At 61.7% G+C, this 55,865-nt stretch carries 52 protein-coding genes, 2 tRNA genes and 2 riboswitches (2 of these 56 cut by a window edge); of the genes, 31 read left to right on the top strand and 23 right to left on the bottom strand.

The genetic code is table 11. The annotated features are described in order from the left end of the window. From AAHE99_RS07635 to AAHE99_RS07670, 8 genes are all read right to left on the bottom strand, one after another. On the bottom strand, positions 1 to 175 hold the 5' portion of the coding sequence (locus AAHE99_RS07635; protein WP_342116135.1) for a pilus assembly protein. The gene continues 3,131 nt to the left of window position 1, outside the view; only the first 175 of its 3,306 coding nucleotides appear in the window; it begins with the start codon at positions 173 to 175; its stop codon lies beyond the left edge, outside the window. A gap of 26 nt (positions 176 to 201) precedes the next feature. Next, positions 202 to 774, bottom strand: a complete 573-nt coding sequence (locus AAHE99_RS07640) for a hypothetical protein (protein WP_342116136.1) — start codon at positions 772 to 774, stop codon at positions 202 to 204. Next, entirely contained in the window at positions 774 to 1,829 is a 1,056-nt protein-coding gene (locus AAHE99_RS07645; RefSeq protein WP_342116137.1) for a PilW family protein, read from the bottom strand. Before AAHE99_RS07645 ends, AAHE99_RS07640 begins: the two co-directional genes overlap by 1 nt. An 11-nt stretch (positions 1,830 to 1,840) precedes the next feature. Continuing rightward, positions 1,841 to 2,407, bottom strand: a complete 567-nt coding sequence (locus tag AAHE99_RS07650) for a type IV pilus modification PilV family protein (RefSeq protein WP_342116139.1) — start codon at positions 2,405 to 2,407, stop codon at positions 1,841 to 1,843. Beyond that, positions 2,401 to 2,850, bottom strand: a complete 450-nt coding sequence (locus AAHE99_RS07655; protein ID WP_342116140.1) for a GspH/FimT family pseudopilin — start codon at positions 2,848 to 2,850, stop codon at positions 2,401 to 2,403. Before AAHE99_RS07655 ends, AAHE99_RS07650 begins: the two co-directional genes overlap by 7 nt. A gap of 4 nt (positions 2,851 to 2,854) precedes the next feature. Next, positions 2,855 to 3,247: a type IV pilin protein gene (locus AAHE99_RS07660; protein WP_342116141.1), complete on the bottom strand. Its 393-nt coding sequence runs from the start codon at positions 3,245 to 3,247 to the stop codon at positions 2,855 to 2,857. Between the two features lie 152 nt (positions 3,248 to 3,399). Next, positions 3,400 to 4,716 carry a dicarboxylate/amino acid:cation symporter gene (locus AAHE99_RS07665; protein WP_446728904.1) on the bottom strand — a complete coding sequence of 439 codons (1,317 nt, stop codon included), beginning with the start codon at positions 4,714 to 4,716 and terminating at the stop codon, positions 3,400 to 3,402. A gap of 94 nt (positions 4,717 to 4,810) precedes the next feature. After that, positions 4,811 to 5,605, bottom strand: coding sequence for a 3-hydroxybutyrate dehydrogenase (locus tag AAHE99_RS07670; protein WP_342116144.1), 795 nt, complete (start codon positions 5,603 to 5,605; stop codon positions 4,811 to 4,813). A 65-nt stretch (positions 5,606 to 5,670) separates the two neighbouring features. Here AAHE99_RS07670 and AAHE99_RS07675 point away from each other — a divergent pair, with 65 nt between their 5' ends. Genes AAHE99_RS07675 through AAHE99_RS07685 form a run of 3 tightly spaced genes read left to right on the top strand, consistent with a single transcriptional unit; the run spans position 5,671 to position 9,179 of the window. Then, the gene (locus AAHE99_RS07675; RefSeq protein WP_342116145.1) at positions 5,671 to 6,552 is read left to right on the top strand and encodes an alpha/beta fold hydrolase; all 882 of its coding nucleotides are present in this window, start codon (positions 5,671 to 5,673) and stop codon (positions 6,550 to 6,552) included. A 10-nt stretch (positions 6,553 to 6,562) separates the two neighbouring features. Continuing rightward, positions 6,563 to 6,910, top strand: a complete 348-nt coding sequence (locus AAHE99_RS07680; protein WP_342116146.1) for a RidA family protein — start codon at positions 6,563 to 6,565, stop codon at positions 6,908 to 6,910. A 19-nt stretch (positions 6,911 to 6,929) separates the two neighbouring features. Then, complete coding sequence (locus AAHE99_RS07685; protein WP_342116148.1) at positions 6,930 to 9,179, top strand: RelA/SpoT family protein; 2,250 nt, start codon at positions 6,930 to 6,932, stop codon at positions 9,177 to 9,179. Here the strand turns inward: AAHE99_RS07685 and AAHE99_RS07690 are convergent. Continuing rightward, entirely contained in the window at positions 9,148 to 9,537 is a 390-nt protein-coding gene (locus tag AAHE99_RS07690) for a hypothetical protein (RefSeq protein ID WP_342116150.1), read from the bottom strand. The two genes, AAHE99_RS07685 and AAHE99_RS07690, sit on opposite strands and share 32 nt — an antisense overlap. On the opposite strand from AAHE99_RS07690, the gene AAHE99_RS07695 reads away from it, so the two are divergent. After that, entirely contained in the window at positions 9,536 to 9,952 is a 417-nt protein-coding gene (locus AAHE99_RS07695) for a hypothetical protein (RefSeq protein WP_342116152.1), read from the top strand. The two genes, AAHE99_RS07690 and AAHE99_RS07695, sit on opposite strands and share 2 nt — an antisense overlap. Here the strand turns inward: AAHE99_RS07695 and AAHE99_RS07700 are convergent. Both AAHE99_RS07700 and AAHE99_RS07705 read right to left on the bottom strand, forming a co-directional pair. Beyond that, a complete protein-coding gene (locus AAHE99_RS07700; protein WP_342116153.1) occupies positions 9,892 to 10,359 on the bottom strand; it encodes a hypothetical protein in 468 nt (155 codons plus the stop codon). The two genes, AAHE99_RS07695 and AAHE99_RS07700, sit on opposite strands and share 61 nt — an antisense overlap. Continuing rightward, positions 10,356 to 11,255, bottom strand: a complete 900-nt coding sequence (locus AAHE99_RS07705) for a cation diffusion facilitator family transporter (protein WP_342116154.1) — start codon at positions 11,253 to 11,255, stop codon at positions 10,356 to 10,358. Before AAHE99_RS07705 ends, AAHE99_RS07700 begins: the two co-directional genes overlap by 4 nt. Before the next feature lie 78 nt (positions 11,256 to 11,333). Here AAHE99_RS07705 and AAHE99_RS07710 point away from each other — a divergent pair. From AAHE99_RS07710 to AAHE99_RS07765, 12 genes are all read left to right on the top strand, one after another. Further along, positions 11,334 to 11,410, top strand: a tRNA-Val gene (locus AAHE99_RS07710). Between the two features lie 29 nt (positions 11,411 to 11,439). Then, positions 11,440 to 11,516: transfer RNA gene (locus tag AAHE99_RS07715), tRNA-Val, on the top strand. A 182-nt stretch (positions 11,517 to 11,698) separates the two neighbouring features. Next, the gene (gene thrS / locus AAHE99_RS07720; RefSeq protein ID WP_342116439.1) at positions 11,699 to 13,606 is read left to right on the top strand and encodes a threonine--tRNA ligase; all 1,908 of its coding nucleotides are present in this window, start codon (positions 11,699 to 11,701) and stop codon (positions 13,604 to 13,606) included. A 49-nt stretch (positions 13,607 to 13,655) separates the two neighbouring features. Next, a complete protein-coding gene (gene infC, locus AAHE99_RS07725; protein WP_342116440.1) occupies positions 13,656 to 14,180 on the top strand; it encodes a translation initiation factor IF-3 in 525 nt (174 codons plus the stop codon). A gap of 230 nt (positions 14,181 to 14,410) precedes the next feature. Next, the gene (rpmI, locus tag AAHE99_RS07730) at positions 14,411 to 14,608 is read left to right on the top strand and encodes a 50S ribosomal protein L35 (RefSeq protein ID WP_056135342.1); all 198 of its coding nucleotides are present in this window, start codon (positions 14,411 to 14,413) and stop codon (positions 14,606 to 14,608) included. A gap of 27 nt (positions 14,609 to 14,635) precedes the next feature. Beyond that, on the top strand, positions 14,636 to 14,995 hold the full coding sequence (rplT, locus tag AAHE99_RS07735; RefSeq protein ID WP_342116158.1) for a 50S ribosomal protein L20: 360 nt from the start codon (positions 14,636 to 14,638) through the stop codon (positions 14,993 to 14,995). A gap of 100 nt (positions 14,996 to 15,095) precedes the next feature. Then, the gene (pheS, locus tag AAHE99_RS07740) at positions 15,096 to 16,112 is read left to right on the top strand and encodes a phenylalanine--tRNA ligase subunit alpha (protein WP_342116159.1); all 1,017 of its coding nucleotides are present in this window, start codon (positions 15,096 to 15,098) and stop codon (positions 16,110 to 16,112) included. A 106-nt stretch (positions 16,113 to 16,218) separates the two neighbouring features. Continuing rightward, positions 16,219 to 18,645: a phenylalanine--tRNA ligase subunit beta gene (gene pheT, locus AAHE99_RS07745; RefSeq protein ID WP_342116160.1), complete on the top strand. Its 2,427-nt coding sequence runs from the start codon at positions 16,219 to 16,221 to the stop codon at positions 18,643 to 18,645. 136 nt (positions 18,646 to 18,781) lie between these two features. Continuing rightward, positions 18,782 to 19,129, top strand: a complete 348-nt coding sequence (locus AAHE99_RS07750; RefSeq protein WP_342116441.1) for an integration host factor subunit alpha — start codon at positions 18,782 to 18,784, stop codon at positions 19,127 to 19,129. Positions 19,130 to 19,146: 17 nt separating this feature from the next. Next, positions 19,147 to 19,551 carry a MerR family transcriptional regulator gene (locus AAHE99_RS07755; RefSeq protein ID WP_342116162.1) on the top strand — a complete coding sequence of 135 codons (405 nt, stop codon included), beginning with the start codon at positions 19,147 to 19,149 and terminating at the stop codon, positions 19,549 to 19,551. Between the two features lie 155 nt (positions 19,552 to 19,706). Next, positions 19,707 to 20,339 (top strand): response regulator, encoded by a 633-nt coding sequence (locus AAHE99_RS07760; RefSeq protein WP_028101218.1) that lies wholly within the window; start codon positions 19,707 to 19,709, stop codon positions 20,337 to 20,339. A 56-nt stretch (positions 20,340 to 20,395) separates the two neighbouring features. After that, the gene (locus AAHE99_RS07765; protein ID WP_342116165.1) at positions 20,396 to 21,934 is read left to right on the top strand and encodes a CHASE3 domain-containing protein; all 1,539 of its coding nucleotides are present in this window, start codon (positions 20,396 to 20,398) and stop codon (positions 21,932 to 21,934) included. Here AAHE99_RS07765 and AAHE99_RS07770 read toward each other — a convergent pair. Continuing rightward, positions 21,837 to 22,646 carry a Crp/Fnr family transcriptional regulator gene (locus tag AAHE99_RS07770; RefSeq protein WP_342116166.1) on the bottom strand — a complete coding sequence of 270 codons (810 nt, stop codon included), beginning with the start codon at positions 22,644 to 22,646 and terminating at the stop codon, positions 21,837 to 21,839. The genes AAHE99_RS07765 and AAHE99_RS07770 overlap by 98 nt on opposite strands. Before the next feature lie 164 nt (positions 22,647 to 22,810). Next, positions 22,811 to 24,796: a methyl-accepting chemotaxis protein gene (locus AAHE99_RS07775; protein ID WP_342116167.1), complete on the bottom strand. Its 1,986-nt coding sequence runs from the start codon at positions 24,794 to 24,796 to the stop codon at positions 22,811 to 22,813. 82 nt (positions 24,797 to 24,878) lie between these two features. Between AAHE99_RS07775 and AAHE99_RS07780 the strand changes: the two genes are divergently transcribed. The 9 genes from AAHE99_RS07780 to AAHE99_RS07820 all read left to right on the top strand — a co-directional run bounded on the left by AAHE99_RS07780 (position 24,879) and on the right by AAHE99_RS07820 (position 36,557). After that, entirely contained in the window at positions 24,879 to 25,562 is a 684-nt protein-coding gene (locus AAHE99_RS07780; RefSeq protein WP_342116443.1) for a response regulator transcription factor, read from the top strand. Next, positions 25,555 to 26,895: a sensor histidine kinase gene (locus AAHE99_RS07785; protein WP_342116168.1), complete on the top strand. Its 1,341-nt coding sequence runs from the start codon at positions 25,555 to 25,557 to the stop codon at positions 26,893 to 26,895. The genes AAHE99_RS07780 and AAHE99_RS07785 overlap by 8 nt, the downstream gene beginning before the upstream one ends. A gap of 104 nt (positions 26,896 to 26,999) precedes the next feature. Next, on the top strand, positions 27,000 to 27,425 hold the full coding sequence (locus tag AAHE99_RS07790) for a type IV pilin protein (RefSeq protein WP_342116169.1): 426 nt from the start codon (positions 27,000 to 27,002) through the stop codon (positions 27,423 to 27,425). Beyond that, positions 27,413 to 28,045, top strand: coding sequence for a prepilin-type N-terminal cleavage/methylation domain-containing protein (locus AAHE99_RS07795; RefSeq protein WP_342116170.1), 633 nt, complete (start codon positions 27,413 to 27,415; stop codon positions 28,043 to 28,045). The genes AAHE99_RS07790 and AAHE99_RS07795 overlap by 13 nt, the downstream gene beginning before the upstream one ends. Next, on the top strand, positions 28,042 to 28,476 hold the full coding sequence (locus tag AAHE99_RS07800) for a type IV pilus modification PilV family protein (protein ID WP_342116171.1): 435 nt from the start codon (positions 28,042 to 28,044) through the stop codon (positions 28,474 to 28,476). Before AAHE99_RS07795 ends, AAHE99_RS07800 begins: the two co-directional genes overlap by 4 nt. Then, entirely contained in the window at positions 28,473 to 29,630 is a 1,158-nt protein-coding gene (locus AAHE99_RS07805) for a PilW family protein (RefSeq protein ID WP_342116172.1), read from the top strand. The genes AAHE99_RS07800 and AAHE99_RS07805 overlap by 4 nt, the downstream gene beginning before the upstream one ends. Continuing rightward, entirely contained in the window at positions 29,630 to 30,226 is a 597-nt protein-coding gene (locus tag AAHE99_RS07810) for a pilus assembly PilX family protein (RefSeq protein WP_342116173.1), read from the top strand. Before AAHE99_RS07805 ends, AAHE99_RS07810 begins: the two co-directional genes overlap by 1 nt. 18 nt (positions 30,227 to 30,244) lie before the next feature. After that, complete coding sequence (locus AAHE99_RS07815; protein ID WP_342116174.1) at positions 30,245 to 34,864, top strand: pilus assembly protein; 4,620 nt, start codon at positions 30,245 to 30,247, stop codon at positions 34,862 to 34,864. 61 nt (positions 34,865 to 34,925) lie between these two features. Next, entirely contained in the window at positions 34,926 to 36,557 is a 1,632-nt protein-coding gene (locus AAHE99_RS07820; protein ID WP_342116175.1) for a peptide chain release factor 3, read from the top strand. 51 nt (positions 36,558 to 36,608) lie between these two features. Here AAHE99_RS07820 and AAHE99_RS07825 read toward each other — a convergent pair whose 3' ends face one another. The 4 genes from AAHE99_RS07825 to AAHE99_RS07840 form a co-directional block, all read right to left on the bottom strand. After that, positions 36,609 to 38,498, bottom strand: coding sequence for a putative bifunctional diguanylate cyclase/phosphodiesterase (locus AAHE99_RS07825; RefSeq protein ID WP_342116177.1), 1,890 nt, complete (start codon positions 38,496 to 38,498; stop codon positions 36,609 to 36,611). Next, complete coding sequence (locus tag AAHE99_RS07830) at positions 38,495 to 39,034, bottom strand: YfiR family protein (protein WP_342116179.1); 540 nt, start codon at positions 39,032 to 39,034, stop codon at positions 38,495 to 38,497. Before AAHE99_RS07830 ends, AAHE99_RS07825 begins: the two co-directional genes overlap by 4 nt. Continuing rightward, entirely contained in the window at positions 39,034 to 40,908 is a 1,875-nt protein-coding gene (locus AAHE99_RS07835; protein WP_342116181.1) for a TonB-dependent receptor plug domain-containing protein, read from the bottom strand. Before AAHE99_RS07835 ends, AAHE99_RS07830 begins: the two co-directional genes overlap by 1 nt. 186 nt (positions 40,909 to 41,094) lie before the next feature. Further along, positions 41,095 to 42,006: a GlxA family transcriptional regulator gene (locus tag AAHE99_RS07840; protein ID WP_342116183.1), complete on the bottom strand. Its 912-nt coding sequence runs from the start codon at positions 42,004 to 42,006 to the stop codon at positions 41,095 to 41,097. Between the two features lie 118 nt (positions 42,007 to 42,124). On the opposite strand from AAHE99_RS07840, the gene AAHE99_RS07845 reads away from it, so the two are divergent. Continuing rightward, positions 42,125 to 43,063, top strand: coding sequence for a fatty acid desaturase family protein (locus AAHE99_RS07845; RefSeq protein WP_342116186.1), 939 nt, complete (start codon positions 42,125 to 42,127; stop codon positions 43,061 to 43,063). 111 nt (positions 43,064 to 43,174) lie between these two features. Here the strand turns inward: AAHE99_RS07845 and AAHE99_RS07850 are convergent, their stop codons facing one another. Further along, the gene (locus tag AAHE99_RS07850; RefSeq protein WP_342116189.1) at positions 43,175 to 43,579 is read right to left on the bottom strand and encodes a hypothetical protein; all 405 of its coding nucleotides are present in this window, start codon (positions 43,577 to 43,579) and stop codon (positions 43,175 to 43,177) included. Then, positions 43,576 to 46,830: an nSTAND1 domain-containing NTPase gene (locus tag AAHE99_RS07855; RefSeq protein ID WP_342116191.1), complete on the bottom strand. Its 3,255-nt coding sequence runs from the start codon at positions 46,828 to 46,830 to the stop codon at positions 43,576 to 43,578. Before AAHE99_RS07855 ends, AAHE99_RS07850 begins: the two co-directional genes overlap by 4 nt. Before the next feature lie 188 nt (positions 46,831 to 47,018). Between AAHE99_RS07855 and AAHE99_RS07860 the strand changes: the two genes are divergently transcribed. Together AAHE99_RS07860 and AAHE99_RS07865 are read left to right on the top strand one after the other, a co-directional pair. Next, the gene (locus AAHE99_RS07860; RefSeq protein WP_342116192.1) at positions 47,019 to 48,359 is read left to right on the top strand and encodes a hypothetical protein; all 1,341 of its coding nucleotides are present in this window, start codon (positions 47,019 to 47,021) and stop codon (positions 48,357 to 48,359) included. A gap of 3 nt (positions 48,360 to 48,362) precedes the next feature. Beyond that, the gene (locus tag AAHE99_RS07865; protein ID WP_342116194.1) at positions 48,363 to 49,886 is read left to right on the top strand and encodes a hypothetical protein; all 1,524 of its coding nucleotides are present in this window, start codon (positions 48,363 to 48,365) and stop codon (positions 49,884 to 49,886) included. Here the strand turns inward: AAHE99_RS07865 and AAHE99_RS07870 are convergent. The 4 genes from AAHE99_RS07870 to gcvT all read right to left on the bottom strand — a co-directional run bounded on the left by AAHE99_RS07870 (position 49,883) and on the right by gcvT (position 54,760). Further along, a complete protein-coding gene (locus tag AAHE99_RS07870; RefSeq protein ID WP_342116196.1) occupies positions 49,883 to 50,206 on the bottom strand; it encodes a hypothetical protein in 324 nt (107 codons plus the stop codon). The genes AAHE99_RS07865 and AAHE99_RS07870 overlap by 4 nt on opposite strands. A gap of 74 nt (positions 50,207 to 50,280) precedes the next feature. After that, positions 50,281 to 53,160 carry an aminomethyl-transferring glycine dehydrogenase gene (gcvP, locus tag AAHE99_RS07875; RefSeq protein WP_342116198.1) on the bottom strand — a complete coding sequence of 960 codons (2,880 nt, stop codon included), beginning with the start codon at positions 53,158 to 53,160 and terminating at the stop codon, positions 50,281 to 50,283. 64 nt (positions 53,161 to 53,224) lie between these two features. Further along, a complete protein-coding gene (gene gcvH, locus AAHE99_RS07880) occupies positions 53,225 to 53,605 on the bottom strand; it encodes a glycine cleavage system protein GcvH (protein ID WP_342116200.1) in 381 nt (126 codons plus the stop codon). A 36-nt stretch (positions 53,606 to 53,641) separates the two neighbouring features. Continuing rightward, on the bottom strand, positions 53,642 to 54,760 hold the full coding sequence (gene gcvT / locus AAHE99_RS07885; RefSeq protein WP_342116202.1) for a glycine cleavage system aminomethyltransferase GcvT: 1,119 nt from the start codon (positions 54,758 to 54,760) through the stop codon (positions 53,642 to 53,644). Between the two features lie 45 nt (positions 54,761 to 54,805). Further along, a riboswitch (glycine riboswitch) is annotated at positions 54,806 to 54,910 on the bottom strand. A 7-nt stretch (positions 54,911 to 54,917) separates the two neighbouring features. Beyond that, positions 54,918 to 55,003: riboswitch (glycine riboswitch) on the bottom strand. An 80-nt stretch (positions 55,004 to 55,083) separates the two neighbouring features. On the opposite strand from gcvT, the gene AAHE99_RS07890 reads away from it, so the two are divergent. The 3 genes from AAHE99_RS07890 to AAHE99_RS07900 form a co-directional block, all read left to right on the top strand. Then, on the top strand, positions 55,084 to 55,383 hold the full coding sequence (locus AAHE99_RS07890; RefSeq protein ID WP_342116203.1) for a hypothetical protein: 300 nt from the start codon (positions 55,084 to 55,086) through the stop codon (positions 55,381 to 55,383). A 104-nt stretch (positions 55,384 to 55,487) separates the two neighbouring features. Next, on the top strand, positions 55,488 to 55,616 hold the full coding sequence (locus tag AAHE99_RS07895; RefSeq protein ID WP_342116206.1) for a hypothetical protein: 129 nt from the start codon (positions 55,488 to 55,490) through the stop codon (positions 55,614 to 55,616). Positions 55,617 to 55,684: 68 nt separating this feature from the next. Then, on the top strand, positions 55,685 to 55,865 hold the start of the coding sequence (locus AAHE99_RS07900; RefSeq protein ID WP_342116208.1) for an ATP-dependent Clp protease proteolytic subunit. It continues 371 nt past the right edge of the window; the window shows 181 of its 552 coding nt (coding positions 1-181); it begins with the start codon at positions 55,685 to 55,687; the stop codon falls past the right edge of the window.

Consider the following 55,865-nt stretch of genomic DNA (forward strand, 5'->3'; position numbering starts at 1 on the left):
CCTGGCGCGACCAGTTGGACGTATTGTCCAGCACGATCAGGATGCGCGGGTTGATCGAAGTGCCGGCGGAAGCGCCGGTGAAGATATCGATGTCGTCAGCGCCAGCCGGGAACGACAGGAGGGTGGCGCATGCACCGAGGCTGATGGCCACGGTGGAGAAGTACTTTTTTAGCATGGCTGGCTCGCAATCAGGGGTAGAAATTATTTACAGCTGGTGTCGACGTTGTCGGTCTTGACGCGGACGCCGACACCTTGCACGACTTCCACCTTGGACGCCACTTGCTGGTCTTCGCTGGTGGCAGTGATTTCCCATGTGCTGTCGGCGCACAGGGAATTGCCGGTAACGCTGCCGGTGCCGGCCATGCCGAAGGTGTTGCCGGTGCCGACGGTACAGTTGCGGTCGTCCTCGATGGCCAGGTCGAGTTCGGTGGTCTTGATGGTGCGCGCCTTGACGCAGGCCGGTTTCTGCAAGGTGGTCACGATATCGACTTTGCCGTCGCCATTGATGTCGTGGCAGCGCTTGTTGCTGTCGCCGCAAGGTGTGGCCAGCGCGTCTTCCGGCGTTTCGAAGAAGCGCGTGCCGGAGATGGCTTCGTCCAGCACGCGGCGGCTGGCGGCGATGCCTTCGTCGCGGTTTTGCATATTGTTGACGACCTGGATGCTGGACTTGCCCAGGTTGAAGCTGCTCACGGCCAGCAGGGTAATCAGGACCAGCATGACCAGGGCCATGATCAGGGTCATGCCGCGCTGCCGCTGGAGGACAGGGGAGTTCATCAGGATTTCCTTCCAGCCACGTTAGGCAGGCCGATCACCGAAGTGAAGACATGGCGCTTGTACTTGTCGCGCTTGGCGTTGATGACGTTCTGGCGCCCGTTGTCATCCAGGCCCAGCACGTAGGACTTGGTGTCGGTGTGCGTTACCGAAGGGCTCAGCGTGCGCGCCAGCAAGTGCAGCTTGACCGACACCACATTGCTCCAGTTGGCCACGGCGCAGGCGCTGGAGGCGCAGCCGCCGGCTTTCTCGACGTCGGGCGTGTAGATGTCGGCCACGCCGTTATTGTCGGTGTCGATGCCATATTCGACCTGCATATTCTCAATGCCTTCGGCCAGCGGCACGATCTGCACCGAGACCACGCCATTCTTGCTGACGACTTCCGCGCGCTTGAGGGTAGGAATGCCGTCGCCCGCCATGCTGTTGTTGGCGATGAAGTAGATGTGGGTCAGCAGCCGGCGCAGATCGGCGAGGCTGCCGCTGCCCGGTGTTTCAGTGCAGTTGCGCTTGTGCAGCGTGAAGCCGGTGGCCAGCGCCGATACCTGGTAGTGCTTGGTCAGGTCGGAGGAGCCCAGCTCATAGCTCTGGTTGCACAGCGAGGCCTGGAAGAAGGGGCCGCCTTCGGTGGCGGCATCGCAATCGGCGGCACCCACCACGCAGGTGTGGGTGTGGCGCACCACCATGATGTCGGTCTTGGTGCGCACGTCTGCCAGGCAGTCGATCGGGTTCTTGTCGTCATAGCCCTGGACCGCCAGCGCAATGGCGCCGCGGATCACCGCGATATCGGTGGAGCAGGGGTCGGGCGGCGCCGCCGGCATGGTCAGCACGGCCGGGTCGAACTCGGCGTAATAGCCGGCATTGCGCACGTCGCCGGTCATCAGCTGCATGGCGTAGCGGCCGTTTTCCACCTGGCGGTTGGCGCGTTCGATTTCCAGCTGGGCCTGGTTATTGCCCATGAAAAGGCTGGACAGGCCGGCCAGCAGCAACAGGCCGATGGCGACTGCCACCATCAGCTCGATCAGGGTGAAGCCGCGCTGGTGCGGTCGGTGCGGATACATGCGGGCGCTCCTCATTGGCAGTCCAGCAGGGGGATCATGACCTGGGCGGCAATCAGGCGGCGGTACTTTTCGTCGCCAAATTTGTTCTGGCCGCAGGTCAGGCTGGGCGCTTGCGTGGTATGCAAGCCTTGCCAGGTCACGGCAACCTGGTACACGCCGGGGGTGCAGACGCCCGCCGCGGGGTTGGCGGCCTGGATCTGGGTGATACAGCCGCGCGCGCCAATCATGGCGCCGACCTTGGTATTGCCGGTGTCGGTTTCCGCCGCGCCTTTCAGCGCATTGCTCCAGTCGCACAGGTCGCGCGCCGCGCCGGCGGCGACCGTGCTGCAGTCACTGGGCTGGGTGTCGCCAGTGCCGATCTCATTGACCAGGTAGGCGTTGCTGTTGAGTGGGTTGCCTTGCAGGCGGGCGGTCATATCGTCCAGCAGGATGACGGCCTGGGCGCGCTGGTAGGATTCGATGGAGCCGACCTGGGCCTTGGACTGGAACACCGCAATGCCCAGCAGGCCAAAGGCCAGGATCACAATCGTGACCAGCACTTCGATCATCGTGATGCCGTATTGGCGGTAGCTCAGCATGATTTGTTCTGGATGTTGGGGCGGCCGCCCAGGTCGATGGTGATGCAGCGCGCCTTGCCGTTCTTGGCGGCGATATTGAATTGCGGATTGCTGGCGCCACGGATACGGCCGGCCGACGTGAACACCAGGTCGGCGCTTGGCCCGGTGATGGTCAGGTTCGAACGGGTGCTGAAGCTGGCCAGCGCCGGTTCACCAGGGTTGGGGCTGGGGATGGTCCAGCCGGTGTTCCAGTTGGTGGAGGGTGTGATCCGGACATCGGCGTTGCGTTTGATGGCTTCGCTGCGCGCACGCAAGATGGTGGTGAACAGGTCGCTGGTGGTGCTCTTCATGCGCTGGTTGACCACCATTTCCTGCATGGACGGGACGCCCAGGCCTGCGAGGACGATGATGATGGCGACCACCGCCATCATTTCGATCAAACCAAAACCAGCTTCGCGTTTCATGGCATCACCACTTGTCGGCCGGCAGCTTGGCGCCCGCCTGGTCGATGCTGAGATTGCCATCCGGAGCCTGCTTGCTGCCTGCCACAGGCGTGGCCGTGATGGTGAAAGTCGGCGGCGGGCCGTCGCCGGTTACTATGCTGATAGTGTAAAACTTGGAGACCGCGGTGGGGGTGGTCATGTTCAGGTCGGCTACCGTGCCTTTGTAGGTGCGGGCGTCGGACAGGAATTGCTGCTGGCGCGTGGCCAGGTCGAGCAAATGCTGCTGGGCGGCGCTGCGGTTGCCGCGGATGACATAGCGGGAATAGGAAGGCATGGCGACTGCCGCCAGCACGCCGATGATCACGACGGCGACCATGACCTCGATCAAAGTGAATCCCCGGTGGCTCGGCTTTTTCATCCTGGCTCCCGATAATTTGATAGTTATAGTGGATTCATTCTAATTCCAATGTTTCCCCATGTCAACTTTTTGCCTGGGAGTCTTCGTTACATTTTAACCACAAAAGACAAGGGCCCCTTGCACGATTGCAAGGGGCCCCAGGGGTGCAAGGATTACTCTGCGGTGGCTGCCAGCGGCTCCTGCGCCAGTGGCTGGACCGGGGCGCTGGCGGGGCTTGGATTGGCCAGCTCACGCTGCAGGGTTTCCATGTCGAGTTCGCCTTCCCACTTGGCCACCACCACGGCCGCCACGCCATTGCCGACGAAGTTGGTCAGGGCGCGGCATTCGCTCATGAAGCGGTCGATGCCGAGGATCAGCGCCATGCCGGCCACCGGGATGGTCGGCACCACGGCCAGGGTGGCGGCCAGGGTGATGAAGCCGGCGCCGGTGATGCCGGAGGCGCCCTTGGAAGTCAGCATGGCGACGCCGAGGATGGTCAGTTGCTGCATCAGGGTCAGGTCGGTGTTGGTGGCCTGGGCCACGAACAGGGCGGCCATGGTCATATAGATATTGGTGCCGTCCAGGTTGAAGGAGTAGCCGGTCGGGACCACCAGGCCGACCACCGGCTTGGAGGCGCCCAGCTTTTCCAGCTTGCGCATCAGCGATGGCAGGGCGCTTTCGGAGGACGAGGTGCCCAGCACGATCAGCAGTTCTTCCTTGATGTAGGAGATGAAGCGGGTGATCGAGAAGCCGGTGTACTTGGCGATGGCGCCCAGCACGATGAACACGAACAGCGCGCAGGTCAGGTAGAAGGAACCCATCAGCTTGGCCAGCGGCAGCAGGGAGTCGATACCGTATTTGCCGATGGTGAAGGCCATGGCGCCGAATGCGCCGATCGGGGCGGCCTTCATGATGATGTTGACCATGCCGAAGAAGGCGTGCGAGATCTCGTCGATCAGCTTGGCCACCGGGCGGCCGCGCTCACCGAGCATCGACAGGGCGAAGCCGAACAGTACCGCCACCAGCAGCACCTGCAGGATGTCGCCTTTAGCGAAGGCATCGACCACGGTGTTCGGGATGATGTTCAGCACGAAGTCGGTGGTGGTCTGGGCCTTGGCCTTTTCCGTGTATTGGGCGATGGATTTGGTGTCCAGGGTGTGCGGGTCGGCGTTGAAGCCGGCGCCGGGCTGCATGAAGTTGGCGACGGCCAGGCCGATCACCAGCGCGAAGGTGGAGACGATCTCGAAATAGAGCAGGGCCTTGCCGCCGACGCGGCCGATTTTCTTTACGTCCTGCATGCCGGCGATGCCGCTCACCACGGTGCAGAAGATGACCGGGGCGATGATCATTTTGATCAGCTTGATGAAACCGTCGCCCAGCGGTTTCATTGCCACCGCGTCGGTGGGCAGGTAGATGCCGAGCAGGACGCCGCACGCAATCGCGAACAGCACCTGCACGTACAGGATTTTGTAGAACGGTTTCTTTTCCATGATGAGGACCCTCGTTTTGTCTCCGAATGTCCCCATCATGTCAAATGGGTTGTCTTGCCGCTATTGTGTCTATCCGCATTGTGGATTTCCACAATTACTGTGCCACCCAGCCCCCATCCATATTCCACGCCACGCCGCGCATCTGGCGCGCCGCGTCGGAGCACAGGAACACCGCCATCGCGCCCAGTTCCTCCGGCGTGACGAATTCGCCGGACGGCTGCTTCTCCGCCAGCAGGGCGGCTTTGGCGGCCTCGTTGGACAGGCCATCTTTTTCGGCGCGCGCATCGACCTGCTTTTGCACCAGCGGCGTCAGCACCCAGCCCGGGCAGATCGCATTGCAGGTAATGCCGGTCTTGGCGGTTTCCAGCGCGGTGGCTTTGGTGAAGCCCACCAGGCCATGCTTGGCCGCGACATAGGCCGATTTGCCGGCCGACGCCACCAGGCCGTGCACCGAAGCCAGGTTGATGATGCGGCCCCAGTTGCGCGCCTTCATGTGCGGCAGCGCCAGGCGCGTGGTGTGGAAGGCGGAAGTCAGGTTGATGGCGATGATTGCGTCCCAGCGTTCGGCCGGGAAGTCTTCGACATTGGCCACGTGCTGGATGCCCGCGTTGTTGACGAGGATATCGACGCCGCCGAAAGTGCTCGCCGCATAATTCATCATGGCCTCGATTTCAGCCGGTTTGCTCATGTCCGCGCCGTGGTAGCCCGCCAGCACGCCGAATTCGGATGCCAGCGATTCCTGCAATTTGGCGATTTCGCCGGCGTCGCCAAAGCCGTTCAACACAATATTGGCGCCTTCCGCCGCCAGGCTGCGGGCGATGCCCAGGCCAATGCCGGACGTGGAGCCGGTGACGAGTGCGGTTTTGCCGCGCAGAGTGGTGCTGCCCATTAGGTCCCCTATAATTTGTTAGCCAATGTAGAATGTAGCGCAAAAACCAAGGAGCGAGAAGCCGCATGCCGCAAGCGAAAATCAAATCCGTCCAGTGTTTCTCCATGTCCGGCCTGCACCAGATGGCATATAAGGAATGGGGCGACGAAGACAACCCGAATGTACTGGTTTGCGTGCATGGCGTGACCCGTGTTTCGGACGATTTTGACAATCTTGCACAGTCACTGTGCAAGGATTACCGTGTTGTTTGCCCCGATGTGGTGGGCCGCGGCCGCTCCGGCCACTTGCGCAATCCGCAGCTGTACCGTATTCCGCAATATGTGAGCGACATGGTGACCCTGCTGGCGCGCGTGCTGGCCAAGGGCGAGCGCCAGACCGTGGACTGGTTCGGCACCTCGATGGGTGGCCTGATCGGCATGGGCCTGGCCTCGCTGCCGGACAGCCCGATCAGCAAGCTGGTACTGAACGATATCGGCCCGACCCTGGACTGGACCGCGATCCAGCGCATCGGCGACTACATCGCGCAGGACGTGCGCTTCCCGAGTTTTGAAGCGGGAGCGGAATTCGTGAAGATGGTGTCGGTGACCTTCGGCCAGCACACCGATGAAGAATGGCGTAAGCTGGCGGCTGACGTGCTGCGCCAGGAAAAAGATGGCTCCTGGGTGCGGCATTACGACATGGGCCTGGCGCTGCCGTTCCAGTCGGTGACGCCGGAATCGGCCAAGGCCGACGAGGCGGCGCTGTGGGCGGCTTACGATGCGATCCGCTGCCCGACCTTGCTGGTGCGCGGCGCCAATTCCGACCTGCTGTCGCGCGCGACCGCCGAGATGATGACGCAGCGCGGCCCGCACGCCCGCCTGGTGGAAATTGCGGGCGTTGGCCACGCGCCGACCTTCCTGCACGACGACCAGATCGCGATCGCCAAAGATTTTTTGTTGAACAGCTGAAGAGAGAAGAATGGAACTTAAACGTTTTCACGTAGGTAAGCGCTTGTCTGAAATGGCCGTCCACAACGGCACCGTCTACCTGGCCGGCATGGTGCCGAACGTCGGCGGCAGCATCCAGGAACAAACCGCGGACGTGCTGTCCCAGATCGACAAGCTGCTGGCTGAAGCGGGCAGCGACAAGTCGCGTATCCTGATGGCGCAGATCTATATCACCGACCTGGCCAACTTCCCGGGCATGAATGAAGTGTGGGATGCCTGGGTCGTCGAAGGCAACACCCCGCCGCGCGCCACTGTGGTTGCGCAACTGGCCCGTCCTGAATGGCTGCTCGAGATCGTGGTGACGGCCGCCCAACACTAAAGTAGCAAAGGTTTTCGTAATGGTTTCAATCGCGGCTCTCAATAGCGCAACGACGGACCAGCTGGTACAAGGCTTGTCCGCCGACGACGGAGCGCGCGTGCTGGCCGCGCTTGATCATGCCAGCGAAGCGTACGCGGGCCGTACCACCGGCCACGGGCAGGATGCCCTGGAATTTGTCATTGGAGTGGCCAGCACACTGGCCATCCTGAACACCGATGCGGAAACCCGCATCGCTGCATTGATGTTCGAGCTTACCCTGCTCGACGCCGACACCGCCCCTTCCATCGAACCGCGCTACGGCAAGGAAGTCAACGATCTGGTCACCGGCGTGCGCCAGCTGATCCGCCTGCGCGAGCTGACGCTGGCGTCGTCCGGCAGTTCCGCGCGCACCAAGACTGCGGCGCAGCAGGCTGTCGCGCAGGTGGAATCGCTGCGCAAGATGCTGCTGGCGATGGCCACCGATATGCGCGTGGTGCTGGTGCGGCTGGCTTCCTGCTGTTCGACCCTGCGCTACTTCGCCGACATCAAGCGCTTCGACGACGTGACGCGCGCTTATGGCCGCGAGACCCTGGACCTTTACGCGCCGCTGGCGAACCGCCTCGGCATCTGGCAGGTGAAGTGGGAGCTGGAGGATCTGTCCTTCCGCTTCATCGAGCCGGAAACCTATAAGCGCATTGCGAAGATGCTGGAAGAGAAGCGCATGGCGCGCGAGAGCTTCGTCACGTCTTCCATTGCGCGCCTGCAATCCGAGCTGGAGTCGGCCGGCATCAAGGCCGAAGTGTTCGGCCGCCCCAAGCATATCTACTCCATCTGGAACAAGATGAAGGGCAAGGAGCTGGACTTCTCGGAGCTGTACGATGTGCGCGCCTTCCGCGTGATCGTGCAGGATGTGAAGACCTGCTATACGGTGCTCGGCGTGGTCCACAATATCTGGACGCCGATCCCGAAAGAATTCGACGATTATATTTCCCGTCCCAAGCCGAACGGCTACCAGTCGCTGCACACGGTGGTGACGGCGGACGATGGCCGTCCTCTTGAAGTGCAGATCCGCACCCAGGAAATGCACAACTTCGCCGAGTACGGCGTGGCGGCGCACTGGCGCTACAAGGAGGAGGGCGGTTCCAATTTCAAGGGCCAGCAGTACGACGAGAAGATCGCGTGGCTGCGCCAGTTGCTGGCCTGGAAGACCGAGGTTGCCGATGCGGTGGTTGGCAGCGAAGACCAGCAGCGCGAGTGGGTGGAAAAGCTCAAATCGGCTTCGCTGGATGACCGCATCTTTGTGCTGACGCCGCAGGCGCGCGTGATCGAGCTGCCGGTGGGAGCAACGCCGATCGACTTCGCCTATCACCTGCACAGCGACGTCGGCCACCGCTGCCGTGGCGCGCGGGTGGATGGCGTGATGGTGCCGCTGAATACGGCGTTGAAGAGCGGGCAAACTTGCGAAATTATTACCGCCAAGGGCGCGCCCGGCACCGCCGGCCCGTCGCGCGACTGGCTGAGTCCGGGCTATACCGTGTCGAACCGCACCCGCACCAAGGTGCGCGCCTGGTTCCATGCGATCGATATCCAGGAGACGGTTGCGAACGGCCGTTCGCTGGTGGAAAAATCGCTGCAGCGTGAGGGCAAGACTGCCGTCAACCTGGAAACCCTGGCGCAAAAGCTGGGCTTCGAGAAGGTGGAGGACCTGTTCCTTTCCGTTGGCAAGGATGAGTTCTCGCTGCGGCATGTTGAGCTGGCCTTGCGCGACCCGGGCGAGACGGACGAGGCTTCCACAGACCAGGTTGCAGTCAACAAGAGCCATAAGTCCAGTGTCGAGTCCGGCGCCAAGTCGGGCGTGCTGGTGGTTGGTACCGACGGCCTGATGACCCAGCTGGCCAAGTGCTGCAAACCGGCGCCGCCGGATCCGATCGTCGGTTTCGTCACGCGCGGCAAGGGCGTGTCGATCCACCGCGCTTCTTGCAAGAACTTCGCCGAAATGCGCGCAAAGGCGCCGGAACGGGTGATTGTGACGGAGTGGGGCAAGGCCAAGTCGGATACGGTGTTCCCGGTCGACCTGTTTGTCCTCGCTTCCGACCGCCAGGGTTTGTTGCGGGATATCTCGGAAATCTTCTCCCGCGAGAAGATCAACGTCATCGGCGTCAACACCCAGTCTGCCAAAGGCCAGGCCCGCATGACATTTACCGCCGAAATCAGCGCCACCAGCCAACTTCAAAAAGCGCTCGCAGCGATCAGCGAAGTTACCGGCATCCTCGAAGCCCGCCGCGCGTAATTCCCTCCAATTCCCGGCGCCACCCCAGCGTCGGGAACTTCTTCCTTTGTTCCGCGTCAAACTCCGTTCCAGCACCCCGCATTAAGCTGCCTGAATGGAGGGAAACATGCTCGACATTAAAAGTGATAAAGAAACCGACGATCTCATTTACCACGTGCTTAGCCGTCCGCCTTTGATTTGGTGAACTGTGGACCAGATTGCGCAAGAAGCCGATCTGCCTCGTCGGCGCGTACTCGAATTCTTGCGCGATACCGACAGAGATATTGTGCAGTCCAACTATACCAATGAGTTCGGCGAGGCGCGCTTTAGCACATGGGATCACTTCTACGCAATCGCGACCTTTTTGCAAAAGCTTCATGGATACCTCGGAACGGGCGTGGATTGATATGGCTAAACTGGTCGAGTTATTGGACTTTTGCGAAGGCGATAAACGCTGGACTCCAGAAATTGGACGGCCGCAATTATGGCTGCCGTTGCCAATTCGGCCGATATTAGGCGGTGGTTTGGCAGCTGAATATGTCGCGTCGGGAATTGCGCTTTCGCCGATTGTCGCCGGTCAACGTTGGGATGACCGCCCCGTTGCTGCTGAAGGCGGTCTTGCCGCGCCGGGCGAGGTGAAGTTTGTCGTGCCAATGGTTGGCGCGTTGCTGCCAACTCTTGGCGCGTGCTGCACGCGCAAGGGCCGTCGCGTGAGGCGGCCGGTGGAGGGTGCTCAGGTTTGCTCGCGCTTGGAGCCGGTGAATGTGTCGAATATGGCGCGGTGGGATTTGTAGGACCAGGCGTCGTCGCGGGAATAATACTCCGCGACCCATTTCTGTAAATGCGCCAGCATGGCATCCTGCTCGGCAGCGGATGCGTATTTATGCGGCTCCCAAGGCCGCCGCAGATTATTGGCGAGGCAAGCGTCAAGCCCAGGATTAAGGAATATCAGTTCACTGCAATAAGGTGCGGCGGCCTGGACTAATTCGCCATAGCAGCCTTCAATCACCCAATTCGTATTCGCCGCAATAAACTCATTGAGTGAATCCGCAATATCGGCAGCAGGGCGCTGCACAGCTATTTTCCCCGGCTCCCAGACAATAGAATCCAGGTCCAAATGTGCGAGACCATTTTGCGCGGCGGCAGCACGGGCAAATGTGCTTTTGCCGGAACCGGAATTGCCGAAGACAAGTAATCTCATGGTTCCGCCTGCAAAGTAATATGGTCAATACCATGCCGTGCACGCAGCATGGCTTTGACGCGATCCAAAATCGCCGGCCATTCCTGCAAGTCATCAATATGCAAATGGCCAATCAACGCCGGCTGGCCCGGCGACATTTCCCAAACGTGCAAGTCGTGCACCGACAATACGCCTGGCACCTCAGCCAGGTCGGCGCCGATCTGGGCGTAGTCGGCGCTGTCTGGCACACCTTCCATCAGGTGGTGGAAAGATTCGCGCAGCACGCCAATGGTAGATTTCAGGATAAGCAGCGACACCAGCAACGACAAGATCGGGTCGATCTGCATCCAGCCGGTCGCCATGATGACGCCGCCGGCGACCAGCGCCGCAACGGAGCCCAGCAGGTCGCCCAGCACATGCACCAGCGCCGCGCGGGTATTCAGGCTCTCCTTGTCGCGCGACAAACTCCAGGCCACCAGCAAGTTGATGCAGAAGCCGATACCGGCCACTACCAGCACGGTGCGCCCCTGTACCGGCTCCGGGGAAGCAAAGCGCTGCACAGCCTCGAACACAATCCATCCCACAACGAGCAACATTGCCAGGCCATTCACAAAAGCCGCCAGCGCCTCCGCGCGGCCGAAGCCGAATGAGTAGCGGGCGGAAGGGCGGCGCTTGGCGATCAGCTGCGCCAGCAGGGCCAGGCCGAGCGCAGCCGCGTCGGTCACCATATGCCCGGCGTCGGAAATCAGGGCCAGCGAGTTGGCGATAAAGCCCGACACCACCTCGACCACGGCAAAGCCCAGGGTCAGCGCCAATGCCATGGCAAGTGCGGCCTGGCTGCGGTGTTCGTTAAAGTGGGCGTGCTGGGCGTCGCCGTCCAGATGGGCGTGGAGGTGCGTGGAATCGTGGTTTTGCATGTGTCTGAATATAGCAGCAATGTTTTCTTGGGAAAACACTTGTCATGGGCGGAACACCTCTCTATAATGCTGGCTCTCGGGCGGTTAGTTCAGCTGGTTAGAATACTTGGTCGACATCCAAGGGGTCGGGGATTCGAATTCCTCACCGCCCACCAGAACATGTAGTACGATTGCAAAAGACAACGGGCGGTTAGTTCAGCTGGTTAGAATACCTGGTCGACATCCAGGGGGTCGGGGATTCGAATTCCTCACCGCCCACCAGACACTTTGTAAGAGCGAGAAAGGCACACCGGTTATGACACCGCGAACTACCATCAAGGTTGGTGAGTGACGCTAGTCGATCGGCTTTCTTTTGCTTGTTCAATTGAAGAAAAACGCGGCTAGCCCGCGTTTTTTTTCGTCCCTATTTTCCTGTACTACCTTTTTTCTTCCGGAGATCCATGATGGTTTCAATCCGACTGCCCGACGGCTCCATCCGTCAATTCGATGCCCCAGTAACTGTTGCGCAAGTCGCGTCCAACATCAGCACCAGCCTGGGCAAAGCCGCCCTGGCCGGTAAAGTCGACGGCAAGGTAGTCGACACTTCCTTCCTGATTGAGAAGGACTCCGACGTCGCCATCGTGACCGACAAGGATGCCGAAGGCCTGGACGTGATCCGTCACTCCACCGCGCACTTGCTGGCGTACGCCGTCAAGGAACTGTTCCCGGATGCGCAAGTCACCATCGGCCCGGTGATCGAAAACGGCTTCTACTACGATTTCTCCTACAAGCGTCCATTCACCCCGGACGACCTGGTGGCGATCGAGAAGAAGATGGCTGAACTGGCGAAGAAGGACGAGCAGGTCACCCGCAAAGTGCTGCCGCGCGACGAAGCCGTGGCGTACTTCAAGTCCATCAATGAACACTACAAGGCCGAGATCATCGCTTCGATCCCATCGAACGAAGACGTCTCCCTGTACACCGAAGGCAATTTCACCGACCTGTGCCGCGGCCCGCACGTGCCATCGACCGGCAAGCTGAAGGTCTTCAAGCTGATGAAGCTGGCCGGCGCTTACTGGCGCGGCGACAGCAAGAACGAAATGCTGCAGCGTGTGTACGGCACCGCGTGGACCAAGAAGGAAGACCAGGAACAGTACCTGTTCCAGCTGGAAGAAGCGGAAAAGCGCGACCACCGCAAGCTGGGCAAGCAGCTGGACTTCTTCCACTTCCAGGACGAAGCGCCAGGCCTGGTGTTCTGGCATCCGAAAGGCTGGACCATCTGGCAGCAGGTGGAGCAGTACATGCGCAAGAAGTACCAGGACAATGGCTACCAGGAAGTGAAAGCGCCGCAGATCCTGGACGCTTCGCTGTGGGGCAAGACCGGCCACTGGGAAAACTACCGCGAGAACATGTTCGTGACCGAGTCCGAAAACCGTTCCTACGCGCTGAAGCCAATGAACTGCCCAGGCCACGTCCAGATCTTCAACAGCGACCTGCGTTCCTACCGCGACCTGCCGCTGCGCTACGGTGAGTTCGGCCAATGCCACCGCAACGAGCCGTCCGGCGCGCTGCACGGCATCATGCGCGTGCGTGGCTTCACCCAGGATGACGGCCACATTTTCTGCACCAACGAGCAGATCGAGCCGGAAGTGGTGGCGTTCCACCAGCAGGCGATGGAAGTGTACAAAGACTTCCACTTCGAAAACATCGACGTCAAGCTGGCGCTGCGTCCTGACAACCGCATCGGCGACGATGAGGTGTGGGATAAAGCCGAAGAGGCGCTGCGCTCCGGCCTGCGCGCTTGCGGCGTGACTTGGACCGAGCTGCCAGGCGAGGGTGCGTTCTACGGTCCGAAGATCGAGTACCACCTGAAGGATTCGCTGGGCCGCCCATGGCAGGTCGGCACCATGCAGGTCGACTTCTTCATGCCGGGCCGCCTGGGCGCCGAGTATGTGGCGGATGACAACACCCGCAAGACTCCGGTCATGCTGCACCGTGCAATCGTGGGCTCGCTGGAGCGCTTCATTGGTATCCTGATCGAGAACTACGCCGGCGCGCTGCCGATGTGGCTTGCCCCTCAGCAAGTATCGATTCTGAACATCAGTGATGCACAGGCGGATTACTGCAAAGCGCTTGAATCCAAGCTGCGCAAACTGGGCTTCCGCGTTGCCGCTGATTTGCGCAACGAGAAGATTACGTATAAAATCCGCGAACATTCCGTCCAAAAAGTGCCTTTCATCCTCGTGGTGGGCGACAAGGAACGGGATGCCAACACCGTGGCCGTGCGTGCCCGGGGCAATGTCGATCTTGGCGTCATGTCGGTCGAAGCCCTGGTGGAGCGACTGCAGCAAGACGTCGCTACCAAAGCCTGATGCGTGAAATACCGCAACCGGCCGACTAACCAAAATTGAAGGAAACACCATAGCTACTGACAAGTCTTCCCATCGCATCAATGGCGAGATCACCCACCCTGAAATGCGTCTGTCGGGTGTGGATAATGAACCGCTGGGCATCGTAAGCCTGGCCGAAGCCTTCCGCCTGGCGGAAGAGGCCGATGTCGACCTGGTCGAGATCGCGCCGAACGCGAATCCTCCAGTCTGCCGACTGATGGATTACGGTAAGTTCAAGTATTCGGAGCAGAAAAAGGCGCACGAAGCCAAGTTGAAGCAGAAGGTGATCTCGGTCAAGGAAGTCAAATTCCGTCCGGGTACCGATGATGGCGACTACAACATCAAGCTGCGCAACCTGATCAAGTTCCTGGAAGACGGTGACAAGACCAAGATCACCCTGCGTTTCCGCGGCCGTGAAATGGCCCACCAGGACATCGGCATGCGCATGCTGGAGCGTCTGAAGGCTGACCTGGAGCCGCATGGCCAGGTCGAGCAGTTCCCGAAGATGGAAGGCCGTCAGATGATTATGGTGCTGGCGCCGAAGAAGAAGAAGTGAACCGGTAAACCGGTGTCCGTCCCAGCGGGTCGGACACCGCCATTCGAACGCCGCTGGCTTCAATCGAGGCCGGCGGCGTTTGCATTTTGGTGCCTGTCCCCGCGGGTCAGGCACCGGTTTACCGGTTTCAACAAAACCTGTGCTATACTCCCGGGTTCCCGTGAGAGTAGGCACCAAAAGTGCAGTAGTGTTGCTGCCACCTACAATCCGGTCATTATTGGAGCATTCACATGCCAAAAATGAAAACCAAGAGCTCCGCGAAGAAGCGTTTTCGCGTGCGCCCAGGTGGCACCGTTAAGTCCGGTATGGCGTTCAAGCGTCACATCCTGACCAAGAAGACCACCAAAAACAAGCGTCAACTGCGTGGCACCCGTAACATCAATGCGTCCGACGTTCAAAGCGTCTACCGCATGATGCCGTCCGCTTAATCTCACAACATTATTTAAGGAGCTACTATGCCTCGAGTAAAACGTGGGGTTACCGCGCGTGCCCGTCATAAGAAAGTACTGAACCTGGCCAAGGGTTACCGTGGTCGTCGCAGCCGTGTATATCGCGTTGCCAAGCAAGCAGTTATGCGCGCTGGCCAATACGCCTACCGCGACCGCCGTAACAAGAAGCGCGTCTTCCGCGCCCTGTGGATCACCCGTATCAACGCGGCTTCCCGCGAACACGGTCTGACCTACAGCGTGTTCATGAACGGCCTGAAGAAGGCTGCGATTGAACTGGACCGTAAGGTCCTGGCTGATATGGCTGTGATGGACAAGCCTGCGTTTGCAGCGATTGTCAACGTCGTCAAAGCCAAGATCGCTGCTTAATTGCCAGTGATGTGCGCTGCTTTCGGGCAGCGAACATAAGAAGCGGGACATGGCTTTGGCTATGTCCCGTTTTTAATTTCCACCACAGGAAAAAAGTCGGATGAACTCCCTCGAACAACTCGTCGTCGCCGCGCAGGCTGACTTTATCGCCGCCGCCGACGCTGCCGCACTTGAAAACGCCAAAGCCAAATACCTTGGCAAGACTGGCCAGATCACCGAAATGATGAAGGGTCTGGGCAAGCTGGATCCGGAAGAGAAGAAGGCGCAGGGCGCCCTGATCAACGCTGCCAAGGTGCAGATCGAGTCCGCGCTGACTGCGCGCCGTGATGCGCTGGCGGAAGCCCAGCTGCAGCTGCGCTTGAATGCTGAGGCGATCGACGTCTCGCTGCCGGGCCGTGGCCGTGCTCCGGGTGGCCTGCATCCTGTGATGCGCACCTGGGAACGCGTTGAAGAAATCTTCCGTTCCATTGGTTTCGATGTTGCGGGCGGTCCTGAGATTGAGACTGACTGGACCAACTTTACCGCGCTGAATTCGCCTGAGAACCATCCGGCGCGTTCGATGCAGGATACTTTCTACGTTGAGGGTAACGACAGCACCGGCAAGCCGCTGCTGCTGCGTACCCACACCTCGCCGATGCAGGTGCGCTATGCGCGCAACAGCAAGCCGCCGATCAAGGTGATCGCGCCGGGCCGTACCTATCGCGTGGATTCGGATGCGACGCATTCGCCCATGTTCCACCAGGTTGAGGGTCTGTGGATTGCGGAGGATATTTCCTTCGCTGACCTGAAGGGCGTGTACCTGAATTTTGTTAAGGCTTTCTTTGAGACGGATGACCTGCAGGTGCGCTTCCGTCCTTCGTATTTCCCGTTCACCGAACCGTCGGCAGAGATCGATATCGCGTTCGGCAGCGGTCCGCTGAAAGGGCGCTGGCTGGAAGTGTCCGGCTCGGGCCAGGTGCATCCGAATGTGGTGCGCAATTTTGGTCTCGATCCGGAAAAGTACATTGGTTTCGCGTTCGGCTCCGGCCTGGAGCGCCTGACCATGCTGCGCTATGGCGTGAATGACCTGCGCCTGTTCTACGAAGGCGATCTGCGCTTCCTGAAACAGTTCAACTAAAACCGGTAAGGCTGGGTCAGACCCAAGGGTCTGACCCTGGTCTGCGAACGCCGCGTATCCGGGTCTGACCCAGGTTTACCGGTTCTAAAAGATACGAAAGCTGACTATGCAATTCTCTGAAAACTGGCTGCGCACGATGGTCGATCCGAAGATGACTTCGGATGAACTGGCACATATGCTGACCATGTCCGGCCTCGAAGTTGAAGACATCGATCCTGTCGCGCCTCCATTCACCAACGTGGTGGTTGGCCATGTGCGCGAAACCGCGAAGCATCCGAACGCTGACCGCCTGAACGTGTGCCAGGTCGACGTCGGTACCGGCACGCTGCTGAACATCGTCTGCGGCGCGCCAAACGTGCGTCCAGGCCTGAAAGTGGCATGCGCCATGGCCGGCGCGGTGCTGCCGCCAGGCGCGGACGGCAAGCCGTTCGAAATCAAGGTAGGCCAGCTGCGCGGCGTCGAGTCGCAAGGCATGCTGTGCTCCGCCAAGGAACTGAAGCTGAGCGAAGAAGGCTCCGGCCTGATCGAGCTGCCGGATGATGCGCCAATCGGCCAGAACATCCGCGACTACTTCTCGCTGAACGACCTGAAGTTCACCATCAAGCTGACCCCGAACAAGGCGGACTGCCTGTCCGTGCTGGGCGTCGCGCGCGAAGTGTCGGCGCTGACCGGTTCCGCGCTGACCGTGCCGCAGAACCGCGTGGTGCCAGTGACCCTGGATGAAAAGCTGGCAGTGAAGGTCTCCGCACCGGACCTGTGCGGCCGTTTCGCCGGCCGTGTGATCCGTGGCCTGAACGCCAAGGCCGAAACCCCGGCCTGGATGAAGCAGCGCCTGGAGCGCAGCGGCCAGCGTCCGGTGTCGGCACTGGTGGACATTTCCAACTACGTCATGCTGGAACTGGGCCGCCCATCGCACGTGTTCGATCTGGACAAGATCCACGGCTCGCTGGACGTCCGCTGGGGCAAGAAGGGCGAACAGCTCAAGCTCCTGAACGGCAACACCATCGAAGTCGATGAATGGGTTGGCGTGATCGCCGACGACAAGGAACTGGAATCGCTGGCCGGTATCATGGGCGGCGACGCCACCGCCGTGTCGGACGACACCACCAATATCTACCTGGAAGCGGCATTCTGGTGGCCAAACGCCATCCAGGGCCGCGCGCGCAAGTACAACTTCTCGACCGATGCGGCGCACCGCTTCGAGCGCGGAGTGGACTTCGCCTCGATCCCTGAGCACCTGGAGCGCATCACCGCGCTGCTGGTGGAAATCTGCGGCACGCCGGACACCAAGGTCGGCGCCATCGACGACCAGATCGTCAACCTGCCGCAGCGCGCGCCGGTGCAGATGCGCACCGCCCGTGCCGCCAAGGTGATCGGCGTTGCGCTGAACGACGATATGATCGCCGACATCTTCAAGCGCCTGAACCTGGAGTTCTCGCTGGCTGAAGGCGTATTCTCGGTGACCCCGCCAAGCTACCGTTTCGACATCGAAATCGAAGAAGACCTGATCGAAGAAGTGGCCCGCGTGTACGGCTTCGAAAACATCCCGACCCGTCCACCAATGGCAGCGGCCGAGATGCGCATTGCGCCGGAAAACACCCGCTCGATCTTCGCCGTGCGCCACCAGCTGGCCGACCTGGGCTTCCAGGAAGTGGTCAACATGAGCTTCGTGGAAGCGCAGTGGGAACTGGACTTCAACGGCAACGACAACCCGATCAAGCTGCAAAACCCGATCGCGTCGCAGATGTCCGTGATGCGTTCGTCGCTGATCGGCAGCCTGGTGGCCAACGTGCGCTACAACGTCAACCGCAAGCAGCCGCGCGTGCGCCTGTTCGAAGTCGGCGCCATCTTCAAGCGCGACGCGTCGGTGCAGGATGGCCCGCTGACCGTGGCCGGCTACGACCAGCCGCAGCGCGTGGCCGCCATGGCCTACGGCCCGGTGGCTGACGAGCAGTGGGGCATGGAAACCCGCGATGTCGACTTCTTCGACGTCAAGGCCGACCTGGAAGCCCTGTTCGCACCGCGCCAGCTGCGCTTCGCCAAGCTGGCCCACCCGGCGCTGCACCCTGGCCGCGCCGCTTCCGTGGAACTGGACGGCAAGGTGATCGGCTTCATCGGCGAACTGCACCCGCGCTGGCTGCAAAAGTACGACTTGCCAAAAGCACCAGTCGTGTTCGAGGTGGATGCTGTTGCGTTACAGCAACGCGACGTGCCAAACTACGAAGAAATTTCGAAGTTCCCAGGTACCACCCGCGACGTAGCCCTGGTGGTGAAGCAGACCGTACCGGTGCAGGATCTGCTCGACGCTTTCAAGGGCGCCGTAGCCGCCCACGCCCAAGGCCGCATCGTGCAAGCCATTGTTTTGTTTGATGAATATCGCGGCAAAGGTCTGGAAAGCGACGAAAAATCGCTTGCTTTCCGCTTTAGCTTGCAAGATACTCAAAACACCCTGCAGGACGATGTAGTGGACGAGCTGATGAAGACGCTCACCGCGCATGTAGTACTGGCGCACGGTGCAAAACTGCGGGCTTAATTAATATTTCAGTAACTCCAGCGAGTCCGGCAATGCCGGACTCATGTTCTTTAGAAGGCAGGGCAGCAAAATTAACCACAACGACGTCGATTCCGCCGTACTCGAATCCGCATTGGACGCCGAGCTGCACAGCGCAATGCAGAGCGCCAAGGTACGCCAGGAAGCTGAAAAGGATTTGCCTACGCTGACCAAGGCGGAGCTGGCCGAACTGTTGTTCGAGCAAGTGGGCCTGAACAAGCGTGAGGCCAAGGATATGGTCGAAACCTTCTTTGACGAGATCCGCAACGCCCTCGAGCGCGGCGAAGCCGTCAAACTGTCCGGTTTCGGCAACTTCCAGCTGCGCGACAAGCCGCAGCGTCCGGGCCGCAACCCGAAAACCGGCGAGGAAATCCCGATCACCGCACGCCGTGTGGTGACCTTCCACGCGAGCCAGAAGCTGAAGGGCATGGTCGAAGACAGCGCCGGTACGGCGCGCGCAGCTTGATCAAGCAAGGTGCGTGAATGAACGACCGTCCTGGCAAGGCAGACCTGGTAGTGCTGCCGCCGATCCCGGCGAAGCGCTACTTCACCATTGGCGAAGTCAGTGAACTGTGCGGCGTCAAACCGCATGTGCTGCGCTATTGGGAACAGGAATTCACCCAGCTGAAACCGGTCAAGCGGCGCGGTAACCGCCGCTATTACCAGCACCACGAGGTGCTGCTGATCCGCCGCATCCGCGAGCTGCTGTATGAGCAGGGCTTCACCATCTCCGGCGCACGCAATAAGCTTGATAGCCGCGCTACCGAATCGGCCCAAGGCGAGTATGATGACTCCTTGGGCCTGGGCGCAGCGGGCGACGCGCCGCCGCTCGACCGGGAGATGCTGCGCCGTGAGCTGCTAGGCATCCTGGACCTATTGAAGTTGTAAGCAGCTGTAGCAAGGGCGCTTAGGCGTCCTTTTTTTCGGCTACACTTGCCTGAACTGTTAAACCATTGGTGCTACAATATTAACGTTATGATTTTGCTAGTGATATTGCAGACGCTGGCTTCGTTCCCCAGCTGAGATTTAATGAGGGAAGATCAATGATTCGCGTAGCCATCTGTGACGACCACCAGATTGTACGGGCAGGTTTCAAGCAAATCTTTTCGTCCTCGGACGAATTCAGTGTCGTGGCCGAGGGCAGCACCGGCCGCGAGGCTCTCGACATCGCACGCAAGGAAGTGTGCGATGTGCTGCTGCTCGACATCGCCATGCCGGACCAGAGCGGGATCGACACGCTGCGTACCATCCGCCAGGGCCAGCCGGATTTGCCGGTGCTGATCCTGTCCGGCTATCCGGCGCAGCAATATGCGCTCAACCTGTTCAAGATGGGCGCCAACGGTTACCTGAACAAGGAGTGCGAGGCCGAAGAGCTGATCAATGCCGTGCGCACCGTGCACCAGGGCCGCCGCTATGTGAGCTCGCAAGTGGGCGAGTTGCTGGCGCAAAGTTTTGACCGCGATCCGAATACGGCGCTGCACACCGAGCTGTCGGACCGTGAGTTCCAGGTGTTCTTGCGCCTGGCGCGCGGCGCTACAGTGTCCGATATCGGCACCGCGCTGTCGCTGAGCATCAAGACGGTCAGCACCTACCGCACGCGCATCATGGAAAAGATGGGTTTGCAGTCCAATAGCGACCTGACCTACTACGCTATGAAGAACAATCTGCTCGATTGATCGCTCTGCCGCACGATTGCATTGCCGTGCGGCAGTAATTTCCTACGCGTTTTATAATGGGTAAGATGTACTTCACCATCGAACCAGCACCGCGGCACCGCTTGCCGCTCTATAAAACGCTCCTGTGTGTGACGTGTGCGCTGATCCTGATCGTCAATGGCTTCAGCCTGTTCCATAATCTGCAATCGCTGAAGGGCGCCAACGAACAGCTGGCGCTCAGTTCGCGCGTGGCCGAGCGCTTGCAATACCTGAATGTGCTGACGCTCGATGCCGACAGCAGCGCGCGCGGCTACTTTATTTCCGGCAAAGAGACTTATCTGGGGCCGACCCGCTCCGTCATCACCGAATCCGAACGCGAGTTCCGCGAACTGGAAAAGCTGCTGGCCAACAATCCGGCGCAGCTGAAAAACCTGCAGCAATTGCAGGTGCTGGTGCGCAAGCGCATCGCGATGCTGAGCCAGGCCATCGACGTCTACAAGCACAGCGGCCTGGATGAAATCGTCAACATCGCCAAGGTCAGCGATGAGCGCAGCGGCATGGATGAAATCCGCTTGCAGATCGTGATCATGGTGCGCGAACAGAACGAGGCGATGGCGGCGCGCGCGGCCAGCTTTTACCAGGAATACCAGAAGGCGGTGGTGATGGGCGCCGGCATCAACGCCGTCGCGATCGTGGTGCTGATCATGTTCTACCAGCTGGTGCGGCGCAGTTTCATCCACCGCGCGGCGGTCGAGCATGCCCTGCAGCTGTCCAACGAAAGCCTGGAGTCGATGGTGCAGCAGCGTACCGAGCAGCTGTCCGTGCTGTCGCGCCACCTGATCTCGATCAGCGAGGAAGAGAAGATGCGCCTGTCGCGCGAGCTGCACGATGAGATGGGCGCCAACCTGACTTCGATCAGCATGGATATCGCGGCCGTCACGCACCAGCTGCAAAAGACCAATCCGGAACTGGCGACCCAGCTGCGCCGCGCGCGCGGCACGCTGGTTGAAACGGTGGAGCTGAAGCGCCGCATCATCGAAGACCTGCGCCCAAGCTTGCTCGACAACCTGGGCCTGGGCGCCGCCATCGACAGCTATTGCGAAGACTTTGCGCGCCAGGCGGGCATTCCCTGCGAGACCGAGATCGGTGCCGACATCGATGCCGTGGCCAAGGGCGACAGCAGCCTGTCGATTGCGCTGTTCCGCATTGTGCAGGAGTCGCTCACCAATATCCGCAAGTACGCCAAGGCCAGCCGCGTCAGCGTGGCGCTCAAGCGCCAGCCCGATGAAATGCTGGTGCTGCGCATTATCGATGACGGTATCGGTATTGCAGCGCCAACCCTGGCCAAGCCGATGTCGCATGGCTTGCTGGGGATGCGGGAACGGGCGCTGCTGCTGGGCGGTGTCTTGAATATCCGCCGTGGACGGGGTGACAAGGGAACGTGTATCGAGGTCTACATCCCGCTCAAAGGGCGGGGCGGGCGCACAGCCGGCGCCGTGCCGCCCGCGGGGCTACATCCTAGCAGCACGCCACATCAGCGAGCAGGCGATCATACTCAGTCTTCGCCACCTTATAGCACTCGCCCGCATATCGTTCCAGACCTTCACGATCAATGACCGTAATGTTGCCGCGGCGGTAGGTGATCAAGCCGTCTTCCTGCAGCTTGCCGGCGGCGGCGGTGATCGATTCGCGGCGTACCCCCAGCATGATGGAAATCATTTCCTGGGTGACCTTCAGCTCATTGCTTGGCGAGCGGTCCAGGCGGTCCAGCAGCCAGCGGCACAGTTTCTGTTCGATGGAGCTGTGGCGGCCGCCGACAGCGTTCTGGGCCATCTGGGCGAACAGCGCGGCGTTGTAGCGCATCAGGAGCTGGGGCAGGGCGCCGCCCTGGTTGAAGGCATCGCGCAGGGCCTGGGCCTTCAGGCGGTAGCCGTAACCGGCGCTTTGCACCACGGCGGTGCTCATGGCGCGTTCACCGGCAAACATCGATACGCCCACCACGCCTTCGTGGCCCACCACGGCAATCTCGGTGGTGGCGCCGTCTTCCATCACGTACAGCAGGGAAAGGATGGCGGTAGTCGGGAAATAGACGTATTCCAGCTTGCTGCCAAACTCAAACAGTTCCTTGCCGAAGGGCAGTTGCACCAGTTCCAGGTGTTCAAACAGGGCCTCCAGTACTTCTCGAGGGAGGGCTGCCAGCAGCTCGTTTTGCTGGGCGCCGCTGTAGCTGACAACCGGCCGGGACGCAACTTTAAACTCCGACGAACCAATCGGCATGGTACGGGAGAGCGAGTTCTGGGTAGAGACGCTAAGTTGAGTGTTGTTCATTTTATCCTCACAGAAACTAAAGTACACGGTATTGCAGTCGGCATTCGTGGAGTGCTGCTTGCCGATCGCGTTGGTATTACTTTAATTTTCTATGTGAGTGATGAACATAAGAGGTATTACCTCCGTCATGTAGGCTGGCAACATGACGGTTTGTCAGGCTAGTCCTACAACATAGCAATTTTCACTGGCGCACTGTTGGACATTTTCAGTGAGCGTTGCGGTGCGGCGAGTCGGAATTGTCCTAGCGCCTGGGTTAGCAGGGCGGTTTCGGCGTGCACCCGGCTGGCGCCTTCCGAGGCCTGCACCACCAGGGCGGCGTTCTGGCGCGTCATGTCGTCGATGCGGTGCAGGGCGCTGTTGATGCGGGCGATCTCGCTGCGCTGGCCGGCTTCGGCATCGGTAATGCGGGCGATAACTTGTTCCATGCTGCGCACCGAGGCTACCACCTGGGCCATGGTGGCGCCCGCTTCGTCAACCTGGGCGTTGCCGCTTTCGACTTTGGCGACCGAGTCGCCGATCAGGTGTTTGATTTCCAGCGCGGCGGCGGCGGAGCGCTGGGCCAGGCTGCGCACTTCGGTGGCGACCACGGCGAAGCCGCGGCCTGCTTCGCCGGCGCGTGCCGCTTCGACGGCGGCGTTGAGGGCCAGGATGTTGGTCTGGAAGGCGATGCCGTCGATCACGCCGATGATGTCGGCGATGCGGTCGGAGCTGGAACGGATGGCGGCCATGGTGCCAACTACGGCGTCGACACTGGCGCCGCCACGGCGCGCCACGCCGGCAGCCTGCTGCACCAGCTCGCGGCCGTCGTCGGCGTGGGCGCTGTTGCGCTGCACGGCGGCGTCCAGCTGTTCCATCGCTTCCACCGTCACATGCAGGGCGTCGGCCTGGGTGCCGGTGGAGTCGTTCAGCGCGGTGCTGCCGCTCGCCAGTTCGTCGGCGGCGCTGGCGATGCGGGCGGCGCCGCTGCGGATATCGGCCACCAGGGTTTGCAGGGCGCACGTCATGGCGCTGAAAGCGTTGGCCAGGTCGCCGGTTTCGTCGCGTGCCGGCGAGGAGATGCGCACGCTCAGGTCGCCCGCCGCGGCGGCCTGCACGGCGCGGTTCAGCTGGCGGATGTCGCGCATGAAGGAGGCGTAGAAGCCGGCGCCCAGCCAGGCTGCCAGCAGGATGGCCAGCAGCACCACGGCGGCGACCGCGTTGCGGCGCAGGCTATCGCGGGCGGCGCGTTCCTGCAGCAGCTGGTCCAGTGCCTCGGCGGTGCTGGTGGAGAGGGCTTGCAGGGCGGCGTTGGCCTGCAGGCCGGCGGCATTGAATTCCTTGCCGCTGGTCTGGTTGAAGGAATTCAGCACTTCGTTGCGGGCGCGTTCGAGGAAGGCAAGCGCCCCCGGTACGGCGGACAGTTTCGGTTCCAGCGCACCGGCCAGGCCGGGATTGTGTTCGACGATGGCCTTGTACTGCGCCGGCAGGCGTTCCAGTTCGTGGCGCGCCAGCATGGCGGTGGCGGTCAGCATCTGGTCCTCGCCGCCTTCGAACAGGCCGCTGTCGATGTAGGCGGCGCCGCGGCCGCTGATCACCGACAGGTTCTCAGTCAGGCCGGGAAAGGTTTTCAGGAAGGACGCGATCAGGTAGACGCTGCGCACCTCGGGGTCGAGCGAGAGGCGGGCGCGGTCGGCCGCTTCGGCTGCCAGGCTGTCGGCCTGCGCAATCAGCTTGCTGTGGGCGGCGAAACTGGCGCGCGCATCCAGGCCGGCCTGGCGCCGCTGCAGTTGCTGCCAGCCCTGTTCCAGTTCGGCCTGCGCTTCCAGCGCCGCCAGCGGACCGCTGGCGAGCGAGCGCAGGGCGGCGAGTGCGGCGCTGGCGGCATCCGCAGTGCTGCGGATGGCGGCGGCGTGCTCCTGCTGGTTGGCGGCCAGGCGCAGATGTTCCAGGCTGCGTTTCTGCTGCAGCTGCTGGCGCAGTCCATGCAGTTGGCGCACATAGGCCAGGCCCTGGCGCTCGCGCGCGGTGAACGAGACCGATTTGTGGAGCTCCGCGACCAAGAGGCCGGATGCCAGCAGCAGCGGCAGCAGGAACAGCAGCGAAACCAGGATGAATTTGGGGAGCAGGCGCAAGCGCTGCATGAGGGCGATGGCGGGGTGCAGGAATTTCATGCATGTAATGATGCTAGGCAATTGTTACATCTTCATGAATCGGGGCATAATGCGCGAAGATCAATTCATTTCCTTGCCATCCATGCATGTAATCCTGGTTGAAGACGACGCGGTGCTGGCGGATGGCCTGGTGCGGGTGCTGGGCGGCCATGGCATGAGGGTCGAGCTGCTGCAGAACGGCAGCGAAGCCGACGCGCTGCTGCAGCGTCCGGGTCCGGTGGACGTGCTGGTGCTCGATATCGGCTTGCCCGGGCTGGACGGCTTTGAAGTGGTGCGCCGCCTGCGTGCGCGCGGCAGCCAGCTGCCGGTGCTGTTGCTGACGGCGCGCGACGCGGTGGAAGACCGCGTACGCGGCCTCGAGCTGGGCGCCGACGATTACCTCGTCAAGCCCTTCGCCACGCCGGAACTGGTGGCGCGCGTGCGTGCGCTGGCGCGGCGCAATGCGCCCAAGCCCAGCGTGCTGCAAATGGGCGAGCTGGTGCTGGACGTGGGCGCCAAACGCGCCCGGGTGCGCGACAAGGTGATCGACCTCTCGGTGCGCGAATGGGCGGTGCTGGAATACCTGCTGCAGCACGGCTCGCGCGTCGTAAGCAAGCAGCAGATCATCGACGCCATCCTGCCGTGGGGCGAGGACGTCACGCCGAACGCGGTGGAAGTTTATATATCGCGCGTGCGGCAGAAGACGGCGGACGCCGGCATCAGCATCCGCACCATCCGCGGCTTCGGTTATATGCTGGAGCCGCAAGGCCCGGAATCGCATGGATAGCATCCGACTGCGCCTGCTCAAGTGGCTGGTGGTGCCGGTGCTGCTGCTTAACCTGGCCGGCATGGCGCTGAGCTACGCGCTGGCCTGGATTCCCGCGCAGATCGCTTTCGACCAGTCGCTCAGCGAAGCCGCCGCCACGCTGGGCTCGCGCGTGACCGAGCGCGACGGCCGCCTGCTGCTTGATTTGCCGCCCGCCGCCGAACATGCGCTGCGCGACGACGAACTCGACAAAGTCTATTTTTCGCTGCGCGACAACCAGGGACGGCTGGTGGCGGGCGATGCGGTGCTGCCGGTGATGCCGGCGCGCGCCGGTGCGCCCGCCAGCGACGGCATGGTGGCCGGGGAGGCGGTGCGGATGGCGGCGCTGCCCCTGGTGGTGGGGCAGCAGCAGGGCATCGTGGTGGTGGCCAAGACGCTGCGCAAGCGCGGCCAGGCGCGCGCCGCCATCGTGCGCGCCATGCTGCCGCTGGCGGCGGTGCTGACGCTGGCATCGGCCGGCCTGGTCTGGTTCTCGGTCACGAATGGCCTGTCGCCGCTGAACAAGGTGCGCGCCGAAATCCAGGCGCGCAGCGCCGATAATGCGGCGCCCATCGCGACGGCCGAAGTGCCGCTGGAAGTAGCGCCGGTGGTGCAGGCTTTTAACGGCCTGCTGGACAAGGTGCATGCCGGAGCCCAGGCGCAGCAGGACTTCCTGGCCAATGTGGCGCACCAGCTGCGCACCCCGCTGGCCGGCATGCGCACCCAGATCGATCTGCTGGCGGCGCAGGAGCGCGGCCCGGAAGCCGCTTCCTCGCTGGCCATGATGCAGGCCTCGACCGAGCGCATGATCCGCCAGGTCAACCAGCTGCTGGCCTTCGCACGCGCCGAACCGGGCCCGCTGCGCAAGACGCGCATGGAGCGCATGTCGCTCGACCAACTGCTGGAAGAATCGATCCAGCATTTTGTCGAACAGGCGCTGCGCAAGGATATCGACCTGGGCTTCGACCTGCAGCCCACCATGGTGCTGGGCGACCGCTTCCTGCTGCGTGACCTGATCGACAACCTGATCGACAATGCGATCCGCTACACGCCGGCCAAAGGCTCGGTGACGGTGAGCTGCTTTGCCCACCTGGGCGGCGGCATGCTGACGGTGGAAGACTCCGGCCCCGGTATTGCGCCGGCCAAGCGCGCCGCCGTGTTCCAGCGCTTCCAGCGGCTTGACGAAAAGACCACGGGCAGCGGCCTTGGGCTGGCGATCGTGCGCGACATCGCCAACGCCCACGGCGCCACGGTTGCCATCGATACGCCGCACAGCGGGCAGGGCGCTTTGTTCTCGGTGTACTTCCCGGCCTAAAAAATCTGCTCCTGTCAGGCTTTTGTCAGGATTTCCTCAGGGTAATGCAAGCTTCGCTAGCTAGACTAAGGCTATCCAAAGTCCAACCCTGGGAGCAGATCATAATGAAACGCCAACATGCAGGCTATACGCTGGTCGAAGTGATGGCTGCCGTGAGCATTGTGGCCATTATCACCGCCGTGGCCATGCCGTCCTATACCGGCTATGTCAAACGCGGCCGCCTGACTGAAGCGTTCACCGGCCTGGGCGCCGGCCAGACCGCAGCGGAACAGTTCTGGGCCAATAACCGTACCTATAGCGGCTTTTCCAGCTCGGCATCCTTTCCCAAGAACGGCAACTACTTCGAGTTCACGCTGAGCGATGCCGGCACCAGTGGCTATACGCTGACGGCCACCGGCAAGGACATGCTGACCGGTTTTGCCTACACCATCGACCAGAACGGCAACCGCAAGACTACCAGCGTGCCGGCGGGTTGGACCAGCAGCGGCACCTGCTGGGTCGACCGGGAGAATGGAAAATGCGCCAATTGATGCAGGCGCGCCAGGCCGGCGTAACGCTGATCGAACTGATGATTGGCATCGGCATCATGGGCTTTACGCTGGCGATCGGCGTGCCTTCCATGTCGCACTGGCTGCAGACCAATAAGGCCAAGGCTGCGGCGGAATTTTATGCGGACGGGCTGCAGATGGCGCGCCGCCAGGCCCTGGCGCACAATGCGCGCAGCCGTTTCGTGCTGAGCGAGAACGCCGCCACCGGCCAGTACAACTGGCAGGTCGACATCTGCTTCCCCCAGCCGGAAACGGCCTGCACCGCTACCACCGGCGGCTGGTCCACTACCACGACGGCCGCCGCCAACGATCCGGAAGGCGTGAACGGCTATAAATCGGTGTACCGTTCTGCTGACAACCAGCCGCCGGCCACCGCCATGGCGCCGGTGCTGCAGCCGGCCGCCGCACGCGATATCTATTTCACTGAACTGGGCTGGGTTGATCCGGCCACGGAAGACCGCATCAACAGCATCCGCCTCAATCCAGGCAGCCAGTTCAATGGCGAGGTGCCGACAGTGTCCCTGGTGGTCACCTTGTCGGGCATGACCACCAAATGCGATCCGACGCGCGGCGCCGGCGATTCCAGGACTTGTCCAGAATGAATACCATCAAATACCGGAAGCAGGGCGGCGGCGCCATGGTAGAAGCGATTGTGGCCGTAATCCTGCTGGCTGTCGGCCTGATCGGCACCGTCGGCATGCAGGCCCGCTCCTACGCAGCCATCAACGATGCCGGCATGCGCGCGGAGGCCACGCTGGCCGCCGACCGTCTGATCGGGATCATGAACAACGACTACGACAATATCGATAACTACGCCTTCAAGCAGGCCGACAAGAAGGACCCGGCATCTTCGCTAAAGCCCTGGCTGGCGGAAACCATGGCCATGATTCCCGGCGCCGGGGTGGACGTGGTGGTGGCGCGCGGCGCGACCCAGACCCAGGTCGATATCACGATTGCCTGGCAGCGCCGCAAGGGCGATGAGCCTAACAAGCATTCGATGACGACCTACATCATGAATCCGAGGCCGCTATGAGCAAGCTCAAAGCAATGCGCAGCGCGCGCGGCTTCTCGTTGGTGGAGCTGATGGTCAGCGTGGTAGTGGGCATGGTGGCGGTGATGTTTGCGACGCGCCTGCTGGCGACTTCCGAAACCGAGAAATCGGCGGCCCTGGGGACTTCGGACAGCATGCAGAACGGCATGCTGGCGCTGTTCTCGCTGAACTTCGACGCCTCGCAAGCCGGCTGGGGCATCAATGACACCCTGGTCAACGGCTGCAATACGCTGCTGAAGGACAACGAGGGCTTTTCCATGCAGTCGGTCAAGCGTGCGGGCGTCGATACCACGCCGCTGGCACCGGTCGTTATCGTCAACAACGGCGAGCGTTCGGACGTGATCAGCTTGAATTCCGGCGGCAGCCTGTCCGGCGTCGGCAATGTGACGCTGGCCGATACCTATGCCGGCGGCGGCGAGATCCGCGTCACCAGCAATAATCCCTTCGGCTTCAACAAGGGCGATGTGATCGTGGTGGTGCCGGAACCGGCGGGCGGCAATTGCAGCATCGCCCAGCTGTCCGACGTGGACAAGGATATCCTGCGCATCGATAGCGGCCGCTATAACAGCGGCGCGGGTTTGCTGGGCGGCGTCTACAATCAGGGCAACAAGGCGCGCGTGTTCAATCTGGGGCCGACCGATAAGCTCGCGCTGCACACATGGTCGGTGGTCAACGGTGTGCTGCGTCTGCGCGCTTCGAATATGAGTGGCAGTACCGAATCCGCCAAGGCGGTGGTGGACAATGTGGTGGCGATCAAGGCGCAGTACGGCTTTGACCGCCGCGCCAGTTTCGATCCGGTTTACGGTTCCCAGGTCACGACCTGGAGCGCGGACATGATCGACGCCGACAACAACCTGATTGCAGGCGATGCCGGCGACTTCCAGCGGGTGACGGCGGTGCGCCTGGCGGTGATCGCGCGCAGCCAGGTGCCGGACAAGCCAAAAGGCAGCGATGGTACCTGCGATACCACCACTGCCAAGCTGACCATCTTCAATAGCGAGACGCCGGCTGGCGTGGTGCCCAGCCCGGTCACAGTGGCGCTGGATGTCCCTGGTGAGAACATCCACTGGTCCTGCTATCGGTACCGCGCGTTTGAAACCGTGGTCCAGATCCGCAACAACGCCTGGAGGCCGTGATGCGTACCCCAATTGATAAGCTGCGCCGCCAGCGCGGCATGTCGGTGCCGATCATGCTGATCATGCTCGGTGTGATGCTGGTCTCCAGTATCTACCTGCTGCGCTCCAGTAATTCCACCACTCTGACCGCCGCCAACCTGGCCTACGAGACCGCACTGGCAAAAGCGGCCGATGCCGGCATCCACCAGGGCTATGCGTGGCTGGCCGCCACGCCCCGCAGCACTTTGTGGAACGACGTGCTGGCCGCCGGATACCGTTCGACCACCAACCCGGCGCCGGGCAAGGGCCCGTCCGACAAGGAGTACTGGTACGGCTCGGCCAAAATGACCGACAGCGCCGGCAACCAGGTGGAGTATGTGATTCACCGCCTGTGCACCTTCGCCGGACCGTTTGACCAGACGCAACCGGCCAATTCCTGCGCGCTGACGTCGGCCAAGCAGGATACGGAAGGGCGCGCCGGCGTGGGCGACAGCTTGTCGTCGGATGCGCCGGCTTACCAGGGATCGCCCCAGATCTCGTATGTGATCACGGCGCGCATCAGCGGTGCGCGCGGTGGCAATGTGATGAACCAGGCAGTCGTCATGATGGGGCCATAAGGCAGTTAGGAAACGACCATGAAAAAAATCTTTACCTTTGTCGCGGCCAGCGCCGCGCTCGCATCGGCTCTGCTGCCTGGCGCGGCCGATGCGGCCAAGACCAATATCGCCCAGGTGCCGCTGCTGAACATCACCGGCACCGGTACGGTCAAGCCGAACCTGATGCTGTTGTTCGACAACTCCGGTTCGATGGAATCGCATTTCACGCCGGACAACGTAAACGACAACCTGTGCCGATCGAAAGCCACGCTGGCGGCCGGGCAGATGGCGTGCGCACCGGGCCATCCGCCGTTCATGAGTTCCGACTTCAACCGGCAGTATTACAACCCGCGCATCCGCTACCAGCCGCCGATCAAGTGGGACGGCAGCTTTTATCCGGAGCAGACCTCGGCCAATACCAGCGCCTGGACCAGCGTCGCGAGCGATGGCTTCAATAAGCTGAACCGCGACTTGTTCGGCACCAGCGATACCAGCATCAACCTGGTGACCGGTTTCCCCGACTTGAAGTGGTGTGACCCGAACAACACCAGCGATTGCAAGGTGAATGGCGCCTACGCCTACCCGAATGCCACCTACACCAGCGCGACGGCAATCAGCGGCGCGCCGTATTACTACACCATTGTGGTGTCCGAATACTGCCAGGACGACACGCTGAAGAAATGCGTGCCGGTGACCCAGGGCGCCAGCGCGCCGGCCGGCTATCCGGTGCCGGCCAAGGTGCGCTGGTGCGACAGCACGGCGCTGACCAACTGCCAGGCCAAGAACGCCGGCACATTCAAGTACCCTAAATTCTCCACGCCGGTGACCAGTACCAAGGCGCTGGCGACCCTGACCGTGGGCGCCAGCGGCACTCCGACTTCGCTGGGCGTGACCAGCGTTTCGATTACCGATCCTGCGACCGGCGCTGTCACCGTGATCAGCAATGGTACCGTGACCGCGTCCAGCGGCACCGATACGGCCGCCAAGCGCACCGCGATGGCCAGTGCCATTGCGGCCAATATTATCGCCAAGGACAAGACCTCGGCACCGGCCCAGGCCTACTGGGCCTGCGTCCGCACGCCGTCCGGCCAGCCGACAGTATCCGCTTGTTCGACTTATGGCATAACTCTCAGCTCGGACGATGTGGTGGCGGTACTGCCGCTCATCTGCGGCAATGGAGCCAAGGATTTGAGTAATTGCCAGTTCGTGGCGGATGATGCTGCCGTCAACGTGCGCGCCGGCTGGCCGCTGTCGACTGCCGTCAATTCGGCCAACCCGGCGCCCGCTGCGAACTGGCCGGCGACTGCGGTGATTTCCCTTTCCGGCAACAAGCTGGGGGCTGCCCGCACGATCACCAACGTCAAGCTGGGCTCCAAGAGCCTGGTTTCGAGCGTGAGCCTGTCCAAGAACGACCAGCCTTCGGCGGTGGCGTCGAAGCTGCGCACGGCGATCAACAACGCCAACGTTGCAGGTATTACGGCTTACCTCGGCGGCGACGCGGCAAGCAAAGTGTGCGCGCCATTGCCAGCGACTGCCGTGTGTATCGCCGACACGGCCGGTGCGATCGACGTGATGCCTTCGCTCTCGACCACGATTCTCGGCTCGGAAACGGTGTTCGCCTTCACCAAAAGCGCCACGGCGCCCGACAGCATCGCCATGACCAGCACGGCGGTGAGCAGCGGCAGCGGCGGCAACCAGCCAGCCTTCGTACGCACCAGCATTATCTCCGGCCAGACCTATCCAAAAGCGGCGACCCGCACCGACTGTGCCGGCGCCAACAGCTGTACCTACCAGGAAGAGATGACCAACTTCGCCAACTGGTACTCCTACTACAAGAGCCGGATGCAGATGATGAAGACGGCCGTTGGCCATGCCTTCTCTTCCCTGAACGCCAATTACCGGGTGGGCTATGCGCTGCTGTCGGAAGCGGCCGTTGGCGGTGCGATGAAACTCAAACCGGCGGAATTCAGCGGAACTTCGCGTTCGACCTTCTACACCAAGCTGTATGAAACGACCACCAGCGGTTCGACCCCGAGCCGCCCAGCGCTGGACAACGTAGGCCGCATGTTCTCCAACCTGTCGCCCTACGAATACCCGGCAGGGGAAGAGGTGGTGCAGTTCCCATGCCAGCAGAACTTCACGCTGTTCACCACTGACGGTTACTGGAACGGCGGCTCCACCAGCAATGTCGTCAATAACGACAACAAGGAAGACGCTGCCCGCTTCTGTACCCGCGCAGGCGGCTGCGTCGATACCCGTTCGCAGACAGCGCCTTCGCTGGCCGACGTCGCGCTGCACTGGTACAACGGCGGTTCCTCGACCGAGACGGTGGCCTTGCGCGGCGATGCGCTGGACAAGGATATGACCAAGCCAGGCAAGGTGCCTGCCGGTTCGGGTGAAAACACCCACCTGCACATGAACACCTTCACCCTGGGCCTGGGCATGGATGGCCTGATGACTTACGAGAAGAACTACGCCACCGCGCCGAAAGTCGGCGGCGACTATTACAACGTGATCACCGGCGTGAAGACGGGCTGCCCATGGAATGGCGGCGGCGAATGGGTATGGCCTGATCCGGAAGTCACCAACGCCGGCAATACCGTGCAGGCGCGGGTGGACGACCTGTGGCACGCCGCGGTAAATGGCAAGGGCCTGTACTTCAGCGCCAACGAGCCGAAGGAAGTGGTGGACGGCCTGGCCGCCGCCCTGGGCAAGATGCAGCAGACCATCGGCGCCGCATCGGCCGCTGCGACCTCGACCCCGAATATTTCGCTGGAAGATAACGACATCTTCTCCGATACCTTCACTACGGTGAAATGGTACGGCGAACTGGCTGACCGCAAGATCGACACCACCACGGGTGAAGTCGGCGCCACTCCGGTCTGGACCACCACGGGCGTGCTGGGCAAGGAAGTTGGCGCCAGCAGCGATACCCGCTCGATCTGGAAGATCGACGAAGCCGGCACGCTTGAGGACTTCAGCTACGCCAATTTGTCGGCCCTGGAGAAGTCCTGGTTCGACAGCAAGTGCCTGTCGCTGCCGCAGTGCATCCTGCTCAACGCGACTGAACGCGCCACGGTGGACAGCGGCGCCAATATGGTGAACTGGCTGCGCGGCCAGCAGCAGCATGCGGACGATAAGATCTACCGCGCCTACACCATGACGACGTTCACACCAACCGGGGCGAGCGGTCCGATCCCGATCGTGCTGGGTGATATTGCCTCGTCGAAGCCTGCCTACCTGCGCGAACCGCGCAAGAGCTACACCAGCGCAGGTTATTCGACCTACAAGTCGGAAAACGCCAAGCGCCCGGCGACCGTGTTCACCGCTGCCAACGACGGCATGCTGCACGCCTTTGACGCCAGCAACGGCGAGGAACGCTTCGCCTACGTGCCGCGCATCACCATGAGCAAGCTGTGGAACCTGACCAGCACCACCTATGCCACCAATCACATATTCACCACCGACGGCTCGCCGGAATTGGGCGACGTGATCATCGAAGGCAAGTGGCGCACCGTGCTGGTGGCCGGCCTGAATGGCGGCGGCCGTGGCTTCTATGCACTGGACGTGACGGAAGCCGACAAGGGCATCATCAAGCCGCTGTGGGAACTGTGTGCCAGCGCCACCGTGTGCGCCAGCCATAACGACCCGGACATCGGCCTGACATTCGGCAATCCCCAGTTCGGCATGTGGAACAACAAATGGGTGGTGTTGCTGACCTCCGGCTATAACAACGCGCCGGGCGTTGACGGCGTGGGTACCGGCGACGGCAAGGGGTATCTCTATATTGTTGAAGTGGCAACCGGTAACATCCTGAAGAAGGTCAGCACCGGCAAGGGCGATGCCACGACACCTTCCGGCTTCGCCAAGATCACGGCGATCACTTCCGATCCGGCCAGCGATCCGGTCTTCACCTATGTCTACGGCGGCGATAACGATGGCCGCATGTGGCGCTTCGACTTGACCAGCGCCACTGGCGCGGTGACGGTGCAGGAACTGGCCGACGCCGGCGCGAGCCAGCCGATCACGGCGCGTCCGGATGTTACGCTGTGCGCGGTGAAGGACGAACACGGCGAAGTCAGTACCAAGCGCGTGGTACTGTTCGGCACTGGCCGCCTGCTGGACGTGCCCGACACCTCAAATGTCGATGTGCAGAGCCTTTACCTGATAAAGGATACCGGCGCCAAAATCGACGTGCGCGGTACCGGCATGGTGGAGCAGACGTTAACGGCCAGCGGAGGCAATACGCAAACTTTCACGATCAGCAACAAAGATGTGAACCTGCTGACAAAGAACGGCTGGTTCTTCGACTGGAAGCTGAATCCCGGCGAACGAATGAACCTGGACCCGAAGATCGTCAGCGGCGTGGCCAATGTGGTGACCAACATCCCGAGTTCGGAAACTTCGTGTTCGGTGGGCGGCACCAGTAATTACTACGGGCTGGATGTCTGCAAGGGCTTTGGCATCGATAGCGATGTTGTCGGCGGCACCTTGTCGAATACCTCGGCGGCGGTGGGCTTCATCATCGTCCGCCTGCCGAAGGGCGAGCTGAAGATGATCACCACCACCGCCAAGGGCGAGACCATTACCAAGCCGGTGAAGGAAATGAAGTCGGCCGAGGTGCACCCGGCAGGCTGGCGCCGGGTGAAGGGCGACTAAAACAGGGGCAACTGGTGGTAAAATAGCGGGTTTTCCGTCTGCGCCACCACTGGCTGCCATCATGTCTGACGATATCCAAGTTCAATCTTCGAGCAAGACTCCCGCGCTGATCGCGCGGGAAGTCGCTCGCCGCCGTACTTTCGGCATTATTTCCCACCCGGATGCGGGTAAAACCACGCTGACCGAGAAGCTGCTGCTGTTCTCGGGCGCGATCCAGATGGCCGGTACCGTCAAGGCACGCAAGAGCGGCCGCCACGCCACCTCCGACTGGATGGAGATCGAGAAGCAGCGCGGCATTTCCGTGGCTTCCTCGGTGATGCAGTTCGAGTTCCGCGACCACATCATCAACCTGCTGGACACCCCGGGCCACCAGGACTTCTCCGAAGACACCTACCGCGTGCTGACCGCCGTGGACTCGGGCCTGATGGTGATCGACGCCGCAAAAGGCGTGGAAGCGCAGACCATCAAGCTGCTCGACGTCTGCCGCATGCGCAATACGCCGATCGTGACTTTCATGAACAAGCTGGACCGCGAATGCCGCGATCCGCTGGAGCTGCTGGACGAAGTCGAATCCGTGCTGAAGATCCAGTGCGCGCCGGTGACCTGGCCGATTGGCATGGGCAAGAACTTCCGCGGTGTGTACCACCTGATCAACGACGAGATTCTGCTGTTCCGCGCTGGCGAAGAAAGCGTGCAGGGCTTTGAAGTCATCAAGGGCATCGACAACCCGCGCCTGCAGGAGATGTTCCCGCTGGAGATGGACCAGTTGCGCATGGAAGTGGAGCTGGTGCACGGCGCCTCGCATCCATTCAGCCTGGAAGACTTCCTGGCTGGTAAGCAGACCCCGGTGTTCTTCGGCTCCGCGATCAACAACTTTGGCGTGCGCGAGATCCTGTCGGCGCTGGTCGACTGGGCGCCTGCGCCGGGTTCGCGCGATGCTTCGGTGCGTACCGTGCAGCCGACCGAAGAGAAGTTCTCTGGCTTCGTGTTCAAGATCCAGGCCAATATGGACCCGGCGCACCGCGACCGTATCGCCTTCCTGCGCGTTTGCTCGGGCCGTTTCGAGCGCGGCATGAAGGTCAAGCACCTGCGACTGAACCGCGAAGTCAAAGTGTCTTCCGTGGTGACGTTCATGGCGTCGTCGCGCGAGCAGGTGGAAGAGGCGTACGCGGGCGACATCATCGGCCTGCCGAACCACGGCAATATGCAGATCGGCGATTCTTTCTCGGAAGGCGAGATGCTGCAGTTCACCGGCATTCCATACTTTGCGCCGGACTTCTTCCGCCAGGTGCGCATCCGTAACCCGCTGAAGATCAAACAGTTGCAGAAGGGTTTGCAGCAGCTGGGCGAGGAGGGCGCCGTGCAGGTGTTCAAGCCGCTGCAAGGCGGTGAGGTGGTGCTGGGCGCGGTGGGCGTGCTGCAGTTTGAAGTTGTCGCTTCGCGCCTGATGAATGAGTATGGCGTGGACGCGGTGTTTGAAAGCACTTCGATTTCCACCGCGCGCTGGGTTTCCAGTGACGATAAGAAGGCGCTGGCCGACTTTGAAGCGGCGCTGGGCCATAATGTGGCTTACGATGCGGCCGGCAACCTGGCCTACCTGGCGACTTCCGGCGTGAACCTGCGCTTGACCCAGGAGCGCTGGCCGAAGCTGACCTTCCACGCGACGCGCGAGCACGCGACTAAGCTGGATTAAAACCGGTAAGGCAGGGTCTGACCCAAGGGTCAGACCCAGGTTTACCGGTTTTCAAGCCGCCCAAAGCCGTCGCTCCCGCAATAGCACCTCCAGCTGCTCCGCCGGCATTGGCCGCGCAAAGTAATACCCCTGCATCACATCACACCCCGCATCAGACAGGAACGCCACCTGTTCCTCCGTCTCCACGCCCTCCGCCACAACGCTCAAGTTAAGCGAATGCGCCATTGCAATAATCGCCTTCGCAATCGCCGCCCCATCCCCCGGCACCGAATTCACAAAACTCCGGTCAATCTTCAGCTGGTCAATCGGGAAGCGCTTCAGGTAGGCCATCGACGAATACCCCGTCCCAAAGTCGTCAATCGACAAATGAATCCCCGCCGCCTGGATCTTATGCAGCAGCGCGATATTGGCGTTAACGTTCTCCATCAGAACGCCCTCGGTAATTTCCAGCTCCAGCAAACGAGGCGGCAGTCCCGTCTCCATCAGCAAAGCCTGCACCTCATACATCAGCTGCGCATCCTTGGTCTGGCAAGCCGACAGGTTGACCGCCACATGCTCGATATCGTCCAGCAGACCAGCCTTGCGCCACTCCGCTGCCTGGCGGATCGCCGTCTGCAGCACCCAGCGCCCCAGCGGCACGATCACACCGCTTTCCTCCGCCACCGGAATGAACTCCGCCGGACTCACATGCCCGCCAAGCGCCGCGCAATGCCAGCGCGCCAGCACCTCCATTCCCGTCATGCGGCCAGTGCGCACATCGATCTGCGGCTGGTAATGCAAGGACAGCTCATTATTCTGCAAGGCCTTGCGCAGGTTCGCCTCCAGCGCCAGTCGCTTGCTCGCCTTGGCCGCCATCTCCTCGTGGAAGACCTCATAGGCATTCTTGCCCTTGTTCTTCGCATGGTACATGGCGATATCCGCACAGCGCACCACGGCCGCCGCATCCGGCGCATCCTTTGGATAAACGCTGACACCAATGCTGGCGCTGACGAACAGCTGGTGCGTCTCCACCACGAACGGCTCGCCCAGCGCCGTCAGGATCTTGCGCGCCACCTGGTCCGGCTCGACCTCGTCGTCCGCCGGCTCCACGATCACCACGAATTCATCGCCGCCGATGCGGCAAATGATGTCCGTGCTGCGCAAGGTCGCCGTCAAGCGCTGCGCCACCAGCCGCAATAGCTGGTCGCCGGTATCATGTCCCAGCGTATCGTTCACCACCTTGAAGTTGTCCAGGTCCAGCAACAATAAGCTGACCGCCGTTTCCTGCCGGTCGGCGCGCTTGAGCGTATGCGCCAGCTTGTCGTTGAAGGCATTCCGGTTCGGCAGGCAGGTAACCGGATCGACGTGGGCCAGCAGGTGCAGGTTCTGCTCCGCCTGCGCCACCGCAGCGCGCATGCGCCGCACCAGCATCCAGGCCAGCGCGAAGGAACCCAGGGTCGCAATGCCGGTAAAGCCCGCGAACGCAAAAGCACGCCGGTAAAGCGGCACCAGCGTAGCGCGGATCGACACGCTGCCGATCAGCTTCCGGTCGACCACGACCGGCTCCTGCACCTCCACATAATCCATGCCGTACTGGTGCAGCGATTCACCACGTTCGCTTTGCGGCAGCTCCGGCACTGCCGCGCCATTGCGGCGGAACTGGGCCAGCGGCATGCTGCCGACAATGATGTTCGCGCTCTGCACGCTGGGCGACGCCGACAGGCCGCCCAGGATTTCCTCCGCCGCGCGCGCATCGTTGAAGAGCAGGGCAGCCGTGCTGTTATTGCCGACAATGCGCGCCTGCACCTGCAAGTCGCGCAGCAGCGTGCTACGCAAGGCCATGAACTGGAACACCACCATCAGCAGGCCAGCCAAGCAAAGCGCCGCACCGGCCGCCATCATGGTCGAGCGCACCACCTTGCTACCGATCGGCATCATCGTGATTTTCTGTGGCGCCTTCATTGCACGCTCCTTGCAAGGCGCAGCAGTTTGGAGCTGAGAGTCAGGCGCGCCTGCTTCACGGGCATCATATCGACGTCAAATCCCACCCGGCGGTTGGCAATGCTGAAGGAGATCATCGCGCCGCTGGAGCCGATGATGCGGTCATCCGCCACCGTCAGCACGCTGCTGGTGGACAGGTCGTGCTTGAGCAGCGGCCAGCGCTCGCGGTCCTGCGCGTCGAGCACCAGTAGGTGGCAACTGGCCAGCTGCGCCGCGCCGGGAGCGGCCGGCAAGGTGCGCACGGACAGGCGATGCCCGTTGACCTGCTTCTCCTGCAGCCCGGTCAGCGCGGTGAGCAAGGCATTGCCCTGGAAGACGCATAGCCGCAGCGGCGCACTGGCCGGCAGCGTGTCGGCTGGCCATTCCGTGAACAAGGCAAAATTGAACAGGATGGCCGCCTTCAATTCCGCCTCATCTGCGCTTGACGGCAGCTGCGCGTGCGCCCACCCGCCGGACAACGGCAGGCAAGCGAGAAGGGCGCATAGGCGTTTCTGCATCAGTAAGCCGCCTTCAATCTGAAGTAGATCCGGCGTCCATCCTGCTCGATGGCGTGTTGCCGGAAGCCCAGCGAGACCGGGTCCGCATAATGGTGGTCGAACAGGTTCTGCACGCCAAGCGCGACATCGAAATGGCGCGTCAGGCCGTCGCTGAAGAAGTTCAGGTTCGCCAGCGTGAATGCGCCCGCTTCGCCGCCGCTAATCAACTTGCGCGCGCTGACATACTGGCCTTCCAGACCCGCGTGCCAGGCGCCGGAGATGCGGCTAGTCGCATTCAGCTTGGCCAGCCAGCGCGGCGAATTGAGCTCGGAGTCGCCGCCCGAGACATGCTGGCGCGCCACGCTGGCGCGCATGCGGGCGCCGTTGCGGAAGGAACGTTCGTACTCCATTTCCAGCCCGCGCGCGCGCGCCTTGCCGAAGTTGCGGAAGATGGGCAAGCCAAACTCCTCATCTTCGACCTCCGTGATCAGGCTGGAAGCCTCATTGGCATAGCCGGTAAGCGTCAGCCGCGCGCTGGCGCCAAGCTGCTGCACCAGGCTCAGTTCGTGGCTGCGGATACGTTCACGCCCCAGGTCCGGGTTGGCCAGCTGGCCGCCCTGGTTATCGATCCCGTAGAACAGCTCATAGCTATTGGGCGCGCGGAAGGCGCTGCCATAAATCGCTTTGACCGTGGTGCCCGGCGACAGCTCGGCAATCAGCGCGAGACGCGGGTTGTACACGCCGCCCGTGCTGGACTCGCGGTCGTAGCGGATGCCGGCATTCAGCAGCACGCCTTGCGCCAGCGTGATTTCGTCCTGCGCGTAGACGCCGAGGCGCTTGCCCTGCGAGCGGTCGTCCAGGTAGCTGGCGTAGGGATCGATATCGAAATTCTGCTGCAGCACGTCGTGGTTGTACTGGTAGTCCGCGCCGACCACCAGCTTATGGGCCTGCGCAACCTGCAGGTACAGGCTCACGTCGCCGCCCCACCAGCGCGCCCGTGTGCGGTCCAGGTTGATGGTGCCGAAGGGGACGTGGTTGATGAAACGGCCTTCGTACTTATAGTCGCCGTGGTAGATACGGCCGGTCAGCTCGCCGCTCATCGGCAGCACTGTACTGCGGTAGGCCGCCTCCACCAGTTGGATGCGGTCCAGCGTTTGTGCGCCGGGTACGTTGAAGGGCTGGCCGTAGGAAGCTGTCGGCATGCCCTTGGTGCGTTCGCCGTGAACGACCGACATCGACCAGTCGCCCACCTGGCCACGTGCATAGAGGCGGGTGAAGCGCTCCCAATCCAGCCCGCGTGCACTGCCATTGAATTCAGGGAAGTAGAGATCGCGCCCGTCGATGATGCCGCGATTGGCGGCGATCAGCAGTTCGGCATCCGCATCGCGCCAGCCATAGCTTGCGCTGCCGCCACGGGTGCCAGCCTGGCCGGCTTCGAGCGTGGCGCGGGCGCCTTCCAGGTCCGACGCCCGGCGCGTAATGACGTTGATGACGCCAAAGAAGGCGTTGGCGCCGTAGATCGACGAACCCGGTCCCGGCACGAATTCGATACGGTCGACCAGCTCAAGGTCCAGCGGGAATTCAGCGCCGATCTGCGCCTGGTCGAATACCGGGTCGTTGATGCGCGTGCCGTCGATCTGCAGCAGGAAACGTGTGCTCAAGTCGCCCGGCCGCAGGAAGCCGCGCGCGCCGAGATAGGTATAGCTGCGGTCATTCGCAGTGTACAGGCCGCGAATACTGCGCAAGGCGTCCGCCAGTGAGCGCCAGCCATAGGCCCGGATATCGGCCGAAGTCAGGACGGTTACATTGGAAGGCGCTTGCGTCGCCTTCTGGTTAAAGCGGGAGGCGCTGTAGACCTCCATCGACATCAATTGCTCAAGCGGCAAAGTAGTCAAGTCGGCATCTTGCGCGCAAGCGTTGGCCGCCGCGAGCAGCAAGACTGCCAGCGGCCTTTTGCGAAGGCCATGCAGTGCACTGTGTCTCATCCCGTTGCATAGTTTTTATCGTATGCCGCCATGTTGGCATTGCCATGTGGGAATGTACAGCGCCGTGAGCGCAATCAGCAACTTTTACAACAACCATTAGCTGTTCAATAACGCCCGCCAGGCACTGGGGGCTTGCCCGGCGATCTGCTTGAAAGCGCGCCGGAACACCGCCTCGTCGCTGAATCCACATTCGATGGCGACGCGCCGTAAGCTGTTGTCCGGCCGCGCCAGCAGGCGTTTGGCCTGCTCGATGCGGCATTGCAGGATGTACTGCAATGGCGTGTGGCCCAGGGCCGCCGCGAAGCGCCGCGCCAGCGTCCGCGTACTCATCGCGACACTCCGCGCCACATCGTCCGGCGTGATGCCGGCGCAGCAATGCTGCTCGATATAGCCCTGCGCCGCCTGCACGCGTGTATCGCCGTGCTGGTGGCGACTGTTGGTATTGACCGCCGCCTGCTCATACGAGAGCTGGCGCGATGAGTTGGCGTAGCGTGCAAACTTCAGCGCCGCCTTCTCGCCGTGGAAGCGGCTGACCAGGTGGGCGCAGGCATCAATGGTCGGCGCGATGCTGGCCGCCGTGATGAGTCGCCCATCGACCACCAGCGGCGCTTGCGGCGACAACCTGACTGCGGGCCGGGTGGCCGCAATGGCGCGGCGGTCGGCCAGGTTGCAGGTCGCATCGCGCCCGTCCAGCAGTCCCGTCGCCGCCAGCAGCCGTACGCCGCTCGCCGAAGCCAGGATGCAGCCGCCGCTTTCGTAATGCCGCACAATCCAGCGCAGTAGGGCAGGGCTGGCCGGCGCCGCACCGTAGAACGACGGCAGCACCAGTACATCGGCCTGTGGCGAATTGCGCAAGCTGCGCTCCGGCACGATGGCTGGTCCGGTGAAAGAGCGTACCGGCTGCATGGTCGGGCCAACCAGGGTGACATCAAACATCGCCGCCGCCTCAAGATCCGGCTCGCGCGCGTTGAGCGTGCCCGCCACCGCCAGCAGCTCTCGGATCAGCATGACGCCTCCCATCCAGCATTGGTGGTCGATGTAGAGATGAACAGGGATGGCGGAAAAGGTGCGTTGCATGGCGAATATTGTACTGCGTTGGGCGCGCCGCGAGGCTAGGATTGTAGCCATGAACATTCTCAGCTACCTCTCCAAACAGGAACTCCGCGAATTCACCACGGCGGACAATGCACGCGCCACGTGGGTGGTCGCCGTCAACGTTGCGCTGGTCGCCGCCGGTTTTGCCTTGCCCGCGCTGTGGCATCACCCATTGGCCTGGGTGTTGGCCTCGATCCTGCTCGCTGGCCGCGCCCTCGGTTTCGCCATCCTCACGCACGACGCCGCGCACCTCAACTTCTTCACGTCGCGCAAAGCCAACCAATGGATCGGCAAATGGATCTTCGGCGCCTTGCCGAACGTACCATACGCCGCCTATCGCCGGGGCCACCTCGAACACCACCGAACCGCCGGCACTAGCGACGACCCCGACCTGGCCTTCGTCACCGGCTATCCCGCCACCCGTGCCAGCCTGGCACGCAAGCTGCTGCGCGATGTTTCCGGCATTAACGGCGTCAAAGGCATCATTTACCAGTTCCAGCCGACCGATCGCGGCGCGCTGTATCCCTTCATAGCCATGCACGGCCTGATCATCGCAACGCTGTGGGCGCTTGACGTGCCTGAGGTGTACGGCTGCTGGTGGCTCGGCCAACTGTTCGTCTTCCCGCTGATCCTGCGTCTGCGCGTAATGGGCGAACACGGCGGCGTCCCTGACCACATGGACCGCGATCCTCGCCGCAACACTGCCACCACCCTGGCCGGCCCACTCGCGCGCCTGCTGGTCGCCCCCAACTTCGTGAACTACCACGTCGAGCACCACATGGCCGCCACAGTGCCTAGCTACAAGCTCCCGGCGATGCACAAGCTGTTGCGCGAGCGCGGCTACTTCGACAGCGCACAATGCCTGGCCACCTCCTACTGGGCCGTAATCCGCCGCTGCATGGCCGTAGACGGAAACACCGCGGCACGCCGCAAACACGGCGCCCGCGGCGTTTTGGACAACATGCGTTAAGACTATTTTGCTGGCACGGCCAGCGGCTCTCCCTTCTAGACGATATAGGTCACGATCAAAGCGATGATGGTCGAAGCGGCGAGCGGGACGAGAGTTCGACGTCTCAACGTTTTAGCCCGGTGGGTTGTTTTCGATTTTTGGTACGTCTGCGCTCTCAACATTGTTGTCGTCGAGCCTCCTGACCACGTTCAGTTTGTTGCCGTGCTTGTCGCGGTATTGGAACGAGAGGATAAAGGTACCTTTCGCGGTGTTCAGGTCTTTTAAATTGTACTGTTGGCGATTGGGTTTAATGTCCGGATCAATCAGTTGATTCTGTCCCAATGGGCTAATACCTACGCTGTCAATTTCCACATCATCGGAAGACTTGGCATCAATGTGGAAATGTATGTCCGTGTTGTGCTCGTACACTGGAATGATTTCGGGAACGTATTTGGCGTTATAGCCATTCGCGTCCTTTGTCACCGTAATTTGGCACTTCAAAACGGTGTTGCCCATTTGGTTGGCGCTGTCCTTCATGGTCTACCTTTCAACAAGGGGTGGGAGGAAACAAAATTTTGATATCGCGCTTCGCGATATCCCATGCGCTGCAATTTTGTGAGGTGGGGCGCCGCTGCGGTCAGATCCCCCAGGCACAGATTGGCTTTTGCTGCCGAAGCAAGCAAGGAATGCTCGTTGGTGTTAGCGATAACGTCTTTCAGCAAGTCCTGGGCGCGCTGGCAGTATGGCAAAGCGGAGGCGTCACCAGTCTGTTTTCGCGTTATGTCTGCGCGCGTAAGTAGTCCATCGGCCAGGAAGCCGATGAGGACATTATCCTTCCTTGCACTTTCATGTAAGCGTTCCAGCTGAACAAGCGCTGCGTCAGTATTTGCGAGGGCATCGGCATCACGGCCCGTTGCGAACAAGACGGCTGTGCGGCTAAGTTCGAATTTCACGGTTTGATACGACAGGAATGTATCCTTTGGATTCAGGGCTCGAAGCTCGGACATCTTTCGGCATACTTCATTCAAACGCTCCAACGCCAAGGCTGCATTCTCAGGAGACAGTTCGAGTTCGATCAGCCTACCCTCGGTTTGTAGCACACGTGCTTGCCAACCGCGATTACTTGGGTCTTTCGCGGCGAGTCCTTGCGCGATCTTGGCGGCCTCTCGCAACGATTGGATTGCATCAGCTTTCGCACCCAATGCAACATTCAGGAGAGATTGGCGCATCAGGGAAAGGGCGAGCTTATTGTTGTCGCCAGCGCTTGGATTAGGGATTGAGCGCAGGAGACGTTCCTCCTCCTTGTAGAGCCTCATTGCGGATTGGAGTGCTCCCGTCTTCAATGTACTTTCAGCCGACCACGATACAGTTCCAGCTAGTTCAGCCTGGATCTTCATATCGTCGGGCTTGAGCTTGAGCGCCTTACGATTCAGATCGAGTGAGGCATCAAATTTTTTTGCTGCGAGCTGGTACTCATTGCGGGACATGGCCAATGTGCCGAGTGCGGCGGCGGCGTAGGATTTCTCCATCAAGCCATCAACTTGGTCATTTGTGGAAAGGCTATATTGATCGCTATAGCGTTCGTAGTCATTGAAATAGATCTCAGCCTTATCCAACTCGCGGCGGGAGTACTCGAATTGACCTAGCATGAAGGCATTAAAACCGGCTTGCTTCAAAAACTCGGAATTTTTGAAGAACTCTGGAGGTGCCGCTTTTACGAGTTGCCGAGATGTGTTGAGTGCTTGTTCATATTCTTTTGGCCGGTTTCGCTTGCCGTTGACTTCGGCAATGACCTGCAGCGCTTTTACACGGTTTGCCAGGGTTGTAGCATTCGCTTCCTTTACGTCGTTTCTCCCCAAATAGGTGAGAGCCTTGCTGCCAACGTCGTCCAATAAATCGAGGCGTCCAATTGGACGGAGCTTTTCAACAAAATCTCCGAGCATGTAGGTCATCAGGCTCTCGGCTTCATAGCGATTTTTTTCGGCCTCTGACTGTGCGGATCTGGCGCGTAATCCGAAGACCGTGGTCAACAGGGCGAGCACACCGATTAGCGACATGACTCCTAGAATGATGCGTTCCGCAAACCTGGCATGCCGCACAGACGTCTTTACATACTCCTGTTCGATCGGGGCGAGAGAAAAATCGCGCAAGGCCAGCAAATCAGCGGCCTGGCTTACCTGACTACCTCGCGGCAGAAGGAGATCTCGCTTGCGTCCAAGCTCGGCCCAGCGGGCTGCCTGGTTGCCGATACGGGTGCGCAGCTGGAGCGCGTTACGGTGACGTTCGATCCATTCTGCGACACGCGGCCAACGGCGCAATAGCGCTTCATGCGCCACTCCGAAACTCGGCACGTCCCCCGCTAACTCGCTGACGAATAAGCGTGCCTCTACCATTACGCGCACCAGGTCGCGTTCTTTTTCGGTACGCAGCATATTGAGCGGACTGCGCCGGGACGTCACCGAGCCCTGGTCTTCGCCAACGTTCACTAATAAGGAGAGTACGTGCGGGAGCGCCGCGATCTGGCCTGCGTCCAACTGAGAAACTACCTGTTCGGCGCGTACGCCTACCGCGCCTTCGATGCCGCCCAACTGGCGATATATCGCAAACTTCAAGACACTGTCGTCGCCCCTTTGGCGGTAAAGCTCGTTCAAGGTGTACTGCAACAGCGGCAGCATATCGCTATTGCCGCGAGAGGCATCACATAACACGTCATCCAGGGTCGCACCGGTTGCTTCGTCTTTTTCGAAGATAAGACTCGCCGCAGCTGCGGGCTGGCGGACGATCTGGGCGATTTCGGCGCCGTCGGGTGGCAATACGTCGAAGTGACCGCCACGCTGTTTCAACGACAGCAGGACTTGCTGTGCCATGACTTCGGGGTAAAAGTCATTGCGGCATGCCATCAGCATCAGCAGGCAATTCGACTTGGCTAGCGCATCGACAGCATAAATAAAACGGTTGGTTTCTTCTGCTTCAGTCCGGAACACAGCTTCCATGCGGTCGACAAAAACACCGACGAGTGGGCGAGTACAGGCGCGGTTACGCAACTCTTCGGCGACGGCGTCGGGTGCCTCGGCCAAGCGCTGGCCCAGGCTGTCGGCGCTGGCGCCGGGGAACAGGGGCTCGCCGTTAATGTCGGCGTCGATCAGGGCGCCGGCGAGGGCCTGGAACAGGGTGCCGCTACCGAGGTCGGCGCAGTCGAGGTAGACGGTGCTGGTCAGGCCGACCGGTTCATCGGAGCGGGTGGCGCCTGCCATCAAATGCGGCAGCAGGCCGGCGCGCACCAGGGAGGTCTTGCCGGAGCCGGATGGGCCGAGCACCAGTGCCATGGGGCAACCATGGGCGGCCTGGGTCATCACCAGTTCGCGCAACTGGGCGGTGGCTTGCACGCGGCCGAAGAAGATTGCGGCGTGGTTTTCCTGGAATGCTTCGAGGCCTCGGAACGGGGAGCCGCCGTCCCAGGTGGTCGAGGGCGGGGCGGCCAGGGTCACGACCGGAGCGATGGCGCGGTAGCCGCGCTTGCGGATCGTCTCAATATAGCGCGGTTCGGTGCTCGAATCGCCGAACGCGCGGCGCAGCTGGGTGATGGCTTTATGGACCGGGTTATCGCCCAGTTCGCTGCTTCCCCAGCACGCTTGCAGGATCTCTTCCGCCGGAATCACGGCGCCCGGGTGGCGGCAAAGGTAGCGCAAAACCGCCATCACGCGCGGTTCGAGCTGTGTCTTCGCATCCCCGTTGCTGACGATGTTGGTTTCCGGACTGATCAACCAGTCGCCGAATTGGAACTCCATGGCCTGCCCAACCTTCTGTTCTTCTGGTTCTTATAAATCAATGACTTAGAAATCTTCCGGAGCAAACCTTCCGGTCCGGAAGGTTTCTTTTTGGCTTCCGGAAGATTGCCGGAAGGCGGCAGAAGGATTTTTTTCTTACAGTGCAGTCATTGCCAAACGGCCAAATCTTAACATTCTCCAAAGCAAAAATGGTAACTACTAAAGCGGTATTTTTTGAGATCGGTTCCGAAACGACGACTTCCGTACAACAGTTGTCGGCGAGCTGGTTCACCTCTGGAAACTTGCTTGAGAGCACGATTGTGGCCATGCGGGAGGCCGGCGAGTTTCCCAACAGCATCCGTTACGGCAGCGTCGAAGTCGGCAGCCTGGCGCTCGGCGGTGTGGGTGAAGACGAGGCGGTGTTGCGCCCGGTTGAGATTCGTTACGACGAGGCAATGCCAAATACGGCCCATGTGAGCCTGACCCTGGCATCTGGAACCTTGCGCTTTTACAACGGGTTTGGCCGAAAGGATATCTTGCGCCAATCGGTCGCCGGCTGGCGCCTGGAGTTCATCGCGGCGGTGAATGAGTATGGCGGCTTGGTCCTGCAGGCGGCATTGTGTGACGTCGATAAATCATATTTGCCATGCGATAACGCACCGCTGAAGGAATTCTTTATAACCGCAGTGGGGCACTGGCTGCGCAGCTGGTCCGGTCCGGTGCTCGAAAAAACAGCAATGCGCCGCGCTGTGATCAGCCGCGAGAGTTTCCTACGCCAGTACATCTACCCGCTGGTTGTGGAAAAACTGCAGCGCCGCCTGGATTCGCTGCCGGACTATGTGACTTCGCGCGAGGGCGTGGCCGAGGTCAATCCGCAGGACAGCCTGAACGAAAAATCGGGTGTAGAGGCGACCATCGGCAATGGCGAGCGCGCGCGCTTCATCCGCAACAGCAATGGCTGGACTTACCGCGACCACGTCCTGCTGAACTGGCAGGAGGCCAACCGCACCTTGCACGACCGCGAATCCGAGCAGGACTTGCAGTACATGGTGACCATGGGCCGCCAGGCCGGTCCGGACGGTGTGCCGCGCCCGACGCTGGATATCAGCAGTGTGCTGGGCCGCTATGAGTGGGACAGCGTGAAGCAGGAATTGCCGCTGTCGCGCCAGCGCAGCTATATGGGCAAGGCCTGGGCGCGCGCCACCTTGCAATGGTCGTTGCGCCTGCAGTGGCAGACGGAGGACGGCCGCGTGACCATTGCTGCTCTGGCGCGCAAGGGCATGCCGGCGACGGATGCGGGGACCACGGGCATCTACGTGGTGTCGGACCCGCTGCCGCATCTGCTGAATGTGCAGCGCATGAACCTGTGGTGGGAGGGTAATGCCGCCAGCCTGCAGGCAGTTCAACAGGATATTGCCGGTACTTTGGCGACGGCCACCAGCGACATGTTCGCGGCCGTTGCGGAGGGACTGGCCCCGGGGCGCAAGCTGGGTTGCCGTGACTTGCGCATCAACGAGTCTGGTGACATTGAAATTGAGCTAGGAGTGTGAAGCATGTCTGTGCTGATGACGTCTGCGCCGGTTGCGCAGGTCCGACAATGGGGTGGCGCCAGTGCGTCCGGCGCCCTGAGTTTTGCTGCTGCGCGCGTGGCGCGTATTGTCCTGCAGCGCGAGCCGATGGCGAGCGAGGCGCTATCTTGGACTACTTTATATAGCTGCCAGGGCGAGGCTGTGCGCGGCCGGGCGGAACTGGCGCTGCATCTGCTGGCGCGTCCGGAATTGACGGAGCTGGATCCGAAGGAGCGCCTGCTGCGTGCCTATAACGCGGTGTTTGATCGTTACGATGCGTCGCAGCCGGCCGATATAGTCTATTGGCGCAGCCAGTTGTCGGCGGGACGTGAGCTGGCCGCGCTGGTGCGGCAGGAGCTGATTCCGCTGTACGAGACCGGTTATCGCTCCAGCCCTTGCGCGGCGCCGGCTGCGGCGCGTTCGCCGCTGTTCGTGGTGCGTGATTCGGCTGGTTTGCCGCTGGTGTTCACAGTGGGGGCAAACCGTTCGCTGTACCTGTTCCGCCGCACGCCTTTCGGGCGCTGGTCGCAGACTGATTTGAGCGGGATGCTGCCTTTGAATCAGCCGGGCAAGGTGCAGGCGCTGGATGTGCGCCAGGCGCCGGATGGTTCGATCGCGCTGGCGCTGGCCATGGCGCCTTGGGGCAGTGGCGGCGGGCCGACCGTGCATGTGGCGGTGGGCGTGTCGAACCACTTCGACGAGGCGGGCTGGGTGGAGGTCATGCGCGGCATGGAGCCGCGCCAGGTGCCGGAGGTGCAGGGCGATGTGACGCGGATTGCGTTCGGTCTGCTGCAATCGGGCGCTGTGCCGCTGGTGCTGGTCACTGCGGCGAACACCTGGTATTTCAATGCGGCGATGGATGGGCCGTTGATGGCCTGGGAAGACCAGGGCGGCGCTGGGGCGCTGGTGACTGCGGTGGGCAGCTACCGGGTGCCGGGGGCTTGGCGTTTGAGCGAGACGCCTTCGGGGCGGATGCTGCGCTTTAATAGCTTTGCGCGAGCTGCGGCCTGGGGGATTGCGATTGATTACCAGGGGCTGCCGCGCCGGGCTTGCTGCCTGCACCTGGCGCCGTCGAATGTGCCGAATGTGCCGGATGTGTTTGTGGCGGGTGAGAGCATCGTTGTCTATCGCGGCGGGCAGTCGGTGCCGCAGCCGGTGGCGAATATCGGTGGGGCTTGCGTGGTGTGGAGCGAGGCAAATGCTGCGGGGGAGTATCTGGCTTATGGCGATGGGGCTGGTGGCTTGTGGCTGGTTTGCCGGAAGCCGGGCGGGCATTGGGGAATGCCGGTGCCGATTGCTACCACTTTAGTGATGGCTGCTTTGATGGCGGCGCCTAATTATGGCGGTGTGCATGCGATTGGGGTGACGCCGGGTGGGGCGCTGGCTTGGCTGCGCTTTAATGCTGACGGGGCGCAAGTCGGGGCGGAGGAGATTACCCAGGCTGCGGTGTGGGATGATGAGGCGCAGGCGGTGCAGCGTGCGGCACGGGTTACGCGGAGTGTGGCTTAGTCTTTGGCGCTTAAGGCGTCGATGAGGGCGGCTAGCCAGCAGATGAGCAGGATGGCGCTGGGGAGGCTGGCGCCGCTGGCGTCGCTGGATTCGGCGAGGCGGGTGGCGACGGCGACTGGGTCGGGTTGCATGGTGCCGCTGGCGGCTTCGGTCAGGAGCTTTTCTGTGGCTGTGGAGAGGGAGTTCATTAGCCAGATCAGCGCTGCGACTGAGGGGATGAGGAAGAGCAGGCCGCGTTTGGGGCGTTTCAGGATTGCCAGCTGGCCAAGGCCGGGCAGCACTAGGCCGGAGAGGAGGGCGGCTTTGGTTGATTGCTTCATTCGTTCTCCTTCCTTTAAACCCGGCATACTTTGGGTCAGACCCCTGGGTCTGACCCCGGTTTACCGGTTTGCTGTTACGCGTAGTCGCTCACCGGAATGCAAGCGCAGAACAGGTTACGGTCGCCGTACACGTTGTCGGCGCGGCCGACTGGCGGCCAGTACTTCTGCTTGCGCAGCGATGGCACTGGGTAGGCGGCTACTTCACGGCTGTACTTGCGCTCCCACTTGTCGGCCAGCAGCACCTCGGCGGTGTGCGGGGCAAACTTCAGCGGGTTATCCAGCTTGTCGAACTCGCCCGATTCAACCTTGGCGATTTCAGCGCGGATCGCGATCATCGCGTCGATGAAGCGGTCCAGTTCAACCTTGGACTCGGACTCGGTCGGCTCGATCATCAGCGTGCCCGGAACCGGGAAGCTCATGGTCGGTGCGTGGAAGCCGAAGTCCATCAGGCGCTTGGCCACGTCTTCGTTGCTGATGCCGGTGGCATCGGTCAGCGGACGCAGGTCGATGATGCACTCGTGCGCCACCAGGCCGTCGTGGCCCGAATACAGCACTGGGAAGTGCGGCGACAGGCGGCGCGCAACGTAGTTGGCGTTCAGGATCGCGGTCTCGGTGGCCGCGGTCAGGCCTTCACCGCCCATCATGGCGATGTACATCCAGGAGATCGGCAGGATCGATGCGGAGCCGAACGGTGCGGCCGAGATCGAGCCGATGCCGTCTTCGCTGCGCACGTAGCCGTTGGAACGCTGGTTCGGCAGGAACTTGGCCAGGTGCGCGCCAACGCCGATCGGGCCGACGCCTGGGCCGCCACCGCCGTGCGGGATGCAGAAGGTCTTGTGCAGGTTCAGGTGCGATACGTCGCCGCCGAACGAGCCTGGGCCGGCTACGCCAACCAGTGCGTTCATATTGGCGCCGTCCACGTATACCTGGCCGCCGTGCTTGTGGATGATGTCGCACAGCTCGGTGATGCCGTCTTCGAACACGCCGTGGGTGGATGGGTAGGTCACCATCACGCAGGCCAGGTTCTTGGAGTGCTGTTCGGCCTTGGCTTTCAGGTCGGCCAGGTCAACGTTGCCCTTGTCGTCGCAGGCGGTTACCACAACCTGCATGCCCACCATGGCGGCGGATGCTGGGTTGGTGCCGTGTGCCGAGGATGGGATCAGGCAGATGTTGCGGTGGCCTTCGCCGCGCGACTCGTGGTACTTCTTGATCACCAGCAGGCCGGCGTATTCGCCTTGCGAACCGGCGTTAGGCTGCAGCGAGACAGCGGCGTAGCCGGTCACCGCGCACAGCATGTCTTCCAGCTGGGCGATCATTTCGCGGTAGCCGACGGTCTGGTCGTTTGGCGCGAACGGGTGGATGGTCGAGAACTCTGGCCAGGTCACCGGGATCATTTCGCTGGTGGCGTTCAGCTTCATGGTGCACGAACCCAGCGGGATCATGGTGCGGTCCAGCGCCAGGTCCTTGTCGGCCAGGGAACGCAGGTAGCGCAGCATTTCGGTTTCGCTGTGGTAGCGGTTGAAGGTTGGGTGCTCCAGGTAGGCGGAGGTACGCACCAGCGCTTCAGGGAAGTTGCGGTCCACGGTCGCTTCGACACCGTCGAAGTCAGGGGCAGCCTTGCCGCCGCTGAACACATTCCACAGGGCGGCCAGGGTATCGCGGTCGCAGGTTTCGTCCAGCGAAACGCCAACGTGTCGGCCATCGATCTTGCGCAGGTTGATGCCGGTGGCGACAGCGGCTGCGTGCAGGGCGTCTGCCTTGTCGGTGGCGATGGTCAGGGTGTCGAAGAAGGTATCGTTGACCGAGTAGCCCAGGGACTTCAGGTTGGCAGCCAGGATGCCGGTGTAGCGGTGGGTGCGCTCGGCGATCTGCTTCAGGCCTTTCGGGCCGTGGTAGACGGCGTACATGGAGGCCATCACAGCCAGCAGGACCTGTGCGGTACAGATGTTCGAGGTCGCTTTTTCGCGGCGGATGTGCTGCTCGCGGGTCTGCAGCGCCAGGCGGTAAGCCTTGTTGCCGTTCTGGTCGATGGTCACGCCAACCAGGCGGCCTGGCATGGAGCGCTTGTACTCGTCGCGGGTCGCCATGTAGCCGGCGTGCGGGCCGCCGAAGCCCAGCGGTACGCCGAAGCGCTGCGAGTTGCCGACGACAACGTCGGCGCCCCATTCGCCCGGAGGGGTCAGCATGGTCAGGGCCAGCAGGTCGGCGGCCACGATCACCATGGCGCCGGTTGCCTTCACGGTTTCAACGGCGGCGCGGTAGTCGCGCACCACGCCGTTCACGCCTGGGTATTGCAGCAGCACGCCGAAAGCGTCGGTCACGCCAGCCAGTTCGGCCGGGTCGAAAGTCTTGACGGTGATGCCCAGCGGCTCGGCGCGGGTCTGCACCACTTCCAGGGTCTGCGGCAGCACGTCGTTAGCGACGTAGAAGGTCATCGACTTGGACTTGCCGACGCGCTGGATCAGGGTCATGGCTTCGGCAGCGGCGGTGCCTTCATCCAGCATGGACGAGTTGGCGATGGCCATGCCGGTCAGGTCGATCAGCACCTGCTGGAAGTTCAGGATCGCTTCCAGGCGGCCCTGGGAGATCTCTGGCTGGTACGGGGTGTAAGCGGTGTACCAGGCTGGATTTTCGAAGATGTTACGCAGTACCACGCCCGGGGTGTGGGCGTTGTAGTAGCCCTGGCCGATCAGGGATTTCAGCACCTTGTTCTTGGAAGCGATGCCTTTCAGCTTGGCCAGTGCCTCGTTCTCCGGCAGCGGCTGGAAGAATTGGCCCAGTGGCAGTTCGTTCTTGTTGCGGATGCCCGGTGGGACGATGGCATCGATCAGGGCGGCGCGGGTGGCGTAGCCGAGAACGTCCAGCATTTGCTGCTGTTCTGCGGAGTCCGGGCCGATGTGGCGGGCGATGAATGCATCGCGGGCTTCAAGTTGGGTCAGGCTGGTGCGGGTCATGGTGGGAAATCTCTTGGCCAGAATGTGAAAAGGGCCCGCACGCAGCGGGCCCGGTAAAACGATATTACTGCGCGACTTTGCCGTAAGCGGCGGCGTCCAGCAGGCCGTTGATGGCGCTGGCGTCGGCTGGCTTGATCTTGAACAGCCAGGCGGCGTAGGCGTCGGCGTTGATCGACTCTGGGGAGGCGGTCACGTCGTCGTTCACGGCCACCACTTCACCGGCGATCGGTGCGTAGATGTCGGAAGCGGCTTTGACCGATTCCACCACGGCGGCGTCGGCGCCGGCGTCGTAGGTGTTGCCCACTTTTGGCAGCTCGACGAACACGATGTCGCCCAGGGCGTCTTGTGCGAAGGCGGTAATGCCGACGGTCACGGTGCCGTCTGCTTCAGCGCGTACCCACTCGTGGGACTCGGTGTACTTCAGGTCTGCTGGAATGTTGCTCATGTTGGCTCCAAGGATTGGGAAAGTTAGTTGAAGAAGTCAAGCTACCAGGATTTTACCGTTACGGACGAAAGGCAGCTTCACGACGGTGGCGGCCAGCTTCTTGTCGCGGATCTCGACGTGCACGGTGTCGCCGACTTGCACGCCCATCGGCACGCGCGCCAGGGCGATTGCCTGCTGCATGGTCGGGGAGAAGGTGCCGGAGGTGATTTCGCCCGCTTCGCCGTTGGCGGCGATGACTTTCTGGTGGGCGCGCAGTACGCCGCCTTTTTCACGCAGGATCAGGCCGACGAACTGGGCGTTCTGGCCTTTGGCTTGCAGGGCTGCCTTGCCGATGAAGTCGCGCTCGGAGACCAGGTCGATGGTCCATGCCAGGCCTGCGTCCAGCGGGTTCACGGTTTCGTCCATGTCCTGGCCGTACAGGTTCATGCCGGCTTCCAGGCGCAGGGTGTCGCGCGCGCCCAGGCCGGCTGGCTTTACGCCGGCGGCGTTCAGGGCGTTCCACAGCTTTTCAGCCTGGTCGGCTGGTACGCCGATTTCGAAGCCGTCTTCGCCGGTGTAGCCGGTGCGGGCCACCATGGCTTCGCCGAAGGCGGTGCCTGGCACCAGGGCCACGTTGAATGGCTTCATTTCGGCGGTGGCTTCCTTGGCTTGCGGGATCACTTCCCAGACCTTGGCGCGGGCGTTCGGGCCCTGCACGGCGATCAGGGCCATCGCGCCTTCGCCGTCGCGGCGCTGGGTGATGGTGATGCCGGCGCCGGTGGCGGTGTTCTGCTGGTTCATCCAGGCTACGTCTTTTTCAGCAGTGCCGGCGTTGACCACCAGGCGGAACCACTCTTCGTTGATGAAGTAGACGATCAGGTCGTCGATGACGGTGCCTTCAGGGGTCAGCATGCAGGAGTACAGGGCTTTGCCCGATACCTGCAGCTTGTCGACGTTGTTGGCGATCAGGCCGCGCAGGAAGGAGCGTACGTTGGCGCCCTTCAGGTCCACTACGCACATGTGGGCCACGTCGAACATGCCGACGTCGGTACGCACGGCGTGGTGTTCTTCGATCTGGGAACCGTAGTTGACCGGCATGTCCCAGCCGCCGAAGTCGACCATACGGGCGCCGAGGGCACGATGAGCGTTATTGAGTGGGGTTGCTTTGAGCGACATTGATACCTCAGACCGATAGGGGTTAATAAACGTAAACATGGATACGCCTACCCCTCTGTCCTTGGTACCTGAGAGATAGCGGGAAGGTATTCCCGCACGCCCCTTCGGTGGGCCCTGCGCGCTGGCGGGCCGCTCTCCAGAGTTTTGAGCCATTGCGGCTCCCTGACCGGTCCTTTTGCCTGAGAGTTTTTGGGTTATGCCCCTTCGGCGCTAGCCAGAGCTAGTCTCTCCCGATCAAGACTCGGGACTATATGCCAGTAGGGCAATAAAGTCAATCTTGGCGCCCTTGGGGAACTCCTGCGCCGGGCGGCGGTCAAAAGGGCATGGAAACGCCAAATGACGACTATGACAACCCGTGGAAGACCGGCCTGGAGCGCTATTTGATGGACTTCGTTATGCTCTTTTCTCCGGGGTTGGCTGCAGAAATCGACTGGTCCGTGGAGCCGGAATTCCGCGACCAGGAATTGCGCCAGGTAGCTCGCGACGCAAAACACGGCTCGCGCCGGCAAGCTGATGGATTTCCTGCCGCTTACAAACGGCGGCCTTCTCAACTTCTTTGCACCCGGTGCGGATGCGCATTTCGCGACGTTGCCGTTCTGGATGGGATGAGCAGCGCATCTTAGATTTTCTCAATGTATTAGACTGGTTAATGAGATTGCCGGTGCCGCAAGAGGGGCTTCAGGAGGGGCTGCTGGCTGGGCGGCGGCGGATGCTTGAGGAAATCCTGATGTCCCGGTTTGGGGCGCCGTCGGAGGCGGTGCGGGCCAGGCTGGAGAGCGCGACATCCGACCAATTGACGCGCTGGGCGGGGAGGGCGCTGGTGGCGCAAACCCTGGATGAGGTCACTGGCGATTGAGTAGGGCGTGGCGCAGCGTGCAGCTGCGCTAGAATGGCCATTCATCCATTTCCACAAGTGGAGCGACCATGAGCGAAAAAGAAGACAAATCTGCCTGGTTCACCCTGTCAGGCGATGTGAACAGCGATATGGTGCACCGCGTTTTCGACGCGGTGGCGGACATGACGGAGGACGGCATCGAAACCGCCCACATCCTGATCCAGTCCAACGGCGGCTACGTCAGCGACGGCCTGTGCCTGCACAACTACC

This window comes from Pseudoduganella sp. OTU4001 (assembly GCF_038440195.1).
Taxonomy (GTDB): domain Bacteria; phylum Pseudomonadota; class Gammaproteobacteria; order Burkholderiales; family Burkholderiaceae_D; genus Rugamonas.

What these genes read in the sequence shown, in the direction of transcription:
- AAHE99_RS07640 (WP_342116136.1), bottom strand. Translation starts at nt 774, where the DNA reads ATGAACTCCCCTGTCCTCCAGCGGCAGCGCGGCATGACCCTGATCATG.
- AAHE99_RS07660 (WP_342116141.1), bottom strand. Translation starts at nt 3,247, where the DNA reads ATGAAAAAGCCGAGCCACCGGGGATTCACTTTGATCGAGGTCATGGTC.
- AAHE99_RS07645 (WP_342116137.1), bottom strand. Translation starts at nt 1,829, where the DNA reads ATGTATCCGCACCGACCGCACCAGCGCGGCTTCACCCTGATCGAGCTG.
- AAHE99_RS07775 (WP_342116167.1), bottom strand. Translation starts at nt 24,796, where the DNA reads ATGAAATTCCTGCACCCCGCCATCGCCCTCATGCAGCGCTTGCGCCTG.
- AAHE99_RS07770 (WP_342116166.1), bottom strand. Translation starts at nt 22,646, where the DNA reads ATGAACAACACTCAACTTAGCGTCTCTACCCAGAACTCGCTCTCCCGT.
- AAHE99_RS07705 (WP_342116154.1), bottom strand. Translation starts at nt 11,255, where the DNA reads ATGCAAAACCACGATTCCACGCACCTCCACGCCCATCTGGACGGCGAC.
- AAHE99_RS07830 (WP_342116179.1), bottom strand. Translation starts at nt 39,034, where the DNA reads ATGCAGAAACGCCTATGCGCCCTTCTCGCTTGCCTGCCGTTGTCCGGC.
- AAHE99_RS07700 (WP_342116153.1), bottom strand. Translation starts at nt 10,359, where the DNA reads ATGAGATTACTTGTCTTCGGCAATTCCGGTTCCGGCAAAAGCACATTT.
- AAHE99_RS07670 (WP_342116144.1), bottom strand. Translation starts at nt 5,605, where the DNA reads ATGGGCAGCACCACTCTGCGCGGCAAAACCGCACTCGTCACCGGCTCC.
- AAHE99_RS07890 (WP_342116203.1), top strand. Translation starts at nt 55,084, where the DNA reads ATGGAAACGCCAAATGACGACTATGACAACCCGTGGAAGACCGGCCTG.
- AAHE99_RS07855 (WP_342116191.1), bottom strand. Translation starts at nt 46,830, where the DNA reads ATGGAGTTCCAATTCGGCGACTGGTTGATCAGTCCGGAAACCAACATC.
- AAHE99_RS07690 (WP_342116150.1), bottom strand. Translation starts at nt 9,537, where the DNA reads ATGAAGCTTTTGCAAAAAGGTCGCGATTGCGTAGAAGTGATCCCATGT.
- gcvH (WP_342116200.1), bottom strand. Translation starts at nt 53,605, where the DNA reads ATGAGCAACATTCCAGCAGACCTGAAGTACACCGAGTCCCACGAGTGG.
- AAHE99_RS07790 (WP_342116169.1), top strand. Translation starts at nt 27,000, where the DNA reads ATGAAACGCCAACATGCAGGCTATACGCTGGTCGAAGTGATGGCTGCC.
- AAHE99_RS07680 (WP_342116146.1), top strand. Translation starts at nt 6,563, where the DNA reads ATGGAACTTAAACGTTTTCACGTAGGTAAGCGCTTGTCTGAAATGGCC.
- AAHE99_RS07815 (WP_342116174.1), top strand. Translation starts at nt 30,245, where the DNA reads ATGAAAAAAATCTTTACCTTTGTCGCGGCCAGCGCCGCGCTCGCATCG.
- AAHE99_RS07650 (WP_342116139.1), bottom strand. Translation starts at nt 2,407, where the DNA reads ATGCTGAGCTACCGCCAATACGGCATCACGATGATCGAAGTGCTGGTC.
- AAHE99_RS07850 (WP_342116189.1), bottom strand. Translation starts at nt 43,579, where the DNA reads ATGAAGGACAGCGCCAACCAAATGGGCAACACCGTTTTGAAGTGCCAA.
- AAHE99_RS07695 (WP_342116152.1), top strand. Translation starts at nt 9,536, where the DNA reads ATGGATACCTCGGAACGGGCGTGGATTGATATGGCTAAACTGGTCGAG.
- gcvT (WP_342116202.1), bottom strand. Translation starts at nt 54,760, where the DNA reads ATGTCGCTCAAAGCAACCCCACTCAATAACGCTCATCGTGCCCTCGGC.
- AAHE99_RS07865 (WP_342116194.1), top strand. Translation starts at nt 48,363, where the DNA reads ATGTCTGTGCTGATGACGTCTGCGCCGGTTGCGCAGGTCCGACAATGG.
- pheT (WP_342116160.1), top strand. Translation starts at nt 16,219, where the DNA reads ATGCAATTCTCTGAAAACTGGCTGCGCACGATGGTCGATCCGAAGATG.
- AAHE99_RS07820 (WP_342116175.1), top strand. Translation starts at nt 34,926, where the DNA reads ATGTCTGACGATATCCAAGTTCAATCTTCGAGCAAGACTCCCGCGCTG.
- AAHE99_RS07785 (WP_342116168.1), top strand. Translation starts at nt 25,555, where the DNA reads ATGGATAGCATCCGACTGCGCCTGCTCAAGTGGCTGGTGGTGCCGGTG.
- AAHE99_RS07860 (WP_342116192.1), top strand. Translation starts at nt 47,019, where the DNA reads ATGGTAACTACTAAAGCGGTATTTTTTGAGATCGGTTCCGAAACGACG.
- pheS (WP_342116159.1), top strand. Translation starts at nt 15,096, where the DNA reads ATGAACTCCCTCGAACAACTCGTCGTCGCCGCGCAGGCTGACTTTATC.
- AAHE99_RS07765 (WP_342116165.1), top strand. Translation starts at nt 20,396, where the DNA reads ATGGGTAAGATGTACTTCACCATCGAACCAGCACCGCGGCACCGCTTG.
- rplT (WP_342116158.1), top strand. Translation starts at nt 14,636, where the DNA reads ATGCCTCGAGTAAAACGTGGGGTTACCGCGCGTGCCCGTCATAAGAAA.
- AAHE99_RS07795 (WP_342116170.1), top strand. Translation starts at nt 27,413, where the DNA reads ATGCGCCAATTGATGCAGGCGCGCCAGGCCGGCGTAACGCTGATCGAA.
- AAHE99_RS07810 (WP_342116173.1), top strand. Translation starts at nt 29,630, where the DNA reads ATGCGTACCCCAATTGATAAGCTGCGCCGCCAGCGCGGCATGTCGGTG.
- AAHE99_RS07840 (WP_342116183.1), bottom strand. Translation starts at nt 42,006, where the DNA reads ATGCTGATCCGAGAGCTGCTGGCGGTGGCGGGCACGCTCAACGCGCGC.
- AAHE99_RS07800 (WP_342116171.1), top strand. Translation starts at nt 28,042, where the DNA reads ATGAATACCATCAAATACCGGAAGCAGGGCGGCGGCGCCATGGTAGAA.
- AAHE99_RS07665 (WP_446728904.1), bottom strand. Translation starts at nt 4,716, where the DNA reads ATGGAAAAGAAACCGTTCTACAAAATCCTGTACGTGCAGGTGCTGTTC.
- rpmI (WP_056135342.1), top strand. Translation starts at nt 14,411, where the DNA reads ATGCCAAAAATGAAAACCAAGAGCTCCGCGAAGAAGCGTTTTCGCGTG.
- AAHE99_RS07760 (WP_028101218.1), top strand. Translation starts at nt 19,707, where the DNA reads ATGATTCGCGTAGCCATCTGTGACGACCACCAGATTGTACGGGCAGGT.
- AAHE99_RS07780 (WP_342116443.1), top strand. Translation starts at nt 24,879, where the DNA reads ATGCATGTAATCCTGGTTGAAGACGACGCGGTGCTGGCGGATGGCCTG.
- AAHE99_RS07755 (WP_342116162.1), top strand. Translation starts at nt 19,147, where the DNA reads ATGAACGACCGTCCTGGCAAGGCAGACCTGGTAGTGCTGCCGCCGATC.
- AAHE99_RS07685 (WP_342116148.1), top strand. Translation starts at nt 6,930, where the DNA reads ATGGTTTCAATCGCGGCTCTCAATAGCGCAACGACGGACCAGCTGGTA.
- gcvP (WP_342116198.1), bottom strand. Translation starts at nt 53,160, where the DNA reads ATGACCCGCACCAGCCTGACCCAACTTGAAGCCCGCGATGCATTCATC.
- AAHE99_RS07845 (WP_342116186.1), top strand. Translation starts at nt 42,125, where the DNA reads ATGAACATTCTCAGCTACCTCTCCAAACAGGAACTCCGCGAATTCACC.
- AAHE99_RS07895 (WP_342116206.1), top strand. Translation starts at nt 55,488, where the DNA reads ATGTCCCGGTTTGGGGCGCCGTCGGAGGCGGTGCGGGCCAGGCTGGAG.
- AAHE99_RS07805 (WP_342116172.1), top strand. Translation starts at nt 28,473, where the DNA reads ATGAGCAAGCTCAAAGCAATGCGCAGCGCGCGCGGCTTCTCGTTGGTG.
- AAHE99_RS07655 (WP_342116140.1), bottom strand. Translation starts at nt 2,850, where the DNA reads ATGAAACGCGAAGCTGGTTTTGGTTTGATCGAAATGATGGCGGTGGTC.
- AAHE99_RS07675 (WP_342116145.1), top strand. Translation starts at nt 5,671, where the DNA reads ATGCCGCAAGCGAAAATCAAATCCGTCCAGTGTTTCTCCATGTCCGGC.
- thrS (WP_342116439.1), top strand. Translation starts at nt 11,699, where the DNA reads ATGGTTTCAATCCGACTGCCCGACGGCTCCATCCGTCAATTCGATGCC.
- AAHE99_RS07825 (WP_342116177.1), bottom strand. Translation starts at nt 38,498, where the DNA reads ATGAAGGCGCCACAGAAAATCACGATGATGCCGATCGGTAGCAAGGTG.
- AAHE99_RS07750 (WP_342116441.1), top strand. Translation starts at nt 18,782, where the DNA reads ATGCAGAGCGCCAAGGTACGCCAGGAAGCTGAAAAGGATTTGCCTACG.
- AAHE99_RS07870 (WP_342116196.1), bottom strand. Translation starts at nt 50,206, where the DNA reads ATGAAGCAATCAACCAAAGCCGCCCTCCTCTCCGGCCTAGTGCTGCCC.